This window comes from Streptomyces sp. NPDC048436 (assembly GCF_043200355.1).
In the GTDB taxonomy this organism is placed as follows: Bacteria; Actinomycetota; Actinomycetes; order Streptomycetales; family Streptomycetaceae; genus Streptomyces.
In genome coordinates, this window is record NZ_JBICXP010000011.1 from 191,080 (window position 1) to 248,750 (window position 57,671).

General features: G+C 71.2%; 48 protein-coding genes (1 of these 48 running past the window's edge). 24 read left to right on the forward strand and 24 right to left on the reverse strand.

The window, feature by feature from the left end; genetic code table 11:
• Window positions 1-190 precede the first annotated feature (190 nt).
• From ACGFX9_RS31185 to ACGFX9_RS31195, 3 genes are all read left to right on the forward strand, one after another.
• On the forward strand, window positions 191-2,794 hold the full coding sequence (locus tag ACGFX9_RS31185) for an ATP-binding protein (RefSeq protein WP_393480213.1): 2,604 nt from the start codon (window positions 191-193) through the stop codon (window positions 2,792-2,794).
• Between the two features lie 128 nt (window positions 2,795-2,922).
• Complete coding sequence (locus tag ACGFX9_RS31190; protein WP_393480474.1) at window positions 2,923-4,326, forward strand: FAD-binding oxidoreductase; 1,404 nt, start codon at window positions 2,923-2,925, stop codon at window positions 4,324-4,326.
• Between the two features lie 89 nt (window positions 4,327-4,415).
• Window positions 4,416-5,069, forward strand: a complete 654-nt coding sequence (locus ACGFX9_RS31195) for a DUF6629 family protein (protein ID WP_393480217.1) — start codon at window positions 4,416-4,418, stop codon at window positions 5,067-5,069.
• On the opposite strand, the gene ACGFX9_RS31200 is transcribed toward ACGFX9_RS31195, so the two are convergent.
• From ACGFX9_RS31200 to ACGFX9_RS31220, 5 genes are all read right to left on the reverse strand, one after another.
• A complete protein-coding gene (locus ACGFX9_RS31200; protein ID WP_393480221.1) occupies window positions 5,011-6,807 on the reverse strand; it encodes an acyl-CoA dehydrogenase in 1,797 nt (598 codons plus the stop codon). The two genes, ACGFX9_RS31195 and ACGFX9_RS31200, sit on opposite strands and share 59 nt — an antisense overlap.
• A gap of 149 nt (window positions 6,808-6,956) precedes the next feature.
• Complete coding sequence (locus tag ACGFX9_RS31205; RefSeq protein ID WP_393480226.1) at window positions 6,957-7,361, reverse strand: GntR family transcriptional regulator; 405 nt, start codon at window positions 7,359-7,361, stop codon at window positions 6,957-6,959.
• Between the two features lie 48 nt (window positions 7,362-7,409).
• Window positions 7,410-8,384, reverse strand: a complete 975-nt coding sequence (locus ACGFX9_RS31210; protein ID WP_393480231.1) for an ABC transporter permease — start codon at window positions 8,382-8,384, stop codon at window positions 7,410-7,412.
• Window positions 8,381-9,298, reverse strand: a complete 918-nt coding sequence (locus tag ACGFX9_RS31215; protein WP_393480235.1) for an ABC transporter ATP-binding protein — start codon at window positions 9,296-9,298, stop codon at window positions 8,381-8,383. Before ACGFX9_RS31215 ends, ACGFX9_RS31210 begins: the two co-directional genes overlap by 4 nt.
• Window positions 9,299-9,362: 64 nt before the next feature.
• Window positions 9,363-10,679, reverse strand: a complete 1,317-nt coding sequence (locus ACGFX9_RS31220; protein WP_393480239.1) for an oligosaccharide MFS transporter — start codon at window positions 10,677-10,679, stop codon at window positions 9,363-9,365.
• Between the two features lie 152 nt (window positions 10,680-10,831).
• Here ACGFX9_RS31220 and ACGFX9_RS31225 point away from each other — a divergent pair, with 152 nt between their 5' ends.
• Window positions 10,832-12,232, forward strand: a complete 1,401-nt coding sequence (locus ACGFX9_RS31225; RefSeq protein WP_393480244.1) for a glycoside hydrolase family 32 protein — start codon at window positions 10,832-10,834, stop codon at window positions 12,230-12,232.
• Between the two features lie 287 nt (window positions 12,233-12,519).
• On the opposite strand, the gene ACGFX9_RS31230 is transcribed toward ACGFX9_RS31225, so the two are convergent.
• Window positions 12,520-13,548: a LacI family DNA-binding transcriptional regulator gene (locus ACGFX9_RS31230; RefSeq protein WP_393480249.1), complete on the reverse strand. Its 1,029-nt coding sequence runs from the start codon at window positions 13,546-13,548 to the stop codon at window positions 12,520-12,522.
• A 179-nt stretch (window positions 13,549-13,727) separates the two neighbouring features.
• Here ACGFX9_RS31230 and ACGFX9_RS31235 point away from each other — a divergent pair, with 179 nt between their 5' ends.
• Window positions 13,728-14,783 (forward strand): LacI family DNA-binding transcriptional regulator, encoded by a 1,056-nt coding sequence (locus ACGFX9_RS31235; protein ID WP_393480477.1) that lies wholly within the window; start codon window positions 13,728-13,730, stop codon window positions 14,781-14,783.
• A gap of 10 nt (window positions 14,784-14,793) precedes the next feature.
• On the opposite strand, the gene ACGFX9_RS31240 is transcribed toward ACGFX9_RS31235, so the two are convergent.
• Complete coding sequence (locus ACGFX9_RS31240; protein WP_393480253.1) at window positions 14,794-15,441, reverse strand: TetR family transcriptional regulator; 648 nt, start codon at window positions 15,439-15,441, stop codon at window positions 14,794-14,796.
• Between the two features lie 265 nt (window positions 15,442-15,706).
• On the opposite strand from ACGFX9_RS31240, the gene ACGFX9_RS31245 reads away from it, so the two are divergent.
• From ACGFX9_RS31245 to ACGFX9_RS31255, 3 genes are all read left to right on the forward strand, one after another.
• The gene (locus tag ACGFX9_RS31245) at window positions 15,707-17,305 is read left to right on the forward strand and encodes a GMC oxidoreductase (protein WP_393480257.1); all 1,599 of its coding nucleotides are present in this window, start codon (window positions 15,707-15,709) and stop codon (window positions 17,303-17,305) included.
• A gap of 82 nt (window positions 17,306-17,387) precedes the next feature.
• Window positions 17,388-18,806 carry a lipase family protein gene (locus ACGFX9_RS31250; protein WP_393480260.1) on the forward strand — a complete coding sequence of 473 codons (1,419 nt, stop codon included), beginning with the start codon at window positions 17,388-17,390 and terminating at the stop codon, window positions 18,804-18,806.
• A gap of 102 nt (window positions 18,807-18,908) precedes the next feature.
• Entirely contained in the window at window positions 18,909-20,462 is a 1,554-nt protein-coding gene (locus tag ACGFX9_RS31255) for a glycoside hydrolase family 32 protein (protein ID WP_393480264.1), read from the forward strand.
• 34 nt (window positions 20,463-20,496) lie between these two features.
• On the opposite strand, the gene ACGFX9_RS31260 is transcribed toward ACGFX9_RS31255, so the two are convergent.
• The 13 genes from ACGFX9_RS31260 to ACGFX9_RS31320 all read right to left on the reverse strand — a co-directional run bounded on the left by ACGFX9_RS31260 (window position 20,497) and on the right by ACGFX9_RS31320 (window position 33,738).
• Window positions 20,497-21,588, reverse strand: a complete 1,092-nt coding sequence (locus ACGFX9_RS31260) for a mechanosensitive ion channel family protein (protein ID WP_393480267.1) — start codon at window positions 21,586-21,588, stop codon at window positions 20,497-20,499.
• Between the two features lie 176 nt (window positions 21,589-21,764).
• Entirely contained in the window at window positions 21,765-22,577 is an 813-nt protein-coding gene (locus ACGFX9_RS31265) for an SAM-dependent methyltransferase (protein ID WP_393480271.1), read from the reverse strand.
• Between the two features lie 81 nt (window positions 22,578-22,658).
• Window positions 22,659-23,396 (reverse strand): Asp/Glu racemase, encoded by a 738-nt coding sequence (locus ACGFX9_RS31270; RefSeq protein ID WP_393480482.1) that lies wholly within the window; start codon window positions 23,394-23,396, stop codon window positions 22,659-22,661.
• A gap of 80 nt (window positions 23,397-23,476) precedes the next feature.
• Window positions 23,477-23,959, reverse strand: a complete 483-nt coding sequence (locus tag ACGFX9_RS31275) for a MarR family winged helix-turn-helix transcriptional regulator (RefSeq protein ID WP_393480276.1) — start codon at window positions 23,957-23,959, stop codon at window positions 23,477-23,479.
• Between the two features lie 39 nt (window positions 23,960-23,998).
• Window positions 23,999-24,847 carry an alpha/beta fold hydrolase gene (locus ACGFX9_RS31280; RefSeq protein ID WP_393480281.1) on the reverse strand — a complete coding sequence of 283 codons (849 nt, stop codon included), beginning with the start codon at window positions 24,845-24,847 and terminating at the stop codon, window positions 23,999-24,001.
• Complete coding sequence (locus tag ACGFX9_RS31285) at window positions 24,844-25,503, reverse strand: isochorismatase family protein (protein WP_393480286.1); 660 nt, start codon at window positions 25,501-25,503, stop codon at window positions 24,844-24,846. Before ACGFX9_RS31285 ends, ACGFX9_RS31280 begins: the two co-directional genes overlap by 4 nt.
• A complete protein-coding gene (locus tag ACGFX9_RS31290) occupies window positions 25,500-26,186 on the reverse strand; it encodes an SRPBCC family protein (protein WP_393480290.1) in 687 nt (228 codons plus the stop codon). Before ACGFX9_RS31290 ends, ACGFX9_RS31285 begins: the two co-directional genes overlap by 4 nt.
• A complete protein-coding gene (locus tag ACGFX9_RS31295; RefSeq protein ID WP_393480295.1) occupies window positions 26,186-26,692 on the reverse strand; it encodes a (2Fe-2S)-binding protein in 507 nt (168 codons plus the stop codon). Before ACGFX9_RS31295 ends, ACGFX9_RS31290 begins: the two co-directional genes overlap by 1 nt.
• The gene (locus ACGFX9_RS31300) at window positions 26,689-29,049 is read right to left on the reverse strand and encodes a xanthine dehydrogenase family protein molybdopterin-binding subunit (protein ID WP_393480300.1); all 2,361 of its coding nucleotides are present in this window, start codon (window positions 29,047-29,049) and stop codon (window positions 26,689-26,691) included. Before ACGFX9_RS31300 ends, ACGFX9_RS31295 begins: the two co-directional genes overlap by 4 nt.
• A complete protein-coding gene (locus ACGFX9_RS31305; protein ID WP_393480305.1) occupies window positions 29,046-29,894 on the reverse strand; it encodes an FAD binding domain-containing protein in 849 nt (282 codons plus the stop codon). Before ACGFX9_RS31305 ends, ACGFX9_RS31300 begins: the two co-directional genes overlap by 4 nt.
• 72 nt (window positions 29,895-29,966) lie before the next feature.
• Window positions 29,967-31,370 carry an MFS transporter gene (locus ACGFX9_RS31310; protein WP_393480309.1) on the reverse strand — a complete coding sequence of 468 codons (1,404 nt, stop codon included), beginning with the start codon at window positions 31,368-31,370 and terminating at the stop codon, window positions 29,967-29,969.
• Between the two features lie 17 nt (window positions 31,371-31,387).
• Window positions 31,388-32,662 (reverse strand): FAD-dependent monooxygenase, encoded by a 1,275-nt coding sequence (locus tag ACGFX9_RS31315; protein WP_393480314.1) that lies wholly within the window; start codon window positions 32,660-32,662, stop codon window positions 31,388-31,390.
• A gap of 44 nt (window positions 32,663-32,706) precedes the next feature.
• Entirely contained in the window at window positions 32,707-33,738 is a 1,032-nt protein-coding gene (locus ACGFX9_RS31320; RefSeq protein ID WP_393480318.1) for a hypothetical protein, read from the reverse strand.
• Between the two features lie 405 nt (window positions 33,739-34,143).
• Here ACGFX9_RS31320 and ACGFX9_RS31325 point away from each other — a divergent pair, with 405 nt between their 5' ends.
• The 6 genes from ACGFX9_RS31325 to ACGFX9_RS31350 are packed head-to-tail and all read left to right on the forward strand — an operon-like array spanning window position 34,144 to window position 40,491.
• Window positions 34,144-35,277: an ROK family protein gene (locus tag ACGFX9_RS31325; RefSeq protein ID WP_393480321.1), complete on the forward strand. Its 1,134-nt coding sequence runs from the start codon at window positions 34,144-34,146 to the stop codon at window positions 35,275-35,277.
• A gap of 48 nt (window positions 35,278-35,325) precedes the next feature.
• Window positions 35,326-36,582 carry an ABC transporter substrate-binding protein gene (locus tag ACGFX9_RS31330; protein ID WP_393480324.1) on the forward strand — a complete coding sequence of 419 codons (1,257 nt, stop codon included), beginning with the start codon at window positions 35,326-35,328 and terminating at the stop codon, window positions 36,580-36,582.
• On the forward strand, window positions 36,579-37,526 hold the full coding sequence (locus ACGFX9_RS31335; RefSeq protein ID WP_393480328.1) for a carbohydrate ABC transporter permease: 948 nt from the start codon (window positions 36,579-36,581) through the stop codon (window positions 37,524-37,526). Before ACGFX9_RS31330 ends, ACGFX9_RS31335 begins: the two co-directional genes overlap by 4 nt.
• Entirely contained in the window at window positions 37,519-38,415 is an 897-nt protein-coding gene (locus ACGFX9_RS31340) for a carbohydrate ABC transporter permease (RefSeq protein ID WP_393480331.1), read from the forward strand. The genes ACGFX9_RS31335 and ACGFX9_RS31340 overlap by 8 nt, the downstream gene beginning before the upstream one ends.
• 40 nt (window positions 38,416-38,455) lie before the next feature.
• A complete protein-coding gene (locus tag ACGFX9_RS31345) occupies window positions 38,456-39,481 on the forward strand; it encodes a Gfo/Idh/MocA family protein (RefSeq protein ID WP_393480335.1) in 1,026 nt (341 codons plus the stop codon).
• Window positions 39,478-40,491: a Gfo/Idh/MocA family protein gene (locus ACGFX9_RS31350; RefSeq protein ID WP_393480338.1), complete on the forward strand. Its 1,014-nt coding sequence runs from the start codon at window positions 39,478-39,480 to the stop codon at window positions 40,489-40,491. The genes ACGFX9_RS31345 and ACGFX9_RS31350 overlap by 4 nt, the downstream gene beginning before the upstream one ends.
• Window positions 40,492-40,583: 92 nt before the next feature.
• Here ACGFX9_RS31350 and ACGFX9_RS31355 read toward each other — a convergent pair whose 3' ends face one another.
• Window positions 40,584-42,095 carry a CAP domain-containing protein gene (locus ACGFX9_RS31355; RefSeq protein WP_393480343.1) on the reverse strand — a complete coding sequence of 504 codons (1,512 nt, stop codon included), beginning with the start codon at window positions 42,093-42,095 and terminating at the stop codon, window positions 40,584-40,586.
• A 173-nt stretch (window positions 42,096-42,268) separates the two neighbouring features.
• Here ACGFX9_RS31355 and ACGFX9_RS31360 point away from each other — a divergent pair, with 173 nt between their 5' ends.
• Complete coding sequence (locus tag ACGFX9_RS31360) at window positions 42,269-43,636, forward strand: radical SAM protein (RefSeq protein WP_393480346.1); 1,368 nt, start codon at window positions 42,269-42,271, stop codon at window positions 43,634-43,636.
• Between the two features lie 31 nt (window positions 43,637-43,667).
• Here the strand turns inward: ACGFX9_RS31360 and ACGFX9_RS31365 are convergent, their stop codons facing one another.
• Window positions 43,668-44,297, reverse strand: a complete 630-nt coding sequence (locus ACGFX9_RS31365; RefSeq protein ID WP_393480349.1) for a TetR/AcrR family transcriptional regulator — start codon at window positions 44,295-44,297, stop codon at window positions 43,668-43,670.
• 82 nt (window positions 44,298-44,379) lie between these two features.
• Here ACGFX9_RS31365 and ACGFX9_RS31370 point away from each other — a divergent pair, with 82 nt between their 5' ends.
• The 4 genes from ACGFX9_RS31370 to ACGFX9_RS31385 all read left to right on the forward strand — a co-directional run bounded on the left by ACGFX9_RS31370 (window position 44,380) and on the right by ACGFX9_RS31385 (window position 47,798).
• Window positions 44,380-45,417: a saccharopine dehydrogenase NADP-binding domain-containing protein gene (locus ACGFX9_RS31370; protein WP_393480352.1), complete on the forward strand. Its 1,038-nt coding sequence runs from the start codon at window positions 44,380-44,382 to the stop codon at window positions 45,415-45,417.
• Between the two features lie 5 nt (window positions 45,418-45,422).
• A complete protein-coding gene (locus tag ACGFX9_RS31375) occupies window positions 45,423-46,307 on the forward strand; it encodes an NAD(P)H-binding protein (protein ID WP_393480355.1) in 885 nt (294 codons plus the stop codon).
• A gap of 112 nt (window positions 46,308-46,419) precedes the next feature.
• Complete coding sequence (locus tag ACGFX9_RS31380; protein ID WP_393480485.1) at window positions 46,420-47,157, forward strand: SDR family oxidoreductase; 738 nt, start codon at window positions 46,420-46,422, stop codon at window positions 47,155-47,157.
• A gap of 86 nt (window positions 47,158-47,243) precedes the next feature.
• Window positions 47,244-47,798 carry a GNAT family N-acetyltransferase gene (locus ACGFX9_RS31385; protein WP_393480358.1) on the forward strand — a complete coding sequence of 185 codons (555 nt, stop codon included), beginning with the start codon at window positions 47,244-47,246 and terminating at the stop codon, window positions 47,796-47,798.
• 30 nt (window positions 47,799-47,828) lie between these two features.
• On the opposite strand, the gene ACGFX9_RS31390 is transcribed toward ACGFX9_RS31385, so the two are convergent.
• Window positions 47,829-49,352, reverse strand: coding sequence for an amino acid permease (locus tag ACGFX9_RS31390; RefSeq protein ID WP_393480361.1), 1,524 nt, complete (start codon window positions 49,350-49,352; stop codon window positions 47,829-47,831).
• 74 nt (window positions 49,353-49,426) lie between these two features.
• The gene (locus ACGFX9_RS31395; protein ID WP_393480363.1) at window positions 49,427-50,419 is read right to left on the reverse strand and encodes a hypothetical protein; all 993 of its coding nucleotides are present in this window, start codon (window positions 50,417-50,419) and stop codon (window positions 49,427-49,429) included.
• Window positions 50,420-50,658: 239 nt separating this feature from the next.
• Between ACGFX9_RS31395 and ACGFX9_RS31400 the strand changes: the two genes are divergently transcribed.
• The 5 genes from ACGFX9_RS31400 to ACGFX9_RS31420 all read left to right on the forward strand — a co-directional run.
• The gene (locus ACGFX9_RS31400) at window positions 50,659-52,131 is read left to right on the forward strand and encodes an FGGY family carbohydrate kinase (protein WP_393480365.1); all 1,473 of its coding nucleotides are present in this window, start codon (window positions 50,659-50,661) and stop codon (window positions 52,129-52,131) included.
• Window positions 52,128-53,564, forward strand: coding sequence for an FAD-dependent oxidoreductase (locus tag ACGFX9_RS31405; RefSeq protein ID WP_393480368.1), 1,437 nt, complete (start codon window positions 52,128-52,130; stop codon window positions 53,562-53,564). The genes ACGFX9_RS31400 and ACGFX9_RS31405 overlap by 4 nt, the downstream gene beginning before the upstream one ends.
• A complete protein-coding gene (locus tag ACGFX9_RS31410; protein WP_393480370.1) occupies window positions 53,561-54,784 on the forward strand; it encodes an NAD(P)/FAD-dependent oxidoreductase in 1,224 nt (407 codons plus the stop codon). Before ACGFX9_RS31405 ends, ACGFX9_RS31410 begins: the two co-directional genes overlap by 4 nt.
• A gap of 260 nt (window positions 54,785-55,044) precedes the next feature.
• Window positions 55,045-56,232, forward strand: coding sequence for a thiolase family protein (locus tag ACGFX9_RS31415; protein WP_393480373.1), 1,188 nt, complete (start codon window positions 55,045-55,047; stop codon window positions 56,230-56,232).
• Window positions 56,233-56,331: 99 nt separating this feature from the next.
• Window positions 56,332-57,671 carry the 5' portion of a long-chain fatty acid--CoA ligase gene (locus ACGFX9_RS31420; protein WP_393480375.1) on the forward strand. 184 nt of this gene lie beyond the right edge of the window, so the window shows 1,340 of its 1,524 coding nt (coding positions 1-1,340); its start codon is at window positions 56,332-56,334; the stop codon falls past the right edge of the window.

The following is a 57,671-nucleotide window of genomic DNA, read 5'->3' on the forward strand; positions in this document are numbered from 1 at the left end:
TGGGGGGGGGGGGGGGGGGGGGGGGGGGGGGGGGGTGTTGGGGGGGGGGGGGGGGGGGGGGGGGGGGGGCGCGGGGGGGGGGGGGTGGGGGGGGGGGGGGGGGGGGGGGGGGGGGGGGCGCCCGCGCCGGGGGCCCCCCCCCCCCCCCCCCGGCCCTCGGAAGCGGCCGGCCGCGTGGGAGAATCCCCGGGTGGACGGGGGGATCCTCGAACGGGAGATTGAGCTGGCCCAACTGACCGCCGCCGCCGGGGAAGCGGTCGACGGCGCGGGTTCGGTGGCGCTCGTCTTCGGTGAGGCGGGGATCGGCAAGTCGAGCCTCGTGAACGCGCTGCCGGGCGCGCTGTCCGCGCAGGTCAGGGTGCTGGTCGGGCAGTGCGACGACCTTGCGACGCGGCGCCCGCTGGGCCCGTTCCGTGACCTCGTCGGCAGCGTGCGGGACGAGCTGGCGCGGGCGGTGACCGAGGGCGGCGACCGGCAGCGGGTGTACGACGCGCTGCGGGCCGAGTTCGCCGGACCGGCCCAGCCGGCGGTCCTGGTCGTAGAGGACGTGCACTGGGCGGACGAGGCCTCGCTCGACGCGTTGCGGTTCCTCGTACGCCGCGTGGACCGGATGCCCATGGTCCTTGTGCTGACCTACCGGGACGACGAGTTGACCCGCGAGCACCCCTTGCGCCACCTCCTGGGCCAGGTGTCGCGAGCCGCCCGCGTGCACCGCGTCCCCCTGCCCCGGCTGTCCCGGGACGCCGTACGCACCCTCAGCGCCGCCGGCCGCCTCGATCCGGCGCAGGTGTACGCCGCGACGTCGGGCAACCCCTTCTACGTAGCCGAAGTCGTCGCGGCGGGCGCCACCGGTGACGTGCCGCCGACCGTGGTCGACGCCGTCCTGGCCCGGCTGCCCGGCCTCGACGACACCGCACGCGACGCGCTCGAACAGCTCGCCGTGGTCCCGACGGCGGTCGAGCGCGCCCTGGCCGACGCGCTCCTGCCGTACGGCGTCGGCCAGTTGACGGCGGCGGAACGGCGCGGCCTGCTCGTCGTCACCCCGGAGCGCGTGGTGTTCCGGCACGAGATCATCCGCCGGGCCATCGCCGACTCGCTGCCCGCGGCGCGCCGCATCGAGCTCAACCGCAAGGTCCTCGCGGTGCTTGTCGCGCAGCCCGGATCCGACTTCTCCCGCATCGTCCACCACGCCGCCGAGGCAGGCGACCAGGACGCCATCGCGCGGTACGGACCCGACGCGGCCAGGGACGCCGCACGCACCGGAGCGCACCGCGAGGCAGCCGCCCAGCTCCGGCTCGTCCTGCGGCAGCGGCAGCGCTACGGCCCGGCCGAACTCGCCGCCCTGCTTGAGCGGTTCGCGGTGGAGAGCTACACCATCGCCGACTCCCCGGCCGCCGTCGGCGCCCAGCGCGAAGCCGTCGCCCTGCGCAGATCACTCGGCGACCTGCGGGAGCTCGGCGCGGATCTGCGCTGGCTCTCCCGGATCCACTGGTGGGCGGGGGACGCGGACGCGGCGCAGGAAGCGGCCAGGGAAGCCATCGACGTACTCGAAAAGGCCGGGGACGAGCGGCTGTTGGCGCTGGCGCTCAGCAATACCTCCCAGCTCCGCATGCTCTCCGACCGGTACGCCGAAGCCATCGGCTACGGCGAGCGCGCCATCACGCTGGCCCGGCGGACCGGCGACGCGGCGATCCTCGCGCACGCGCTGAACAACGTGGGCACGGCACGCTGGCGGGACGGAGACCCGCTGGGACGGCCGCAGTTGGAGGAGAGCCTCGCGGTGGCGCTGGAGGCGGGCGAGGCCGAGCACGCCTGCCGCGCCTACGCCAACCTCATCTGGACGCTGCTCGAAAACCTCCGGTTCGCGGAGGCCGACCGCTTCCTGGCGCCCGCCATGGAGTTCGCGGACCGCACGGAGCACCTTGGTTTCCTGCGCTACCTCCAAGTGGAGCTCGCACTGCGGCAGTTCGCGGCGGGAGCCTGGAGCGAGGCCGAGCGGAGTGCCGAGTCCGGTGACGTGGACGAGTTCCCGCCCGCCCGCTGCCCCGCGCTGACCGTCCTGGCACGGGTAAGGATCCGCAGCGGCGTACCGGGCGGCGACGAACTCCTCGTACGTGCCTGGGAGATCGCCGCGCGGACACGCGAGCTGCAGCGCACGGGCCCGGTCGCGGCGGCCCGCGCGGAGTCCGCCTGGCTGCGCGGCGACCACCCGGCGGTGATCGCCGCCGTCGGCCCCCTGTACGCACAGGCGCGTGACCTGGCCGCGACGCCCTACCGCGCGGAGCTCGGCCACTGGCTCGCCAAGTCGGGGCACCCCGTCCCCGCGGACGGCTCGGACCATCCGTACGCACTCCAGGCGGCCGGACAGTGGCGGCCCGCCGCCGACGCCTGGCGGGCGGCGGGCTGCCCCTACGAGTACGCCGCCGCCCTCGCCGAGAGCCCGGACCCGGCGGACAAGCTCACCGCGCTCGCCGGACTCGACGAGCTGGGCGCCGAACCCCTCGCCCGGATCGTCCGCACCGACCTTCGCGCCCTCGGCGTCGCCAGGATCCCGCGCGGCCCGCACGCGGCGACCCGCCGTAACCCCGCGGGCCTCACGGGCCGCCAGCTGGAGGTCGGACTGCTCCTCGCGGAGGGCCTGACCAATGCCGAGATAGCGGGGCGGCTCGTGCTGTCCGTGCGCACGGTCGACAATCATGTCCGCGCGGTCCTGGAGAAGCTCGGCGCCCGCACCCGGCGCGATGTCGTCGCCCGCGCCGCTCAGTGGGGGATGGAAGCAGGCCACGAAAAGTAGGTAGGTGCCGGACGCGAGGTGGGTGGCGGGCACGGATACCGGGGCGTCCTCGGCGGCACTAGAACGGGCGGTCAGACAGGAAACGCGCCCATCAGGTTCCGATGCGACGATCCACCACGGGGGAGTACATGTCCATGACGCCCGCACAGGCCGCTCACAGTGAACTAGCTGGATTCAAGGGGCAGTTGATCGGCCCTGACGACTCCGCCTACGAAGAGGCACGCGCCGTCTACAACGCGATGGCCGACAAGCGCCCCGCACTCGTCGCCCGCTGTACCGACGCCCACGACGTGTCCCGCGTCATCGGCTTCGCCCGCGCGCACGGCCTGCCGCTCGCGGTCCGCGGCGGCGGCCACCACGGAGCGGGCCTCGGCACCGTCGACGGCGGTGTGGTCGCCGACCTGTCCCCGCTCAAGGCGGTCGACGTCGATCCCCGGGCCCGCACCGTGCGTGTCGGCGGCGGCTGCGTATGGGGCGAGGTGGACAGCGCCACGCACGAACACGGCCTGGCCACACCAAGCGGCATCATCTCCACGACCGGTGTCGGCGGCCTCACCCTCGGCGGCGGCCTCGGCCACCTCACCCGCAGGTTCGGCCTGAGCATCGACAACCTTCTGGAGGCCGACCTCGTCCTCGCCGACGGCCGCACGGTGCGGGCGAGCACCGACGAGAACAGCGACCTCTACTGGGCGATCCGCGGAGGCGGCGGCAACTTCGGCGTCGTCACCTCATTCCTCTTCCGGCTTCACGAGCTGAGCACGGTTGTCGCGGGCCCCACCTTCTGGCCCGCCGAGCAGGGCGCCGAAGTCCTCGCCGCCTACCGCGACTTCCTGCCGCGGGCTTCCCGTGCGGCGAACGGCTTCTTCATGTTCGGCACCGTGCCCCCGGCCCCGCCCTTCCCCGAGACCCTGCACCTGCGGAAGGTCGCAGGCATCGTGTGGTGCCACACCACCGAGGACCCCGACGCGGCTGCCCTCGCCATGGCGCCCCTGCTGGACGCGCTGCCAGCGCCGCTCCTGCACGCCGTCGGGCCGATGCCGCACCCCATGCTGCAGTCGATGTTCGACGGGCTCTACCCGCCCGGCGACCAGTGGTACTGGCGGGCCGACTTCGTGGACGAGATCCCGGACGACGCCATCGCCCTGCACGCCAAGTTCGGCCCCGATGTGCCGACCTGGAAGTCGACGATGCACCTCTATCCCATCGACGGCGCCGCTCACGACCCCAGCTCCACCGACACGGCGTGGAGCTACCGCGGCGCACGCTGGGCCTGCGTCTACGCGGGAGTGGACGCAGACCCGGCCAATACCGCCCTCGTCAAGCGCTGGACCGTCGACTACTTCGACGCCCTGCACCCGTACTCGGCGGGCGGCGCCTACGTGAACATGATGATGGACGAGGGGCAGGAACGCGTCCGGGCCAGCTACCGCGACAACTACGCACGGCTGGCGCGCGTCAAGGCCACGTACGACCCGGACAACGTCTTCCGCCTGAACCAGAACATCGAGCCCGCCTCGACAGACCTGGCCTGACTCCGTATGTCTGCCTCGGCAGACCCCGCGTAACCCTGAAGGACCGTCCCGACGCGCTCCCGCACCAAGACGGCCATAGCGTGGCCGCCATGTGCTGGAGCGCGACGGCCGATCTCGTGGCGGGCACGGGCATCGCCGCCTTGGGGGCCGCCTGTGTGGCCCTCGCCGCCCGGCGCCCCCGTGACCTGCCGCTTGCCGCGCTTCCGCTCCTCCTCGGCGCCCACCAGATCATCGAGTCCACGGTCTGGCACGACGACGGCGGCACGGGCCCCGCCACCGTCGCCTGGGCGGTGATCGCCATGCCGCTGCTCGCCCTGTGGGTCCCGGCGGGCGTCCTGTGCGCCGCTCCACCCAGCGCCCGCCGCCGGCTGCTGATCCCGCTGGCCGCGGGCATGGCGACAGCGGCAGCGCTCGCGTACTCCCTGGCGACCCGCACCGTGAGCGCCGAGATCCGCGGCCACACGGTCGGCTACTCCCTGGGCCTGCCGCAGCCGGAGCTGATCGTGGCCGGTTACCTCTTCGCCACCATCGGCTCCCTGCTCCTGTCCGGCGACCGCGGCCTCGTCCTGTTCGGCGTCCTGGTCGCCTGCGGGGCCGCGGTCTGTCTGGTGCTGTGGCGCCAGGAGTACATCTCGACGTGGTGCGCGTTCGCAGCGGTGTGCTCGGTGGCCCTGCTGCTCTGGGTCAGAAGGCGTCGTCCGCCAGCTCCACGGCCGTCCGGTCCAGGCTTTCGAGCAGCGTGAACTGGGCCTCGGTCTTGGGCAGTTCGTGGCGGAAGAAGTAGCGGCACGCACCGCGCTTGCCCTCGTGCACGGGCTCGGTGCCGGGCGCCGCCGCGAGGAGCTGCTCCAGCCACATCCAGGCGACGACGACATGACCGACGGCTTCCAGGTAGACGCTGGCGTTGGCCAGGGCGGTCGCCGGGTCGCCGGTCGACCAGAGCCGCTGGGTCACGGCCACCGCGCGCGCCGCCGCCGCGTCGAGCGCCGCCGCGTACTCGGCCGCCTCCCCGCCCGCCCGTGCGGCACGGGCGGTCGTCTCCGCGATCCGCCCGACGAGCAGCCGGAGCCCCGCGCCGCTGTCCATGATCACCTTGCGGCCGAGCAGATCGAGGCCGTGGATGCCGTGCGTGCCCTCGTGGATGGGATTGAGGCGGTTGTCGCGGTAGAACTGCTCGACGTTGTACTCACGCGTGTAGCCGTAACCGCCGTGCACCTGGATCGCCAGACTGTTCGCCTCAAGACACCACTGCGAGGGCCAGCTCTTGGCGATGGGCGTGAGCACGTCGAGCAGCAGCTTGGCCTCGGAACGCGCCTCGGGCGATGTGCCCGTCTGCTGCTCGTCGAGCAGCCGCCCGCAGAACAGATTGAGCGCCATCGCGCCCTCCACGTACGCCTTCTGGGCGAGCAGCATCCTGCGCACGTCGGCGTGCCCGATGATCGGGACCTGCGACGACGCCGGATCCTTCGCGGTCAGCGGGCGGCCCTGCGGGCGGGTGCGCGCGTAGTCCAGGGCATGCAGATAGCCGGTGTAGCCGAGCGCGGTGGCGCCGAGGCCGACGCCGACCCGGGCCTCGTTCATCATGTGGAACATGTACGCGAGGCCGTGGTGGGCCTCCCCGATGAGATGGCCGACCGCGCCGGGCTCACCGCCGGGCCGGTGGGCGCCCTCGCCGAAGTTGAGCAGCGTGTTCGTGGTGCCGCGATACCCCATCTTGTGGTTGAGGCCGGCCAGCACGACGTCATTGCGCTCGCCGAGCGCCCCGTCGTCGCCGACGAGCACCTTGGGCACGATGAAGAGCGAGAGCCCCTTCACGCCGGGCGGGCCGCCGGGAATGCGGGCGAGCACCAGATGCACGATGTTCTCCGAAAGATCGTGCTCGCCGCCGGAGATCCACATCTTGTTCCCGAAGAGGCGGTACGTCCCGTCCTCCTGGGCCTCGGCCCGCGTGCGCACATCGGCGAGCGAGGAACCGGCCTGCGGCTCCGACAGGCACATCGTCCCCAGGAAGCGGCCTTCCACCATGGGGCGTACGTAGGTGTCGATCTGTTCCTTCGAGGCGTGCGCGAGGAGCAGATTGGCGTTGCCCATGGTGAGGAAGGGGTACGCGGCCGTGCCCACGTTCGCCGCCTGGAACCAGGCGAAGCAGGCCTGGGCCACCACGGCGGGCAGCTGACCGCCGCCGATCTCGTAATCCATGGCGCTCGCGAGCAGCCCCGAGTCCCCGAAGACCCGCAGCGCCTCCTTCACCTCGGGGATGACGTGTACGCGCTCCCCGTCGAAGGTGGGCTCCTGGGCGTCGTTCTTCTTGTTGTGCGGGGCGAAGTGGCGCGTGGCGATCTGCTCGCTCAGCTCCAGGGCGGCGTCGAAGGTCTCGCGGGAGTGGTCCGCGTACCGCTCCCTCGCGGTGAGCGAGGGCACGTCGAGCCACTCGTACAGCAGAAACTCAAGATCACGACGGGACAGGAGGAGGGATGCCATGCGGATTCTCCATGCGGTGACGGCGGCGGTACCGATCCCGGGGCAGGGAGCCCCGCACACCCGATACTAAGCGGTTGCTTATGGGGTTTGTCGAGTGCGGACCCCTACCCGGGGGCTCAGCAGCCGACCGCGGTCCCGCAGGGGCGGCCTCAGCCGACCGCGTCCCCCTGGAACGTGACCGCGTGTACCGCCTCGAACAGCGCCGTCACGTCCTGTCCGGTCAGCCCCGCCGACCGCGCCTGGGCCATCCACTCCGCGAGCGCGGTCTGAAGCGGCGAGTCAGGACCCGCCTGGGGGCGCGCGAGGGAGCGGGTGATGAAGGTGCCCGCACCCTGGCGGACCTCGGCGAGACCCGCGCGCTCCAGCTCCCGGTACGCCTTGAGGGTCGTGTTCGGGTTGACCTTGGTGGCCGCTGCGACCTGGGCCGCGGTGGGCAGCCGGTCGCCCTCCACCAACGCGCCCATGCGCAGGGCCTGTTCGACCTGCCGCACGATCTGGAGATACGTGGCCACGCCGCTACGCCGGTCGATACGGAATTCGACCACTGTCTCCACCCTCTGCTCGCCTGCCGATACTTTACGTACTCACCGTCACCGGTGGTCCTACAGGGGCCGTCGCGTCGTCCACCACAGGATGAAGACCGCCACGACGGCGGTGCCGCCGAGCAGCAGGGCGGCGGCGGTCCACTGCATGCCGGGCAGCTGGTCGTAGCCGAAGTACTCGACCACGTTGTTGACGATGCCGTGCTCCTTGACGCAGGCGTCACTGGCCTTCTCGGTCTGTTCGGCGCAGGTGCCCCACCCGAAGAGCTGTCCGTCGGCGCTGCTGATCCACCGGTCGGTCTCCACGGCGTGGTCGAGGAAGGCGGGCGCGTCGCCGTTCAGCGGGTAGGTGATCAGACGCGGAGTGGCGAGGCGGTCGCGGAACTCACCGAAGGCCACCGTCACGACGAGGGCGAAGAGGAACGTCGTCATCATCGCCGGAAGGGTCCGGCGCAGCAGCATGCCGATCGCGATGCCCGCGGTGGTGAGGAAGAGGGAGAGCGCCGTGGGCATCGGCCCCGTGTTGTCGAACACCTCGCTCTGCATGAAGTCGGAGGGGATGAACTCGCGGTAGGGCTCCCACCACCAGGTGAACAGCGCGGCGAGCACCGCGGTGGACGCCAGGACCAGTGCGAGGCACCAGCCCAGCTTCGCCGCGAGCCACCGGCGGCGCGGCACCGACTGGGTGGTGACCAACTGCGCGGTGCCGTGCTCCTGGTCGCCCGCGATCAGCGGTGCGCCGAGGAGGACACCGAGGACGATGGGCAGGGCGCCCAGGGCCTGCGAGATGTACCGGTAGCCCTGGGGGGTGGAGGGCAGGATGACGTCCTTCTCGGGCCAACCGAGCCGCTCCAGCATGGCGGCCATCTCGCCGCGCTGGTGGACGATCATGGCGGCGCCGACCAGGGTCGCGGCGCCGATGACCCACAGCGCGGTGCGGTGCTGGCGTACGACGAGCCAGGTGACCCCGTGCAGCAGCCCCGGCTTCCTGGGGGACTGCCCGGTGCGCGGCTTCTCGGGGAGGGTGGTGCTCATGCGGCGACGGTTCCTTCCGCCTCGATACGGGCGTCCTGCGTGAACAGCGGTTCCGCGTCCGGCGAGCGGAGGTGGGCGAGCAGGACCTCCTCCATGCTCGGCTCGGAGACCTCCCAGTCCGGGGCCAGTGGGCCATGGGGGCGCAGGAGGGCGCGGAACTGGCGGCCCTGGGCCCGGAATTCGACCACGGTGTGCGGTGCGAGGTCCGCGGGCGGCGTGCCGTCGGGGGCGAGCCCGGTCACCAAGGCGTGGGCAGGGACCAGCTCATCGGTGTCGCCCGCCAGCCGGATCCGGCCCTCCGCGACGACCAGGAGGTAGTCGCACATGTCCTCCAGCTCGGCCAGCATGTGGGAGGACATCACCACCGTCGTGCCGTGCTCCACGGCCTCCGACATCAGCAGCGAACTCATCTCGTCGCGGGCCAGCGGGTCGAGATCGGCCATCGGCTCGTCGAGCAGCAGCAGATCGGGCCGCTTGCCGAAGGCGAGGGCGAACGCCACGCGGGTGCGCTGGCCCCCGGAGAGCGTGCCGACCTTGGCTCCCATGGGGACGTTGCCGGCGCGCACGATCCGCTCGGCGGCGTCCATGTCCCAGCCGGGGTTGAGCTCGCGGCCCATCCGCAGGGTCTCGGCCACCGTGAACCGCTTGAACAGCGGCTTGTCCTGAGAGAGGAACGCGTACCGGGGCATCGCGGCGGTCTCCTCCACCGGCACCCCGAAGACGCGCAGTTCGCCCTCGGTCGGCTTCACCAGCCGGGTCGCGAGGCCCAACAGGGTGCTCTTTCCTGCGCCGTTGGGGCCGACGAGACCGCAGATCCGCCCGGCGGGCAGCCGGAAGGAACAGTCACGCAGCGCCCAGCCGCGGCGGTAGCGCTTGCCGAGGCCGCGGGCCTCGAGCGCGGGGGTCGAATCCACCGGCACACCTCTCTCGATTCCATTAAACAATTAATGGAATCATGATCTGCGTGTGCGGGCTCTGTCAAACAACCGTTTCCGGCACCGGGGCGGCGGGCTCCGGGTCGAGCGTGGGCAGGGATTCGGGTTCGGGCAGGCCCTTCCCGTCGGTCCGCAGCGTGAAGACCGAGATGAGGGTGAAGGCGGCCACGAAGGCGGACATGATCAGGTACGTGTGGGCGTAGCCGAGGCTGTCGTAACCGACGCCCGCCAGCGGCGAGATGACCGCCGCGCCGAGCTGCGTCGCCAGTTGGAAGCCGACCAGGTAGATCGAGGACGAGAGCCGGGGCTCGAAATGCCGGTTGATGTACTTGAAGATGGCGATCAGCATGATCGGCAGCTCGACCGCGTGCAGGAGCTTCACCGCCGAGATCGCGACCGGGTCGGTGACCAGGCCGGACAGACAGATCCTGGTCGCCATCACGCAGCCGGAGACGAGTAGTGACCTCTTCGGGCCGAGCCGGTTGACCAGGAACGGCGCGAGCGCCATGCCGCCGGCCTCCAGGAAGACCTGGACGGAGTTCAGGTCGCTGTACATCCGGTTGCCCTCGGACGTGGTGGAGAAGAGCGAGGCGAAGTACGAGGGGAACATCGCGTCGTACGTGTTGTACGTCGCCGTCACCGCGACCACGAACAGCAACAGGCCCCAGAACGCCGGGTACTTCAGGAGTGACTTCACGTCGCCGACCGAGACGGAGGACGCCGCGTGGTCGACGGCCTCGGCGCGCCGCCCGTCGGTCACCCGGATCGCCACGAGGAGCGCGACGAAGACGGCGGCGGCGACGGACGCGGCCCAGAAGTTCAGGTCGGGGTCGATGTTGAAGAGGCGCCCCGCGAAGAACGTCGCCGCGGCCCAGCCCAGGGAGCCGAACATCCGGGCCCGGCCGAACTCGAAGCCGTGGAAGCGGCCGAGGCGCTCCGCGTAGCTCTCCAGGGTGGCGACGGCGACCGCGAAGGCCATGGCGAGGTAGGCGGAGCCGACGATCAGGCCGATGGCGAAGTGGGACTTCAGGAGCGGGCCGTATACGTAGATGTAGACCGGCCCGACCAGCAGCATCAGGCCGCCGATCCAGTACAGGAGGTTCTTGCGCAGGCCGAGGCGGTCCTGGAGGAAGCCGTAGACCGGCATGGTCACCAGACAGCCGATGGCGTTGGCGCTGATCACCAGCGAACTGCGGCCCGCGCTCAGGCCGATGTCCTGGGTGAGCCAGATGGAGAACAGTGACCAGGACAGCGACCAGGTCACGAAGAACATGAACAGGGCCGCACTGATCAGGGTGAAGTTCAGGCGGCGCCTGCTCATCCCCGCGGCTTGCGCGGCCGGGCTCTTCTGGGTCGTCATGGGCGCTCCCTTGCGCTGGGCACCGCGGTGTCCCACTCGGTGCCTGCTCATGATGCTGACACTGCTTCCCTAACACGTGCTAGGGCGGCACAACTATCACGTGTTAGGTTCCGAAAAACAAGAGGTTCCCCGACAAGGAAGTGAACTCACCCATGGTCGACAGGAACGCCCCCGTCCACCACGTACGGCCTGCCGCGGGAGGATGGTGCAACGACCCCAACGGCCCGCTCTTTCACGAAGGCCGCTACCACCTCTTCTTCCAGCACAACCCCCGCGCCGCGGTCTGGGGCGACATCCACTGGGGGCACGCTTCGAGCCCCGACCTCGTGCGCTGGACCGACCACGGCATCGCGCTCGCGCCGACACCCGGCGGCAGGGACGCGGGCGGCGCCTGGTCCGGCTGCGCGGCCGTCGACGAGGGGGTGCCGACCGCGGTCTACACCGGCATGGAGCGCGACGACGGCATCGGCTCCGTCATGCTGGCCCGCGCCACGGACGACACGCTCACCCAACTGAAGGCGGAGCCCGAGCCGGTGGTCGCGGGACCGCCGCCCGGCCTCGACCTCATCGCCTTCCGCGATCCGTACCTCTTCTCGTACGAGGGCCAACGCTGGGCGGTGATCGGAGCGGGCCACCGCGGGGCGGGGCCGGGGGAGGGCGGCGATGTGCTGCTCTACCGCGTCGACTCGCTCACCGAGTGGACGTACGCGGGTTCGCTCGTCGACGCCACCGACCCCGTGGCGGCACGGCACGCGGGACCCGCCACGGCGTGGGAGTGCCCGGCGCTGGTGCCCGCGGGGGACGGCCGCTGGGTGCTGCTTCTCTCGCTCTGGATCGACGACATCACGTACACGACGTCGTATCTCATCGGCGAACTGCGGTCGGTGGACGGGGGGTTGCGCTTCGCGCCGACGACCGGCGGGATGCTCGACCACGGCCGCGACTTCTACGCCCCCACCACCCTCGTAGAGGACGACCGCACCCTCCTGTGGGGCTGGAGCTGGGAGTCACGCACCGAGCAGGAGTCGGTGGCCGCGGGCTGGGCGGGCTGCCTCACCCACCCGCGCGAGATCGGTGTCCACCCGGACGGAACCCTGCGCCTCGCCCCGGCAAGGGAGTTGACGGCGCTGCGGGGTGCCGTGCTGCCGGTGGGCGCCGAACTTCCGGCGGCGTACGAGATAGAACTCGACGTCCGCGTCACGCAGCCCGACACGGAGGTCGTCCTGACCCTCGGCGACGCGCTCTCCCTCCGCGTGAACCCCACCCGGGGCACGGTCGTCCTCGACCGCGCGGGCACCCCGGCGACGGCGTCGCACCCACTGCCGCGAACGCCGGAGGCGATAGCGACGGTGCCCGGCGGCACCCGCTCCCACCTGCGCGTCCTGGTGGACGGCCCCCTGGTGGAGGCGTTCGCCGACGAGCGGGCGATGCTCACGGAGAAGGTGTACCCGGCTCCCGAAGGGCGGTACGGGGTGACGGTCGTGCGGGGGGCGGCTGAGGTGGGCGTGCGGGCTTGGGCGGCGGAGAGGGGAAGCGGGGGGAGCGGCATCTGAGGCGAGGGCTCGGACGCGCCCGGCGCGGGTGGCGGATCCGGCAAGTTGAGCTGGATCCGCCAAGTTCAGCTGGATCCGCCAAGTTCGGCGCGCCCGGAGCCCGCGGCGGATCCGCCAAGTTCAGCGGATCCGCCCAGTTCAGTCGGAGCCGCCCAGTTCAGTCGGAGCCGCCGAATTCGGCTTCGCATGCGGAAAAGTTCCGGCGCCACGCCGGGATCACGGTGCGGCGCCGGAACTTTTCTGCGACGGACCCCGCCCTCGGCCGACCGGGGGCCGTGGCTCCGGGCTCAGTCAGCGGGCGGGCGCACCGAGTCCCGCATGACCACCGGGCACGTCAGACGGCGTGCCTGCGTGGGGTCGACGTCCGTGCCCGCGTCGGCCGCGTCGAGCAGCATCCGCACCGCCGTCGCGCCCATCTCGTGGTGCGGAAGCGCGACCGTCGTCAGCGCCGGGACCAGATGGCCGGCCATCTGGTCCTGGTCGTCGTAGCCGACCACCGACAACTGTGTGGGTACGTCGATTCCCAGGCGCGCCGCGGCCAGCAGCACCCCCGTGGCCACCCGGTCGTTCGCGCAGACCACGCCGGTCGGGCGGACCGGCCGGTCGAGCACACCGAGCGCGGCGGCGTACCCCTCGTCGATCTGCCAGCCCGCCCGCAGCACCCACTCCTCGCGGGCCGTGATCCCCGCGGCCCGCAGCCCGTCGCGGAAGCCCCGCGTGCGGTCCGCCGCGGCGATGTCTCCGGCCGAGCCGCCAAGGAGGGCGATCTCGCGGTGCCCCGCCTCGATCAGTACGTTCACCGCGCAGCGCCCGCCCGCACGCTCGTCCGGCACCACGGAGGCGTACGAACCGGGCTCGCGCGGAAGGCAGTTGGCGAGCACCGCACCGGACGGGGTGATGCCCTGCGGGACGTCGGTGCGGCGCATCGACATCGCCGCGTACACGATCCCGTCCACCCGCCGGGCGCGGAGCTCGGCGACCGCTTCGGCCTCCGCGGCCGGGTCGAGGCGGGACTCCAGGAGGAGTACCTGATGCCCTCGCTCGCGGGCGGCCTCCATCGCGCCGAGCACCAGGCGGCCCGCGAACGGGCTCGTCGCGATCTCGTCGCTGAGCAGCCCGAGCACCGCGCTGCGTCGGCTGCGCAGCGAGCGTGCCACCTCGTCCGGGCGGTAACCGAGCTGGTCGGCGGCCTTCTTGATCCGCGCCTGGGTCTCGGCGGAGAGGTTCCCGGCGGCCCGCCCGCTGAAGACGAACGACACGGCGGCGCGCGACACCTCGGCAAGCTCGGCGACATCGCGGGCGGTGGGGCGGCTCACGGCGCGTGTCCTCCTGGTGCGTGACGGGGGCAGGAATCGTCACGGCCAGTATCGCCGGACCCTCCGGCCGTGTGGGGAGGCAGGGGCGTGGATAGGCTGACGCGGATCAGGGCTGTGTACGGCTGTTCGAGGCCGACCAGCTGGTGCGAGGACCGAAGGGGGCGGGGGACGTCGACAGCGTGAGCGGGGACGCGGGCAGGCCCGAGCGGCCGACATCGAAGGATGTCGCACGCCTCGCCGGGGTCTCCCACACGGCGGTCTCCTTCGTCTTCAACGGCCGTGCCGAGGGCAATCTGTCGCCTGCGACGCAGGAACGGATCAGGAAGGCCGCGGAGCAGCTCGGCTACCGGCCGAACGCCGTCGCCCGTGGTCTGCGCCGTCGCCGTACGGCAGTGATCGGGCTTGTCACCGACCACATCGCCTCGTCGCCGTTCGCGGGCGCGCTGCTGCGCGGCGCCATGCAAACCGCATGGGACAGCGAGCACTTGGTGCTGACCGTCGACTCGACCGGCGACCCCGCCAAGGAGGACGCGGCCGTCGCCGAACTCCTCGACCGGCGGGTGGACGGCATCATCTACGCCGCGATGTCCCTGCGCGGCGCGAGCGTCCCCGCGGGCCTGAACCGCACCTTCGCGGTGCTCGCCAACTGCCTCTCCGACGACGGCTCCCTTGCCGCCGTGATCCCCGCCGAACGGGCCGGCGGCCGGGCGGCGGCCAAGCTCCTGCTCGACGCGGGCCACCGCAGGATCGCCCTGGTCGGCGGCCTGGACGACATCGCGTCGGCGGAACGCCTGCGCGGCTTCCGGGACGCGCTGCGGACGGTGGGGGAGCGGGCGGGGAAGGACAGGATCGTACGGGGTGGCGGCGAGATCTCGGCGGGCTACGAGGGTGCGACGCGTCTCCTGGACGGGGTGCCCGCGGCGGAGCGCCCCACGGGAATCGTCTGCTACAACGACCGGGTCGCGGCGGGCGTCCTGCACGCCGCGGCCCGGCTCGGCCTTGACGTTCCCGGCGACCTCTCCCTGGTCGGCTACGACGACCAGGAGCACATGGCCGCCTTCCTCACCCCGCCCCTGACGACGGTCGCGCTGCCGCACCGGGCGATGGGCGAGACGGCGACGCGACTGCTGCTCACGGCGATCGCGACGGGGACGCCTCCCGCCGCCGAGGTGCGGCGCCTGGAGTGCCCGGTGGTGCGGCGGGCTTCGGTGGGGCCGCCGCGCGCCGGATCGTGACCGCGGAACCTCAGTAGGGCAGGCCATCCGACGCCGCGTGCAGGGCGTCGAGGAGGCATGCGGTGATCTCACCGTCCGAAGCCTCGGGATCATCCGCGTACCGCCGGGCGAAGTCCTCCGCCGCCGCGCGCAGCGCGCCGTTGAGGGTCGCCGCGTGCACTTTCACCCTGAGGCTTTCGGCGTCGCCGCCCGATCGCCGGGCCAGGAACTCGCCGAGGACGGGAAGCGCGTCGTCGTGGGCCTGGAGCCAGACGGCGCGCAGGGCGGGATCGGTGGAGGTCATACGGATCAGGTCGAGGATGACCGGGGTGGCGGAGGGCAGTTCACCGTTACGGCAGGTCTCGGTGAAGAAGTCGAGCAGGCTCAACTCCGGTGGCCAGTGGCGTAGTTGGTCCATGGCGAAATCAAGTCCCGCCGCCAGCAAGGGAAGTACGCAGCTCTCCTTGGTGGGGAAGTGGCGCCACAGTGTGCGGCCGGAGATCCCCACGGCCTGGGCTATCTGCTCTCCTGTAGTGGCGGTGACGCCCTGCGAGGCGAACAGGCGGACAGCCTCGCCGGCGATCTCGAAGCGGAGGGCCGACTTGCGCCGTTCGGCGAGGGACGGCCTGCCATCCGTGGGTGCCGTCCGGCCTCGTTCCGAGGATGGCGCCTGGCGCACTCCCGCTCCACCGCCTTCTGTCTCCGGGCTCCGGGCTCCCGGCTCCCGGCTCCGCAGCATTCCGGGCTCCCGGCTCCGCAGCATAGCGAAGCCGTTCGAAGATGACGCATGCAGACGTCTTGTCACTGACTGACACGCGTACTTACTCTTCCGTAAGTGACCAGCGAGTAACAGCACCTCGCTGGGTCGCGGTTTGGCATGCCTGCGTCAAAGCGGCCATGCCGCTCCACCTCACCGGCACCTCAACCCGGCCAAGGAGCCGCCCATGCCCACGCCCAGCAGACGTGCCCTGCTCGCCGGTGCCGCCGGACTCGCGGCGACGAGCGCCCTCCCGACGACCGCCGCAACGGCCGCACCGACCCGCGTGCGACTGACCCGGGAGGAACACAGGGTCGTCGTCATCGGCTCGGGCTTCGGCGGTGGCGTGGCGGCGCTCCGTCTCGCACAGGCCGGTGTGCCGGTCACTGTCCTGGAACGCGGCCGGCGGTGGCCGACGGGCCCGAACGCGGAGACCTTCCCGCATGTGTCGGGGCTCGACAAGCGGATGCTCTGGTACGGCACTCTGCCGGAAGCCGTCAGGCCTCTCGCGCGGCTGATCGGCACTCCGCTGGACTTCGCGCCGTACACAGGCCTCCTCGAACCCGTCCTCGGCGAGAACATCCTGAGCGTCTGCGCCGCCGGGGTCGGCGGCGGATCACTCGTCTACCAAGGGATGACGCTCCAGCCGTCGGAGGCGGTGTTCAACACCTGGCTGCCCGAAAAGCTCGACTACGGCCGCATGAACCGGATCCACTATCCGCGGGTCGCGAAGATGCTCCAGGTGGCGACGGCCCCCGATGAACTGATCGGCACGCCCCACTACTACGCGGCGCGAGTCTTCGCCGAGCGGGTACGGAAGGCCGGTTACGCCCTCTCAAAGATCCCGATGCCGATCGACTGGGACTACGCCCTGGCCGAACTGCGCGGCGATATGAAGCCCTCGTACACGAACGGGGACTGCGCTCTCGGCGTCAACAACGGCGGAAAACGCTCCGTCGACGTGACCTACCTGCGACAGGCCGAGGCCACGGGCAGAGTCACCGTGGCGACCCACCACAACGTCACGTCCGTGGCACGGGCCGCCGACGGCCGCTGGGAGGTGCGCGTCGACCGCACCGATGACGCGGGACGCGTGCGGGAACAGAAGATCCTCACCGCCCGTGCCCTCGTCATGGCGGCGGGCAGCGTCAACACCGGCAAACTCCTCGTCCGCGCGGGGGCGACCGGGGCCATCCCTGATCTGCCCGACGGGATCGGCGAGGGGTGGGGCACCAACGGCGACCGCATCTACGCGTGGACGAACCTGCGGGAGGACTTCGGGGCGGAGCAGGGCGGCCCGGTGGTCTTCGGCAGCAAGGCGTGGGAGGACCCCGCCACCGCGAACACGATCATCCAGGCGTCGCTCCCGCCCCTGGGCATCGACGCAAGGACGACGATGCTGGTCGGCTTCGGGGTGAGCCCCGACCGCGGCCGACTGCGCTACGACGCCTCCACGGACTCCGTGTCCCTGCACTGGCCCAAGGGCGGCGACGCCGAAAGCCATCGGCACATCCAGCGGCGGGTCGAGGCGGTGTCCAAGGGCCTCGGGGTCCTGACGGACACCAACTCCCTGGTCAACAGCACCTGGCACCCACTGGGCGGCGCACCCATGGGCGCGGTGTGCGACCTGGAGGGGCGGGTGCGGGGCCAGAGCGGCCTCTACGTACTCGACGGGGCACTGATCCCCGGCACGACAGGAGCGTGCAACCCGTCCATGACCATCGCCGCCGTGGCCGAACGGGCGATGGACGCCATCACCTCGTACGACATCGACACGTTGATCTGAGCCACGACCGGCACCCCCGATACGACCGAAAGCCCGGCACAACCGACGCAACCGCCACCCCGCCACGACCGAGGAGCAGACCATGAGCCGCGAAAGAGCCCCCCGTACCCGTTCCACCCGCATCACCGACTCCGAGCGCCCCGCCGCACCTTCGACGGCCGCCCGCCGCCCCGCCCCCGCCGGTCTGCGTCTGCTGGCCGGTGCTGTCGCCGGCGCCGTCTGCGTGGGCATGTCGGCGGTGCCGGCCGCCGCGGCCGGTACGGAGCCCGTCGTCTCCCGCGGGGTCACCATCCCCGCGTTCTACAACCCGCCCGCCGAACTGCCCGCCGCCAACGGCGCGTTGATCCGGACCGAGGCCCTGCCGCTCGGGCTGAGCATCCCCGGCCTCGACGGCCGGCCGATGCCGGGTACGGCGACGCGCCTGATGTACAAGTCCACCGACTCGGCAGGGCAGCCCGTCGCCGTCACCGGTGCCTACATCGAGCCGTCGGCCGCCTGGAAGAAGCCCGGGCCGCGCCCGGTGGTGGCGGTGGCCTCGGGCACCATGGGCCAGGGCGACCAGTGCGCGACCTCGTACGCGTTGCAGCACCCGCTGACCCTCAACGGTGAGACGGTTTCGGTGGGTTACGAAGCCCTGGCCATCTACCGGATCCTTGCCTCCGGTGCGGCGGTGGTCCTCACCGATTACGTCGGCCTCGGTGCCACCGACCGCGTGCACACCTACGTCAACCGCCTCGACCAGGGGCACGCCCTGCTCGACGCGGCCCGTGCCGCCCGCAAGGTGCCCGGGGCGTCGGTCACCGCGGACTCGCCCACCGGCCTGTACGGCTACAGCCAGGGTGGCGGCGCCAGCGCGGCCGCCGCCGAACTCCAGCCCTCCTACGCTCCCGAGATCCCGCTCGCCGGAACCTACGCGGGCGCGCCGCCCGCGGACCTGACCTCCGTCATGAAGGGCATCGACGGCAGCGCGCTCGCCGGTGCGCTCGCCTGGTCGATCAACGGCTTCGCCCAGTCCGACCCCGATCTGCGCGCCGTCGTCGAGGCGAACATCAGCGCCACGGGCAAGGCCGCCCTGAAGGACGCGTCGACCATGTGTGTCGGGGATGCGATCTTCGGCCTCGGCTTCACCAAGAGCAACAAGTGGACCAACGACGGCAAGTCCATCGGCGACATCATCGCCGCAGAGCCCAAGGCGAAGGCCGCCCTGGACAAGCAGCGCATCGGCAGGCTCAAGGCCGCGGGCCCGGTGCGCGTTGCCACCGGCGTGCAGGACGACATCGTTCCCCACGCGCAGGCCAGGCAACTCGCCGTGGACTGGTGCCGCAAGGGCGCCGACGTCACCTACGACGCCATCAAGCTGCCGAACCTCGGTGACAAGCTCCTCACCAACCACCTCGTCCCTCTCATCACCGACCAGGGCGACGCGATCTCCTGGCTCACCGACCGCCTCTCGGGCAAGGCCGCGGCCTCCAACTGCCGCACGATGCCGCTTCAACCCTGAGTCACCGTCGACAACAACCTTCCCTCCTTTAACGTGTTAGGTCTACAGTCCTGACCCAGCGCGGACCACCGGGGTCATGCGCCGGGAGAGGGACGGGCAACGATGCGTGAGATGAGCCGAAGGACGCTGATCCGGGCCGGTGCCGTGGGCGCGGCGCTGGCCGCGGTACCGGTGGGGTCGGCGTCCGCGCTGGCCGCCAAGTCGGGGAAGCAGGGCGCCAGTTACCGCGCCGAGTACCACTTCACCGTCCCCGACCAGTGGAAGAACGACCCGCAGAAGCCCGTCTGGATCGACGGCGAGTACCACTACTACTACCTCTACAACGCCGACTACCTCAGCGGCGGCACCGCCACGGGAACCGCCTGGCGCCTGGCCACAAGCCCCGACCTCGTCTCGTTCAGGGACCGCGGCATCGCCATACCCAAGGACACCACCCCCAACGGCGATGTCTGGTCGGGCTCACCGGTGGTGGACACCCACAACACGGCGGGCTTCGGCGCGGGCGCGGTCGTCGTCCTGGCCACGATGGAGCCGGACGAGACGGCCAACACCCAGGCGCAGTACCTCTGGTACTCGACCGACAAAGGCCGCACGTTCACCAACCACGGCACCGACCCCGTCGTACCGAATCCGGGCGTCAAGGACTTCCGGGACCCCAAGGTCATCCGCGACGAGGAGCGCGGTCGCTGGGTGATGACGCTCGCCGAGCACACCAAGGTCGGCTTCTACCACTCGACGAACCTGAAGGACTGGACGTACGTCAGCGGCTTCGTGAAGGAGGGCATCGGCGTCCTGGAGTGCCCCGACCTGTTCCGCGTCACCACCGCCGAAGGCACCGCGAAGTGGGTGCTCGCCGTGAGCGCCAACGGCAAGGCGTCCGGTCTGCCCAACACGTACGCCTACTGGACCGGGGAGTTCGACGGCACCACCTTCACGCCGGACGCGCCCGACCCGCAGTGGCTGGACCACGGCTTCGACTGGTACGGCGCCGTCACCTTCGAGAAGCACGCGGCGAACGGCGCCGTCGACCCGACAGTCCGCTACGCCATCGGCTGGCTCAACAACTGGGACTACCCGAACACCACCCCCACCATCGACTCCGACGGCTTCAACGGCACGGACTCGATCACCCGCGAGGTGACGCTGCGGCGCGCGGTATCGGGCACGTACTACCTGGCGTCACGCCCCGTGCGCGCCCTCGACCAGCACGTCTCCCGCACGGTGAACCTCGGTGACCTGACGGTCGACGGGCAACTTGTCCTGAACTACACGGGCACCGCCTACGAACTCTCGACCGAAGTGACCTGGGACCAGCTCACCGGCGCCGGTGTCCAGCTGCGCAGATCCGCCGACGGCAGCCGCCACATCGACGCCGGTGTCTACGGCGACTACGCCTTCGTGAACCGCAGGGGCGCCGTCAACCCCGACACCTCCGGCAACTGGCAGGAGAGCAGGACGCCGTTCGACCCGTCGGCCCGCAAGATCGGCCTGCGGATCCTGGTCGACCGCACCTCGGTCGAGGTGTTCTTCGACGACGGCCGCTACACACACTCGATGGAGGCGTTCCCCTACCTCACGGACACCGGGATCGCGCTGTTCACCGTCGACGGCAGGGCGGTCTTCCGCAACACCGTGATCCGCGAGTTCTCCGTCTGAGGCGGCGGACCGTCCGATGCCGTGGCGCTGCCCGCTACGGCACCGACTTCGTCGGCGTCGGGACCTCGCGCTGGTGCGGGATCAGGCCGGGCGGCAGCTCGCCCTGCTGCACGTTCACCGTCCTGACGGGGGCGGGCACCCGGATGCCCTCGGCGCGGTAGCGCCGGTGGAGCTGCTTGATGAACTCGTGCTTGATGCGGTACTGGTCGCTGAACTCGCCCACGCCGAGGATCACCGTGAAGCTGATCCTCGAGTCGCCGAACGTGTGGAAGCGGACGGCCGGTTCGTGGTCGGGGAGGGCGCCGTCGACGTCCTTCATGACGCTCTCCACGACCTCGGTCGTGACGCGTTCGACCTGCTCCAGGTCGCTGTCGTAGCTGACGCCGACCTGGACCATGATCGACAGGTCCTGCTCGGGGCGGCTGAAGTTGGTCATGTTGGTGCCGGCGAGCTGGGCGTTCGGGATGATGACGAGGTTGTTCGACAGCTGACGCACCACCGTGTTGCGCCAGTTGATGTCGACGACATAGCCCTCCTCGCCGCTGCTGAGCCGGATGTAGTCGCCCGGCTGTACCGTCTTCGCGGCCAGGATGTGGACGCCCGCGAAGAGGTTGGCCAGGGTGTCCTGCAAGGCAAGGGCCACCGCGAGACCGCCCACGCCCAGTGCCGTGAGCATCGGGGCTATGGAGACGCCGAGCGTCTGCAGGACGACGAGGAAGCCCATGGCGAGGACCACGACGCGGGTGATGTTGACGAAGATCGTCGCCGATCCGGCCACGCCCGACCGGGACTGCGCCACGGACTTCACCAGGCGGGTGACCACCCGGGCCGCCGTGAGGGTCGCGGCGAGGACGAGCAGGGCCGTCAGCGTCATCGAGACGTTGCGGCCGGTCCTCGGGGTGAGCGGCAGAGCGGCGGCGGCGACGGCCGCACCGGCCGTGATCGCCGCGCAGGGGACCAGGGTGCGCACGGCGTCGACGATGACGTCGTCGCCACTCCACCGGGTCCTGCTGGCCCGTTCACCCAGCCACCGCAGGATCATCCGCAGCAGCAGACCCGCCGCGATACCGGCGGCCACCGCGATGCCGGCGGCGATCAGGTCGTGCCATGTGAGGGCTCGCTCCATCAGTTCATTCTCCAGATCGTGCGGCGAGCCGGACGTGTGTTCGTGGCCCGGCGCGAGCGTCATCCTGCCCCATGGATGCGGCGCGAGCGCCGGGGGCCCGCACCAGCCTGCCGCCAACTGGGCATCCGTAAGGCAAAATCAGACATCCCGCACCGAACCGCCCGCCCCCGCTCCGGTTACGCCTTGCGCGCCACCCCCGCGTACAGCGGCACCGGCGTCCCGTTCCTGACCTCGTCGACGCCCAGCTCCGGGTGCCAGTCCGGCAGCCACGCGATGCCGGGAGCGGTGAGCTCAAGGCCCGTGAAGAACCGCTCCACTTCGGCCCGCGAGCGCGGCGCGAGCGTGACGCCGCCCGCCTTGTACATCTCCACGGCCTGCCGCGTCCGCTCCGGATCGAAGTCACCGGCCATCTGGGACAGGACCAGGTAACTGCCGGGCGCGAGGGCCGCGACGAGCCGCTCCACGACGTCGTACGCACCGTCCTCGTCGGAGATGAAATGCATCAGCGCGATCAGTGACAGAGCGATCGGCCGGCTGAAGTCCAGTACGCCTTCCGCCTGTTCGAGGATCCTGTCCGGCGTACGAGCGTCCACCTGGAGGAACTCCGTCGCCCCCTCCGGCGTCCCCCGCAGCAGCGCCTCCGCGTGCGCGAGGACGATCGGGTCGTTGTCCACGTACACCACGCGCGCGTCGGGCGCCGCCGACTGGGCGATGCGGTGGAGGTTGGGCTCGGTGGGGATGCCGGTACCGACGTCCAGGAACTGGCGTATTCCGGCCTCTCCCGCGAGGCGGCGCGTGGCGCGCTGCATGAACCAGCGGTTGTGCTGCGCGCAGTACTTGGTCCGCGGTTCGAGGCTCTCGATCTGCCGCCCGAGCTCCTCGTCCACCGGGTAGTTGTCCTTGCCGCCCAGGAACCAGTCGTAGACCCGGGCGGGGTGCGGCTTGCTGGTGTCGATCGGGTGCGTGGCGGGCGGCGGCACAGCGGTCATGCGTCAACTCCCAAGGGCGTGACGGGCGTTCAGGCGTACCTCGAGTACGTCCGGCCATCGTGCCCCGTAGACCCACGGCGCTCAAGCACGCCTCGGCTCCCGCAGCAGGCTGCCCGCACCCGGCACCCACGGCGGCAGCCCCAGCTCCGTCAGAATGCGGTACGCGGTAGCGGTGGCCGCCGACAGGACGGGCAGGCCCGCCGCGTCCTCCACCGCCTGGACCGACGCGAGCGACGGCATCTGCACGCACGCCGAGAGGACAAGGGCGTCGGCGCGGCCCAGGTCCAGGCGGCGCCAGTGGTCGCGCAGGTCGGCAGGGTCGAGCCGGGCGACCGCCAGATTGTCCGGGACCTCAAGGCTGAGCGCGTCCACCACCTCGATCCCGGCGTCCTCGATGTAGTCGGCGACAAGACCCGTGAGCGGCTTCATGTACGGGGTGATGATCGCGACCCGCGCGGCGCCGAGCGCCCTGATGCCGTCGAGCAGGGCGCCCGCGCTGGAAATCACCGGCGCCCGCGCGCCCTCGGAGCGCAGGGCGGCGGTGATCTCGTCCTCCGCCACGCAGTGGTGGCCGGGCCCCTGCGCCATGATCGCGACGAGGCAGGCGGTGGCGACCACATCGGGCCTGGCGTCGGCGAGTTCCAGCGCGGCACGCTCGGTCTGCGCGTTCATGGCCTTGAGCTGCTCGGGCGTCACATGCTTCATGCGCATCCGGCTGCTGTGGAAGACGAACCGGTCCTGCGGCGCCACGGATTCCCGGTCGCGCAGCATGCGCGGCAGCTCCGTCTCCATCGTCAGATTCGAGCTGGGCACGATCATGCCGATGTGGTGGTCGGTCGCTATCGTCGCGGTCACTGGCACGGGATCCTCCGGATGTTGTCGTACGACTGCTCGTACGGCTATGAGTCCTCGGTCAGCCCCTCCCAGTGATCGGCGAGAGACGTGAGGAGATGCATGACTTCTTCGCGCCGCTCGGCGCCGAACGGTTCAAGGAGCCGCTCGTCGAGCTCACGGGCGCGACGGTTGGAGTCGCGGAGGGTGCGCTCACCCTCCTCGGTCAGATAGAGGAGCTTGCGGCGACCGTCGTCGGCGGCCGTCTTCCGCAGGATCAGCCCCCGGTTCTCCAGGCGACGCGCCACGTCCGCCATCGTCGACGTGTCCAGGGCGACCGCCGATGCCATCGACCGCTGGTCGTGGCCGGGCGAGGCGTCCACGGCCTGCAGCACGGCGAACTGCGGTCCGGTCAGCGTCGGGTCGACGGCGCGGATCCAGACCGCGAGATACGCCTGGTAGAGCCGCCGGACCTGGTAGCCGGGTGCGGCCGTGAGGGCGGCGGGGGGCCCGGGCTGCGGGGGAGTCGTGGTGGAGGTTTCGTCAGCCATGGGGCCCACTTAAGCACGGGGGTTGACCGGTCAGGACGCTCAGGCCAGCATCGGCCGCAGCGCCTCCCGGAGCGCGGCGAGGGCCGCGCGCGTGCTGTCCCAGAACAGCATGTGACCGGCCTCGGGGACCGCGGTGAGAACGGCCGAGGGATGCAGCCGGGCGGCCTCCGCGACGCCCGCAGCGGTGACGACGGGACTGTCCGCGCCGTACAGGAGCGCCGTGGGCCTGGGCACCGAGGGCCACCAGTCGAAGAAGTCCTCGGACTCGAAGCCGCGGTGCGTGGCCGCGATCGCCTCCTCGTCGCAGCTCGCGAGCCAGCGGGCCCGCAGCTCCTGCTCCCGACGAGGCCAGCGCGGCCACGACAGGGCCACCTCGTCCGCGTCCGTACCGCGCCGGGCCTGCGCGAGCTGGCCGAGGAAGGCGTCAAGCGGTGTCGGGTAGGGGGCGCGGCCCGGGCCGCTCATCGGCGGGTCACCGAGGACTGTGCCGCGCAGCGCCACCTTGCCCCGGACGGCGGTCACCGCCGCGATCCGCGCGCCCATGGAGTGCCCGAACAGGACCGGCCGGTCCAGGCCGAGCCCCGTGACGACGGCTTCGACGTCCTCGGCGTACTCCTCAAGGGTGTAAGAGTTGCCACTGTCGGAGAGCCCGCGCCCACGGACGTCGAGGACCAACGGGCGTGCGACGTCCGTCAGTTCGCGGGCCACGAAGTCCATCGTGACGGCGGGGCTCGTGATGCCGGGCAGGACGAGGACCGGGGTGCCGGTGCCGTCGTAGTCGAGGACGTGCAGGCGCGTGGCGCCCGTGCGGACCCAGCGGCCGGTGGCGGGGATGTCGGCCAGGTCGGCGAGGGCTGACTGCGGCAGGGCGCGGTCGGTCAGGGTCATGGGTTCCTCCTGGCGGGCGCGAGGGCACCCAGGTACGTGACTGCTTCTGCGAGGTCGATGACGTCCCCGTACTTGGCCTGGATGTCGAAGAGGCTCGCCTCGTGCGGTCCCGCCGCCCGGTCGCCGACACAGGCGCGCGGCACGAGCACCGAGAACCCGCTCTGCACGGCGTCGACCGCCGTCGCCCGCACACAGCCGCTCGTCGTGGCCCCGCACACCAGGACGGTGTCGCAGCCCAGGCCGGTGAGCAGCGCGGCGAGCGAGGTGCCGAAGAACGCCGACGCGCCCTTCTTCACCACCATCAAGTCGCTCTCCTCGTACGGAAGTCGGGGATCGAGTGCGACTTCCTCGCTGCCTTCCACCAGCGACCGCATGCCCTTCGCCTTGTGCAGCCACGTGACGGCGTCGCCCGCGGCCTCGGCGGGCGTGTAGGCGATCGCCGTGAAGATGACGGGCACACCGGACGGTCGGCCGCTCGCGATCAACTCACCGACCGCGCCCACTACTTCCGTGAGGTCCGCACCCGAAGGGAAGCCGTCCTCGGTGAAACCGCGCGTGAGGTCGACGACGAGGATCGCGGGGCGACTGCCTCTGCGTACGGGGGCGCCGAACCCTGCTCGTTCGTAGGTACGTTCCGTCTCCTGCCCGTAGTTCACGGAGTCCTCCTCGGTGTGCGCAGGGCCCGCAGCTCCCGCGCCTGTGCGCCGATCCGGCCCAGCAGCCAGCCCTCGAAGAGGCCGAAGGCGAAGGCCCCGGCGACCAGGCCGTACTTGGTGGCAGCAGGGCCGAGGAGCATGGAGAGGCCGTCGAGTTCGGCGTCCGCGGTTGTGGGGGCCGCCGCGGGAAGGGCGGCCCGAGGTGCGGTCGCGGCGGGGCCCGGGGTGGCCGGGGTGCGGTCCTGGTCGAGGAGGCTGCCCAGGTTCCGCGCGAACTGCTGGAGTATCCGTTCGGACACCGTCGCGATGGCACCCTTCCCGAACTGTGCGATCTTGCCCCGGATCACCAGATCCGTGGAGATCTTGAGCAGCGCACCCTCGGCCGCCGCGAGCACTTCGAGAGCGACCTCGGCCTCCGCGTCGCCGCTCCCGTGGGTGTCGGCCCCGCGCGCCTGCACCCGCAGCCTGCGCCCCTCGGGGTCGACCTCCAGGAAGCGGACCGTACCGGCGTACGCGGCGCTGATCGGGCCGACCTTGACCTTCACCGAGCCCTGCCAGGCATCCCCGTCGCGTCCGTCGAGTGCGGCACCCGGCATGCAGGAAGCGACCCGCTCGACGTCGTTCAGCAGGGCGAAGACCTCGTCCGGCGAGGCTTTGACCGGGACCGAGTTGGTGAGCTGCATCAGGACTCCTTGGGGCAGCGCCGGGCGACGGCGCAGCCGTCGATGGCCTCGACGATGGTCTGGTAGCCGGTGCACCGGCACAGGTTGGAGGCGACGACCGCACGGATCTCGTCCTTGGTCGCCTCGGGGCGCTCGGCGAGGAAGCCCTCGGCGAGCATCAGGAACCCGGGGGTGCAGAAGCCGCACTGAAGCCCGTGGTGATCGCTGAACGCCCGTTGCAGATCGCTCAGTTCGGACCCGTCCGACAGCGATTCGACGGTACGGATCTCGGCACCTTCGGCCTGCGCCGCGAACATCAGACACGCGCGGACGGGCCGGTCGTCCACCAGGACCGTGCACGCGCCGCAGATGCCGTGCTCGCAGCCGACGTGGGTGCCGGTCAGACGCAGATCGTGGCGCAGCACGTCGACGAGGGTGCGGCGGGGCTCGGTGATCACTTCGTGCCGCTCGCCGTTGACGTCGAGCGTGAGCAGCAGCACATCGGTGGCGTGGCCGGTGTCGGTCATGAGGACAGCTCCAGGTTCAGGGCGCGGTGCACCGTCTCCGGGGTGATGGGGGTGTGGTCGAGTTCGACGCCCGTGGGGCGCAGCGCGTCATTGACGGCGTTGAGCACGGCGGCCGGCGCCCCGATGGTGCCGCCCTCGCCCGCGCCCTTCGCGCCGGTTTCGGTGAACGCGCACGGTGTCTCCAGGTGGTGGATCAGGACGTCGGGGATCTCGTGGGCCGTGGGCACCTTGTAGTCCATGAAGCTGGTCGCCGACGGCTCGCCCTGGGCGTCGTACGTCACCTGCTCGAAGAGCGCGCCCGCGATGCCCTGCGCGATGCCTCCCCGGCACTGGCCCTCCACGACCTGCGGGTTGATGGCCACACCGCAGTCCTCGACGCAGACGTACCGCAGGATCTCCACCTGTCCTGTGCCTTCGTGGAGTTCGACGACCACGCCGTGGGTCGCGTTGGAGAAGGTGCCGTCGTTGAAGACGTCGAAGGTGGCGGTGGCACTGAGGCCCGGCTCGATGTCCTTGGGCAGCAAGTGCGCCTGGAGGTAGGCGACATCGGCCAGTTCCTCGTAGGTCAGGACACGACCGTCGTGGTGTCGTGCGCCCCCGCCCGCGAGCTGCACGTCCTGAGGCATGGCCTCCCACCGCGCCGCGGCGATCCGGCACAGCTTCTCGCCGAGCTTCGCCGCCGCGAGCCGCACCGCGCTGCCGCCCACCGTGATGGAGCGGCTCGCGAAGGTGCCCCATCCGTAGGTGATGCGTTCGGTATCACCCTGATGGAGCCTCACCTTGCAAAGGCTCAGGCCGAGTTCGTCGGCGACGATCTGTGCCATCGTCGTCTCGTGGCTCTGCCCGTGGCTCATCGTGCCGGTGGTGACGGTCACCGCGCCGCTGGTGTCCATCCGGACCTCGGAGATGTCGAAGCCGGGGACGACCCGCATCTTGCGCTGGGCGAAAGCCGCCGAACCGTATCCGGTGCGCTCGCTGAAGCAGGAGTAGCCGATGCCGATGTGCCGGCCCTCCGCTGCCGCCGCCGACTGCATCTCGTACCAGCCCTCGTCCGTGACAAGGCGCTCGCACAGGTTCAGCGACTCCAGATAGGAACCCGGGTCGTACGTGATGCCGTTGACGCCCGTGTACGGGAACTCCGTGATGACGTTGCGGCGGCGGATCTCGACCGCGGCCAGGCCCAGTTCACGGGCGGCCCGTTCGAAGAGCCGCTCCACCACCATCACGTACTGCGGGCGGCTGACCCCCCGATAGGGCGCGGTAGGCGCCTTGTTGGTGGTCACCGCCCGGCCGCGCACCCGGTAGGCGGGCACCTTGTAGACGCCGGGCATCTCCGCCGACGCCATCAGCGGCTCGATGCCCGCCGTGAACGGATAGCAGGAGTACGCGCCCATGTCGCACACCACCTCCGCGTCGAGCCCGAGAATCCTGCCCTCCGCGTCGAAGGCGGCGCGCACGTCGTAGTGCTGCTCGCGGGCGAGGAACGAGGCGGACAGGGCGTCCTTGCGGTCCTCGATCCACTTCACCGGCCTGCGCAGCCGCAGCGCGGCAGCAGCGGCGGCGATCTCCTCGCGGCCGACGACGCACTTCTGGCCGAAGCCGCCGCCCATGTCGGGCACGACGACCCGCACCGCCCGCTCGTCCAGACGCAGACAGCGGGACGCCACCGTCCGTACCTGGTGCGGGACTTGGGTGCAGGTCTGCAGGACGAGCTGCTCATCACGGTCGTCCCAGTGGGCGACGACACCGCGCGTCTCCAGCGGCAGGGCGTTCTGCCGGCCGGTCCGCGACTCGACGTGGACGACGCATGCCGCGGAGCCGAAGATCTCGTCGATGCCGTCCGTGGCGAAGAGCGACACGTCCACCAGGGTGTTGTGCGCGGCCTCCTCGTGGACGAGGGGAGCGCCGGGGGCAAGCGCCTGTTCCTCGGAGGTGACCGGCGGCAGGACCGTGTAGGCGACCTTGGCCGCCTCCAGACCGTCCTCCACTGCGTACGGGTCCCGTGCCACGACGATCGCGATCGGCTCGCCCACGTAGCGGACCCGGTCGCGGGCCAGGACGGGCATCGCGGTCGGCACGAACTCGGAGAGCGGACGGCCGAGTTGAGCGGTGATGTCGGCCATCTCCAGCTCTTCGGCCGTGAACGCGGCGACGACACCCGGCACGTCACGCACCGCCGACAAATCGACCGACGTGATCTCGCCGTGCGCGACCGTGCTGCGGACGAACTGGGCGTGCAGCATGCCCGGCAGCGCGATGTCGTCGACGAACCTGCCGCGCCCGGTGAGCAGCCGGGGGTCCTCGCGCCGGGCCACGGACCGCCCGACCAACTGGCCTTTCTCAGCGGGCTCGTTCATCGTGTCATCGCCTCCTCACAGGCACGCTGGACCAGCGTGCGGACGAGCTGTTTGCGGTAATGCGAGCTGCCGGACGCGTCGGACGGTGGATCGACGGCCCCGGCCGCAGCCGCCGCGCACTCGGCGAAGGAACCACCGCCCGCGAGGACGGCCTCCGCCTGCGGCACCCGCGTCACGGCGGCGGCGACCCCGCCGAGCGCGACCCGCCCGCCGCATACCGCACCGCCCTCCACGTCGAGATCCACTACCGCCGAAACAAGGGCGAAGTCCCCCTGCCGTTCGGCGAATTCGGTGAGCGCGGCATGCGGCGCCGGACGCGGGAAGACGATCTCGACGAGGATCTCGTCGAAGTCGAGGGCGGTCGTGTAGTAGCCGAGGAAGAAGTCCCCGGCGGCGATCGCGCGCTCGCCGCGTGGCCCGCGGGCCACGAACACGGCGTCGAGCGCCACCGCGAGCAGGCACCACTCGGCGGTGGCGTCGGCGTGCGCGATGCTGCCGCCGACCGTGCCGCGGGTACGGATCGGCAGGTGCCCGATCCACCCCATGGCCTCGCGCAGCACACCGAACTCCGCCCCCAGCCGCCCCCCGGTATCCCTCTCCACCGTGTGGTGGGTGGTGAGCGCGCCGATGCGCAGCCCGCCCGCAGGGTCCGTGCGCAGCCCGTCGAGCTCCCGGAGGCCGCCTATGTCGACCAGGTGCCGCGGCCGGGCGAGCCGGAAGTTCATCATCGCGACCAGGCTCTGGCCACCGGCGACGACCTTGGCGTCATCGCCGAGCTCGGCGAGCAGACGCGTGGCGCCGTCGAGGTCGCGGGCCCGGTGGTAGGCGAAGGGGGCGGGCTTCATGGTCCTCCTGTCGTACGTAGAGGGGTCGTGTCGTACGTGGAGCGGTCCTGCCAAATGGCCGTGCGGCCCCGGTCAGAGCCCCGCCTGCTCGGGCACCGGCAGTGGTGCGGCTGCTGGGGGTTCCCCCTCCCCGTCCTCCCCGTCAAGGGCCCGCCCCTTCGTCTCCGGCGCCGCCACGGCCATCCACGCGACGGCCACCAGGACGGTCCCGCCGAGTACCGCGAACGTCAGCGGCAGCCCGAGCAGCGGCCACATCACCGAGCCGAAGAGCAGCGGCGCGAACCCGGTGAGGGCGCGGCTGACCGAGGACGCCCAGCCGAAGCCGCTGGCCCGCAGGGGAGTGGGGTAGAGCTCGGACACGTACGCGTACAGGGCGGGGATGGCGAGCTGGGCCAGGAAGCCGAAGACGCCGATGGCCACGACCGAGCCGGTCGGCATGTCCCGCACCAGGGCGAACACCACCAGGGCGAGCGAGGCGACCGGCGCCGAGACGCCGATCAGCCACTTGCGGCCGACCAGGTCCACCAGGGCCGTGGAGACCAGGACGCCGACGATGCCGACGCCGCTCATCAGGGTGGTGCTCATGAACGCGGCGGTGTCGCCCTGGCCCTCCTCCTTGAGGATCGAGGGCATCCAGCTCAGCGCCGCGTAGTAGACGAGCATGATCGTGGCGAAGAGCAGCCAGGCCGCCGAGGTGATGCGCGGGCTGAAGCGCCAGATGCGGCGCAGCTGGTCGACCGCGGCGGCCACTCCGCGCGGGCCGTCGTCCGGCACCGGCTCGGGAATGACGTAGGGCTCCACGGGCGCCCCGGTCCGCTTGACCAGGTCGTCGATGACCTTGCGTGCCTCGGCCTCGCGTCCCTTCTTCGTCAGATAGATCGGCGACTCGGGGATCCCGCGCCGCGCCCAGAAGAGCAGCAGGGCGGGCAGGACCATCGTGGCCAGCATCCACCGCCAGTTGCCGTCGAGGGTCAGCATCGCCGTGGAGACAAGCCCGCACAGCGTCACGCCCACCGGCCACCACGCGTCGAGCGCGGTCAGGATCCGGCCCCGGTATTTGCGCGGTGAGAACTCGCCCACCAGCGCGTAGTCCACGGGGATGCAGCCGCCGAGCCCCACCCCCGCGAGGAACCGCAGCGCGAGGAAGACCGGATACGTCGGCGCGAGCGCGCCGAGCACCGAGAACACGGCGAAGATCAACAGTGTGACGCTGAACGCCTTCTTGCGGCCGATCCGGTCGGCGACCGCGCCCCAGGCGACGGCGCCCACGGCCATCCCCACCAGGTTCGCGGTGGCGACGAGTCCGCGCCCGCTGAGCGACAGGTCGAAGTGCTTGCCGAGGAGCGGCATGAGGAAGCCGTTCAACGCGATGTCGTACGCGTCGAAGAGGTAACCGAGGCCGCCGATGATGAAGATCTTGCCCTGGACCGACCATCTCCAGGGGAGGTCCTGAACGATCTGATCGCCTGTTTTCACGTTCGCTCCAAATGGGCTCAGCGTGTGAACTGGTACGAGAACGCGCCGAGATCGGGGTCGTTGAGCGGGCTGCCGCCCCAGAGCCAGTCGTACGAGAGGTCCGACTCGCCGTCGAATTCGAGGCGCAGCTTCTCGTCCCTGGCCTGCTGCTCGGGGCCGTCGGGGAAGTGGTAGAAGGTCTTGTTCTGCAGGGACGCCTCCTGCACCATCCCGGCGTGCTTGGCCCGCCGGTCGACATAGCGGCGCAGCGCACCCTCGATGCCGTTGGTCGTGACCGCGCCCAGTTCCTCGGCGAGTACGGCGGCGTCCTCCATGGCCTGCGAGGCGCCCTGCGCCTGGTAGGGGAGCATCGCGTGGCAGGCGTCGCCGAGGAGGGCGACCCGGCCGTCCTGCCACACCGGGTCACGGCGCCGGTGGTGGAGCGCGAAGCAGGAGACGTCCTCCTTCGCCTTGGAGAGCATCGCGGGTACGCGGTCGTCCCAGCCGGGGAAGGCGTCGACGAGGTCCTGCGCGGTGGCGGCGACGCTCCACTTCTCGGCGACCTCGTCCGTGCAGGGCACACAGGCCACGATGTTGAGGAACTCGCCGCCGCGGATCATGTAGTGCACCAGATGCCGGTCGGGCCCGTACCAGATCGTGGACTGGTAGCGGTCCACCAGCCAGCGCGTGGCCGGGTCGGCCACGATCAACTCGCCCGGTATGAGGGCCCGGTAGGCCATCTCACCGGAGAACAGCAGGGTGTCCGGGGCGCCCATGAGGTCGCGCACCTGGGAGCGGATGCCGTCGGCGCCGATGACGACATCGGAGGCGTACCGCCGCCCGTCGTCCGTGATGACCACCGGGCGCGCCGGGTCCGTGCGGTCGTCGAGTTCGACGACCTTGCTCGCGGTGTGCAGGGCGACGACCGGGCCCGGGCCCGCCGGGTCGGTGCAGGCGTCCATGAGGACGCGGTGCAGATCGGCCCGGTGGTAGTGCCAGTACGGCGCGTTGAACTGCTCCTTGCAGCGCCGGCCGAGCGAGGTCAGCCCGATGACGCTGCCGTCCTTCCAGCGCCGCCGCACCTGGTCGAGCGGCTCGGTGTGGATGGCTTCCAGCTGGCGGCGTAGCCCCAGGCCGAGCAGGATCCGGCTGGCGTTCGGCGCCGTCTGGATGCCCGCGCCCACCTCGCCGAGCCGCGCCGCCTGCTCAAGGACGGTGACCCGCAGACCGCGGTGCCGCAGCGCGAGAGCGGCGGTCAGGCCACCGAGGCCGCCTCCGACGACGGTGACTTCGTACGACTGACTGGACGCCACGCTTCCTCCATCTTCCTGATGCGTACGGGCAGTTGGTGAGCGAGTCAGCGCTCGGTGAGCCGGCCGCCCGTCACGACCTCGGTGTCGTCGACCGAGACGGTGCAGCCGCGCATGGCGATGTCGAGATGCGCGTACGACTCACGCCCGAGCACGGGGTGCGGTCCGGTGGACCACAGGAAGTTGCCCGCGAAGGCACGGGCGTCCATGCCCATCAGGTCGTCCTTGCCGTACATCGCGGTGGCGAACCAGTCGGCGGTACGCATCAGGCCCCAGCCCATGTGGGACAGGCTGCGCGCCCACTGGTCGTCGGCGTCCTCGAAGAAGGTCGAAAGGAGCTCGGCCTCGGCGCCGCCGGAGACCTTCTCGATCTGCCCGCCCGCGATCTGCAGGGTCACCGGCTGACGGACGTATTCCTTGAAGGGCAGCAGGATGTCGCCCTCGGCGAGCACGATCTGCCCGTCGGAGATCTCCGGCCAGCACAGCACCATCGTGCTCGGCCAGTGGTCCCAGCGGCCCGGGTCATCGGCGAAGCCGCACTGGAACTCGGGCTTGGATCCGGCGAGTTGCACGGTCAGATCGGTGCCCGCGTCCGAGGTGACCCGCATGACGGACGCCTGCTTGAGCAGCCGGACGCCTTCGAGCACCTCGTCCTTGTCCGATTCCTTGGGCAGATTGCGGATGAGGACGTCGGGTGCGTCGCAGACGAAGATGATGCGGGTACCCGCGCGCAGGATCTCCTGCTGGACCGGTGCGTGGATGAAGCCCTCGCGGGTCAGGTCGACGACCAGGTCGGCGGATTTCAGCAGGTCCTGCGCGGTGGAGTCGTTGAGTACGGAGACGAGGCCGGGGCCCGCGCCGGTGTGGGTGCTCGGCATCGGCGCGGGGCTGCCGCCGGGCACGGTCGCGGCGATGACATGGGCGCCGCACGTCTTCGCGGCGCCGAAGGCCGCCGCCACGTAGTCGCCGCGGCTGCCGGGTTCGGAGAGGACGACGACGTGCTCGCCCTCGCGCAGCTTGCACAGCCGCAGTTCGCGGGTGAACGCGTCGAGCAGATCGACGGACGAAAGATCGAACACGGGGGATCCCTTCTTTCGGGCTGCCATGGGCATGCAGGGCCATGCGGGCATGCGGGCAGCACGACTCCGGACACATCGTGCGAGGGGTGTTGTGGGGGAGCTACGGGGCGCTCAGGCAGGCCTCACCGGCCCGCTGTACAGGGTCTGAACTGCGGATACGGGGCGGTGGGTGACCGCCCGACTGAGATAATCCGAACACGTACTATCTCGCCTTGGCAAGGGGTCGTGCACGGAGTTAACGTCGACGTTTCCTGACGGCTCATCAGGGAGCTGAGGCGTGATTCCGGCCCCGCGAAGGGGGTTCCCCGCTGGTCATGGATATGCAAGTCTCCTCCTTAATCTCCGGGAGCAGCGGTTGATCCGCTGGTCAACAGGGCTGCTCCGACGCCGACATGAGGTGAAGAAGTGTTGCGGAACGGGACACGAGGGCACGATCTCGCCTCGCTGCGCCGACTGAACACCACCGTCGTGCTGCGCGCCCTGCACCGCCGCAGCCCCCAGACTCTCGCGGAGCTCGCCGCCGGCACCGGGCTCTCCCGGCCCACCGTGGAGTCCGCCGTCGAGGAGTTGGCCGCGCACGGCTGGGCGGGGGAGGCCGAACGCGAGGACGGTGAGCGCACGCCGGGCCGCCCCGCCCGGCGGTTCCGGTTCCGCGTGGAGGCGGGCCGCGTCGTCGGCGCCGACATCGGCCTGCACAAGATGGTGCTGCTCATCGCCGACCTCGGCGGGACGGTCCTCGCCGTGCACCGCGAGGACATCGACCCAGGACTTGGCGGAGCCGAGCGGCTCGGCCTTCTCCGCGAGGGCCTCGACGCCTTCCTGGAGACCCACTCCGTGCGGCGCGACGACATCCTCGCCCGCTGCGTGGGCGTACCCGGCGTCGTCGACGCGGGTGGCAGCATCACCTCCCACGTCATCCCCGAATGGTCCGGCGTCGACCTCGGTCGGCTCCTCTCCGACGGGGAGCCCGGCCACACCCTCGTCGAGAACGACGTGAACCTCGCGGTCCTCGCCGAGCGCTGGCAGGGCGCGGCCACCCTCGCCGGTGACGTCGTCTGCGTCCTGACCGGCCACCGCGTGGCGTGCAGCCTCACCATCGGAGGGCGGCTGCACCGGGGGCGCCGCGGCGGCGCGGGCGAGCTCGGTCTGCTTCCGCTGCTCGGCATGAACACCGCTCAGGACGCGCTCAGTTGGGATGACCGGCGCCCCGGCGAATCCGAGGTGGCAGCCCTCGCCCGCGCCGCGGACACCGGGGACGCGCGCGCCCTCGCCGCCGTCGCGGATTTCGCCGACCGCATCGCGCCGGGCATCGCCGCCCTCGCCCTCGCCGTCGACCCCGAGCTGGTGGTGCTGACCGGCGGCGCGACCCCGCTGGGCGGCCATCTTGTGCCGCTGATCGAGGAACGGCTCCGCCCGCTGACCCTGCACGTCCCGCGCATCGCGCTGAGCACGCTCGGCGAACAGGGCGTCGCGATCGGCGCCGTACGCAAGGCACTTGACCAGGTCGAATCCGACCTCCTGACGGATTCGGCGCCCTGAGAGACCCGTAGCGGAAGACCGAAGCGGAAGACCGAAGCGGAGGCGCTCATGCGTAGGAGAACTCTGCTGTACGGAGCGATGGTGGCGCCCCTGCTCGCCGCCTGCTCCGGCCAGAGCGACGACGGCGGGGAAAGCGGTGGCCGGACCACCCTCTCGTACGGAGTGTGGGACGTGGCCCAAGTGCCGGGGCTGCAGAAGGTGATCGACGCCTTCGAGAAGAAGAACCCCGGCATATCCGTGCGCATGGAGCTCACACCCTGGTCGAGCTACTGGACCACCCTGAAGACCGCGATGCGCGGCGGCACGGCCCCCGACGTGTTCTGGATGAACGCGGTCAACCTCCAGCTGTACGCGTCCAGCGGCGTCCTTGAGCCCCTGAGCGGACACATCAAGAGCGACGCGACGCCCGTGGACCGGCACCCCGCGTCGCTCGTGAAGATCTACGCCTATCAGGGCGAGCAGTACGGCATTCCCAAGGACTTCGACACGATCGGCCTCTGGTACAATAAGGCGCTCTTCGACAAGGCGGGTATCAAGTACCCGGATGCGACGTGGACTTGGGACGACGTCCGCGACGCGGCGGCCGAACTCACCGACCCGCGCGAGCGCGTGCACGGCATAGCTGCCGAGATGGACCGCCAGGGTCAGCTCTACCCGGCCATCCATGGAGCGGGCGGTTACGTCCTCAAGGACGGGAAGTCCGGCTTCGGCGACGAGCGCTCCATCGAGGGCCTGCGCTACTGGACCGACATGATCGACCGCGGCTGGTCACCGCCGCAGAGCGCGATGGTCGAGTCCAAGGGCCGCAACCGCTACTGGTCGGAGAAGGCCGCCATGGTCTACGACCTCTCCGCGATGGCCGGGCAGATGTACGCCGTGCCCGCGCTCAAGGACCACGGCGGTGTCGCGGTCCTGCCCAAGGGCCGCGAGCGCGCCACCATCATCCACGGCCTGGCGAACGTGATTTCCGCCAAGAGCCGCAAGAAGGAGGCCGCCTGGAGGTTCGTCCACTACATGGCGGGCCGCGAGGCCGCCGAGATCCAGGCATCCGCGGGCATCACCATCTCCTCGTACGAAGGCACGCAGGATGCCTGGCTCAAGTCCATGCCCGAGTTCGACCTCAAGCACTTCATCGAGATGCAGGAGTACGCCGTGCCGTACCCGAGCTCGAAGAACACCGCGGTCTGGGAGAACCTCCAATACCCGCTCCTGGGCGCCGCGTTCAGCGGAAAGGGCGGCATCGAGAGCGCCGCCCGCACGCTGGGCGAACAGATGGGCAGGGCCCTGAAGGAGGAGCGCGCATGATGAGTGTCTTTCCCTCCACGGCGGCGGCGAAGGCGGCAGGACGCAGCAAACGGGCGGCCGGTTCCGCACCCAAGTCCCGTAGCCAGCGCGCCGCTTACCTCTTCGTTGCGCCACTCGGCATCGGCTTCGCCGTCTTCTACTTCTGGCCGCTGCTCCAGACCTTCTACTACAGCTTCACCGAGTTCGGCGCGTTCGGCGGCAACACCTGGACCGGCACCGACAATTACGTACGCGTCCTGAAGGACGTCACCGTCTGGCAGGCGCTCGGCAACACGCTGATCTACTGCCTCATCGGGCTGCTAGCCCTGCCGCTCGCCATCGGCGTCGCGGCGCTACTCAACCGGCGTGGCCTGCGCGGCGTCGCGGTCTACCGGGCCCTGTACTTCATCCCGTTCGTGACACTGCCCGTCGCCGTCGGGCTCGTATGGAACTGGCTCTACAACGGCGACTACGGCCTGATCAACGAAGTCTTCGAATGGTTCGGCGCGGACCGCCGCTACTGGGTCTCCGACCCCTCGACCGCCGTGTACGCGATCGGCACGGTGATGGTCTGGTCGACCACCGGCTACTACTTGATCATCTTCATGGCGGGCATCAAGGGAATCCCGCAGGACTACTACGAAGCCGCCGAACTGGACGGTGCCGGGCCGCTGCGGCGCTTCTTCACGATCACGCTGCCGCTGCTCAGCCCGACGATCTTCTTTGCGTCCATCATCTGCATGATCAACTCACTGCAGACCTTCGACCTCATCTACATCATGATGGCCGAGAAGAATCCGGCGATCGGCGACACCCAGTCCGTGGTGAGCCTCTTCTATAAGTGGGCCTTCATCGAGAACGCCCAAGGCGCCGCAGCCGCGCTCGCCTTCCTGCTCATGCTGATCATCGCGGCGCTGACGCTGGTGCAGTTCAGGCTGCAGAAGAGGTGGGTGCACTATGCGTGAGTCCTTGGCCCGGATGCGTGAGTCCTCCATTCGGACACGTGAGGCCTCGGCCTCGCCCGCACGTTCCCGGCGCTTCAACGCTGGTTCGGTCGCCACCCACGCCGCGCTCTCGCTCGGCGCCCTGGTGATGGTCTTCCCCTTCCTGTGGCAGCTGCTCACCTCGGCCAAGTCCTTGGCGGAGACGGCGAAGGTGCCGCCGACCTTCCTGCCCGACGCCTGGAACTGGTCGAGCTTCGAAGAGGTCTTCACCGCGCTGCCGTTCCGGGACATGCTGTTCAACAGCGTCATCAACACCGTGGGGCGCACGGTCGGCCAGCTGGTGTTCTGTTCGCTCGCGGCCTACGCCTTCGCGCGCATGCAATTCCGGGGCCGCAACGTCCTGTTCGTGCTCTTCCTCTCCGTACTGATGGTGCCGAGCTCGCTGCTCGTCCTTCCCCAGTACGACATCATCCAGCGGCTCGGCCTGCTCAACTCGGCGCCCGCGCTGTTCCTGCCGGGCATGTTCAGCGCGTTCGGGACCTTCATGCTGCGGCAGTTCTTCCTCACGCTGCCCAGGGAGCTGGAGGAGGCGGCGCGTATCGACGGCGCGGGACCGTTCCGGATCTTCTGGTCGATCATGCTGCCGCTGGTGCGGCCCGCGCTCGCCGCGCTCGCCGTCATCACCGCGATGTGGTCCTGGAACGATCTCCTGTGGCCGCTGATCGTCAACACCGACCCGGAGAAGATGCCGATCAGCGCGGGACTGACCTCGCTTGAGGGGCAGTTCGAGACCAACTTCCCCGTGATGATGGCCGGTTCGCTCATCGCGAGCCTGCCCATGCTGCTCGTCTACGTCTTCCTGCAGCGGCACTTCGTGCAGAGCGTCGCGCTCTCCGGCTCCAAGAGCTGACCCGCCGCTTCCGCAAAACCCAGGAAAGGTGACTCCCTCCATGCGACCGCTTCATATCGGCCTGCTCGGCGCGGGCGGCATCGCTCGCGCCCATCTGCCCGGCTGGCTGGAACTGGGTGCGCGCGTCAGTGTGTACACCGTCGACGGCTCGGCTCAGAAGCTCGCCGCCGAGTATGCGGGCCACGACGTCACCGCCGTGCCCGGCCTCGAAGGACTGCTCGCCGACTGCACGGCCGTCGACATCTGCACCCCCACCCCCACCCACAAGGAACTCGCCCTCGCGGCCGTCGCCGCCGGGCGGCACGTCGTCTGCGAGAAGCCCCTCGCGCTGAACACGCGCGACGCCGAGGAGGTCGCGGCAGCGGCCGAAGCGGCGGGCGTCCAGCTGCACCCCGCCCATGTCGTGCGCTACTTCCCCGCATACGCGGCGATGCAACAGGCCGTGGCGCGGGGCGAGTTGGGTGACCTCGCGGTCCTGCGGTTCACCCGGGGCGGTGCCCGCCCGAAGTGGGCGCCCTGGTTCGGTGACCCCGCCAAGTCCGGCGGCGTGATCATGGACCTGATGGTGCACGACATCGACATCGCCCGCTGGACCGCCGGTGAGGTCGTCCGCGTGCACGCACAGACCCGTGGCGTCGAGCACGCCACGGGCGGCGCGGAACCCGACGTCCTCTCCGCCACGGCCGTCCTCACCCACGCCTCCGGCACGGTCAGCCACATCACCGGCCTGTGGGGCCTCCCGGACCAGCAGTTCCGTACGACGTTCCGGATCGCGGGAGGCGACGGGCTGCTGCGGCACGACTCCACGGCCGTGCCCGGCTACCGAGTCACCGCGCAAGGGATACGCGCCGCCAACGAGGGCATCCCGGCGAGCCCGATGACGGAGAGCCCCTACCTGGCCGAGCTGCGCGAGTTCGCGGCTTCGTGGGAGGAGGGCGGCGGCGCGCCGCGGGTGAGCGCGCGGGACGGTATCGAGGCGGTGCGGATCGCCGAGGCGGCGGTCGAGTCGAGTCGTACGGGCCGGGCGGTAGAGCTCCGGACGAGTACTGAGGAGGTCACGCGATGAAGGTCGCCGTGCTGTCGTTCGCCCATGTCCACGCGGCCGGATATCTGCGGCTCCTTGCCCGGATGCCGGGCATCGACGTCATCGGCAGCGACCCGGACACCGCGTCGGCCGCGCCCGGCGAGGTGCGGGGGCGCGCGTTCGCCGATGAACTGGGGGTCGCGTACGCGCAGACGTACGAGGAGGCCTTCGCCTGGGGCCCTGACGCGGTGATCGTCTGCTCCGAGAACGCGCGGCACCGCCCGCTGGTGGAGCTTGCGGCCTCCCACAGCGTGGACGTCCTGTGCGAGAAGCCGCTCGCGACGACGGTGGCGGACGGCGAGGCGATGCTCGCCGCGTGCCGCGCCGCCGGTGTCCGGCTCGCGGTCGCCTTCCCGGTCCGCTTCAGCCCCGCGTACGCGGCCGTCAAGGCGGCCGTGGCGTCGGGCGATGCGGGCCGGGTCCTGACGGTGTCCGGCGCGAACAACGGTGCCATGCCGACCCGGACGCGGCGCTGGTTCGCCGATCCCGAACTGGCGGGCGGCGGCGCCCTGATGGACCACACGGTCCATATAGCCGACCTCCTGGACGACCTCTTCGGCGAGGCCCGCCCCGTCGACGTATACGCGCAGACGAACAACCTCATGTACGAGGGTGAGGTCGACGCCGAGACCAGCGGCCTGGTCACGGTGACGTACGACAACGGCGCCGTGGCCACGATCGACTGCAGCTGGTCCCACCCGCGTTCCCACCACTCCTGGGGCGGCCTCGAACTCACCGTCGTCGGTGAGCGGGCGACCCTGGAGATGGACGCCTTCGACCAGTCGGTCCACGGCTACAGCGAGCGCCACCGCCGGGGGCTCGAACTGCCCTTCGGGGCCGACCTGGACGAGCGGATGCTGCGGGCGTTCCTGTACGGGCCGGGCGAGGGTGGCATGGAAGTGGCCGATGGCGAGGGCGGGCTGCGGACGCTGAAGATCGTGGCGGCGGGTTACGCGTCGGCCCGGAGCGGGGTTCCGGTGGCGGTGGGGTGATCGCCGTCCAACGTGGCCGGGCTGCTCGGCGGAGAGCCTCTGCCAGCTCCTCTGTCGGCTCCTCTGTCGGCTGACGAGCCGCTCTCCGCTTCTCAGCCGCCGAAGAGCTGGGTCCAGTACGTCCCCGCCGAGCCGCCGCCCGCGAAGCCGACGCCGAGGTGGGTGAAGGAGGGCTTGAGGATGTTGGCCCGGTGGCCGGGGCTGTTCATCCAGCCGTCCACCACCTCGGCCGGCGAGCGCTGCCCGCAGGCGATGTTCTCGCCGATCGCGCGGTGCGTGCTGCCCGCGGCGGACGCGCGGTGCCAGGGTTCACCGCCCTCGGGCGAGGTGTGGGAGTAGAAGGCGCGGGCGACCATGTCCGCGCTGTGGCCCTGCGCTGCCACGGTCAGGAGCGGGTCGGGGGAGAGGGGGCGCAGCCCGGCCGCCGTCCGCTCGGAGTTGGTGAGCCGCAGCACGGCGGAGGCCCAGTCGCCGAGCCCCTGCGGCGTCAACGGGGTGGCCCACAGCGCCGTCCAGTAGACGTCCGCGGAGCCCGGGCCGACGGTGTGGGCCACGCCGACCTGCGTGTACGCGCGGTCCTGCACCGTACGGCGCGTCTGCTCGCCCGAGAGGCAGTACTCCACGAAATCGGCGGGCGTGCGCGGGCCGGAGACCAGATGCTCGCCGATGGCCAGGTAGGCGTACCCGCCGGCGATGACGCGCTGGTAGAGCGACGTACCGTCCGCGCTCTCCGAACTGAGCCGGCCTCGCGCCGCCATGGCCGCGGCGTGCGCGCCCGCGGCGGCGGTGAGGCGAGCGTCGAGGACGACGGGAGGCGCGCCTGCCGACGCCCGCGCGGCGTTGACCAGCGGGAGGAAACCATCAGGGGCCGCACTGGTCGGCGCCGCCCTTGGCCGCCCGGCAGCGTTCCCTGGTGCTCCGGTAGCGGACCCCGGTTGCCGGGCAGCGCTCCCCGGTGCTCCGGCAATGGACCCCGGCCGCCCGCCAGCGTTCCCTGGTGCTCCGGTAGCGGGCCCCGGTTGCCCGCCAGCGACCCCCGGCGATCCAGCAGCACCCCCCGGCCGCCCGGCAGCGACGCCAGCCATCCCCGGCCCCCCGCCAGCCGCCCCCGGCCCCCCGCCCCCCTCCTCCGCCACATCCACCCCGAAGTCGCGTGCCACCCCCGCGAGCCCGTCCGCGTACCCCTGGCCGATGGCCCGCAGTTTCCATCCCCGGCCGCGGCGGTAGATCTCGGCGAGCAGCAGCACCGTCTCGCGGTCGGGGCGCTGCGGTGTGAAACGGGCCACGGGCCGGCCGTCGGGCCCCCGCACCTGGAGCGCGATGGCGGGCAGCCGGCCCAGGGGAGTGCCCGGCTCGGCGGGGCTGACGGCCACGGTGACGCGGCTGGCCCCCGCGCGCAGGCGCCCCGCGTCGACCGTCACCGTGTCGCCCTGGAGCCGGGCGCCGGGGGCTGCCGGCTGGTTGTAGAACACGAAGTCGCCGTCGCCCGCGACCTTCCCGCTGTCGCCGGTGACGATCACGGACAGGTCGAAGGGGCCGGGCACCCGGAAGGTGACGGCACCGTCCGGCAGCGGCACATTCCCCCCGGCGACCAGCTCGTTCATGCCAGGACAACGCGAGGCAGCCACCGCCAGGTTCCCGGCCCCCCCCGGGCAGGTACCGCCTCAGGGCGGAGGGCGACCGAGACCGGAGGCGGATCCGCGCCGGAAAAGGCACGTATTAGCGTGGGGGGCACGGGAAAGCACAATTCACCGACAGGATCCGAGGTGCCCGGCAGATGGCAAGCCGCAGCGAGAGCCGTACCCAGCTCGTCGAAGGACTCATGGAGCGGTTCCCGCAGGTGCCGCGGGAGGCGGTGATCAAGGAGGACCTGCTCAGGGGAGGCATGGCCTTCGACGAGTCCGCGCTCAGCGACAACGAGGGGGGCGAGGTCAAGCCGAAGTCGTACTTCATCTTCTCCTTCGACCACAGCACCCTGCCCGAGCTCGGCGCCGCCGCCCTGCGCCGCCCGCCCGAGGAGATCGTCCTCACCGGCGGCCCCTACGACCTGCGCCGCACAGTCGTCTCCGTCCGCGTGAACCCCTCGTCGCCCTACCGCGTGGCCGCCGACGACCACGGAGTACTCGGCCTCTACCTCGACGGCGTACGCATCTCCGACGTGGGCCTGCCGCCGATGCCGGACTACTACCGGCACACGCTTGAGAACGGCAAGTCCGTGATGGAGGTGGCGCCCACCATCCAGTGGGGCTACCTCATCTATCTGACGGTCTTCCGCGTCTGCCAGTACTTCGGCGCCAAGGAAGAGTGCGGGTACTGCGACATCAACCACAACTGGCGCCAGCAGAAGGCGGCGGGCCGCCCCTACACGGGCGTGAAGCCGATGGACGAGGTCCTCGAAGCCCTCGCCATCATCGACAAGTACGACACCGCGAAGTCCTCCACCGCGTACACGCTCACCGGTGGCGCCATCACCACGCGGCTCCAGGGCAAGGACGAGGCCGACTTCTACGGCCAGTACGCGAAGGCCATCGAGGAGCGCTTCCCCGGCCGCTGGATCGGCAAGGTCGTCGCCCAGGCGCTGCCGAAGGCGGACGTGCAGCGCTTCCATGACTACGGCGTACGGATCTACCACCCCAACTACGAGGTGTGGGACCCGTACCTCTTCGAGCGGTACTGCCCCGGCAAGGAGCGCTACGTCGGCCGCGACGAGTGGCACCGCCGCATCCTGGACTCCGCCGAGGTCTTCGGGCCGCGCAACGTCATCCCGAACTTCGTGGCGGGCGTCGAGATGGCGGAGCCCTTCGGGTTCAAGACGGTCGGCGAGGCCATCGACTCCACCGTCGAGGGCCTGCAGTACTTCATGTCACGCGGCATCACCCCCCGCTTCACCACGTGGTGCCCGGAGCCGACGACCCCGCTGGGCAAGGCGAACCCGCTGGGCGCCCCGCTGGAGTACCACGTGCGGCTGCTTGAGGCGTACCGCGCCACGATGGAGGCCAACGGGCTTTCCTCGCCGCCCGGTTACGGCCCCGCCGGGCCGGGGCGTGCGGTGTTCTCCGTCTCGTCCTTCATGGACAGTCTCGCGCCGGACGCTGCCGCCCCCGAGGACCAGGTGACCGAAAGCGCAGTTCCCGAGAGGGCCTGAGGACTGAAGTCTGAGGTCTGAGGGCTGAGGCCTAAGGCCGGGCAGCCAGCGCCGCCAGAAGTCGCTCCGTCTCCGCCGTCACCGAAGTGAGGGCGGCGGCGGGGTCAGGGGCGCGGGCAAGCAGCATGCCCGCCTCGCACAGTGCGCCGAACATCAGCTGGCAGCGCACGTCCATGTCCCCGCCGTCGCCGAAGTGGCCCTCCGCTGCCGCCGCGCGCATTCCGCCCGACAGCACCCGCAGCGTATGGGCGTATTCGATCTCGCGGACGGTCTCCCAGCCGAGCACCGAGGGCGCGTCCAGGAGCACCACGCGCCGGAACCCCGGGTCCAGGCAGTGCTCAAGGAAGCGTCGGCAGCCGCGCCCGAGCGCGGACCAGGCGTCGGGTTCCTCGGCCGCGGCGCGCTCCAACTCCGCGGCGATCTCCTCCTGTTCGCGGACGAACACCGCGTGGAAGAGGGCCGCCTTGCCCGCGAAGTGGTGATAGGCCGCGCCTTTGGTGACCCCGGCGGCGGCCGCCACGGCGGCGATCGACGTGGTCGCGTAGCCGCCTTGGCCGAAGAGCTCCTGGGCCGCGGTGATCAGCTGCGCGGTGGTCGCGTCGGAGCGTTCCGCCTGTGTGCGGTGGGCAGTTGAGCGCTCGGACGGCGCTGGCGGGATCACGGCCGACTCCTCTTGACGAACATACTCAGGGTACGTAGGTTCCGCCCCAGTTGCATACCTTCGGTATGGAAGCGAGTTGAGCATGACAAAGTCGCTCTTCGCAATCTACGGATCCTACGGCCACACGGGACGCCTCGTGGCGACCGAACTCCGCGACAGGGGTGCGGAGTTAATCCTTGTGGGCAGGAACCCCGAGGCGTTACGCACCCTGGCCGTCGAGCTGGATGCCGGGGACCAGGTGCGCACCCGCACCGCCTCGGTCGACGACGCCGCCGCGCTGCGCGAGGTGATGACGGCCGCCGACGTCGTCATCCAGTGCGCGGGCCCCTTCGCCGTCACCGGCGCACCCCTCGCCACGGCCGCAGCCGAAGCCGGCTGCCACTACATCGACCACGCCCTCGAACCCCACCACGTGAAAGGAGTCTTCGACTCGGCGCAGGCAGCGGCACAGCGCACCGGGACCGTGATGGTCCCAAGTCTCAGCTTCTACGGAGGACTTGGCGATCTCCTCGCGGGAGCGGTGGCGGACGGCATCGCGGACATCGACCGGATCGTGGTCGCGTACGCCGTGAACGGCTGGCGCCTGACCACCGGCGCCAAGAACACCGCGACCCACCTCTTCGCCGAGACCGAACGGCTCACCTTCAGCGACGGCACCCTGCACGCGGGTTACGTCGAACCACGCAACGCCGTCTTCCCCTTCCCGCCTCCGCTGGGCCCGCGCACGATGATCGCGCCGTTCCCGTCGAGCGAGGTCGTGACGCTGCCGCGCCATGTCCCGGTCCGTAACGTGGACTTGATGCTCAGCACCAGCGCCTTCGAGGCGAAGGAAGCGTTCGAGAGCGAGCACATCGGCGCCGCCGACCGGGCGGCCACCGACTTCACCATCGCCGTCCAGGTGATCGGGGAAGGGGGCAGCGCGGCAGGGCAGCTGACCGGCCAAGACCTGTGGCGGGCCGGTGCGCTCGCCTCTGTGGAGGGGGCGGTACGGATCGCGGAGGGGCGGGGCCCGGCGAAGACCGGGGTCATCGCACCAGGGGAGGCCTTCTCGGCGGAACCCTTCCTGCGCGAGCTCGAACGGCAGGGCGCGTTCACGCTCACGCTGCGCGGAGAGGAGTGAGCGGGATGCCGTCGAACGAACCGGTCCTCGTCACCGGAGCCGCGGGCGGACAGCAGGGCTCCACCGGCCGCCATGTGGTGCGGCTGCTTCTCGAACGCGGTCAGGCGGTACGTGCCTTCGTGCGCACCGACGACGAACGTGCCGCCGCACTGCGGAAGATGGGCGCGGAGGTGGCAGTCGGCGATCTGCGCGAGATCACGGATGTACTCGCGGCGGTACGGGGCGTGCGGCGCGCGTTCTTCACCTATCCGGTGACCGACGGCCTGCTCGACGCGGCAGGGGCGTTCGCGGCGGCGGCTCGGCGCGAGGGGCTCGAACGCGTCGTAGAGGTGTCCCAGCTGGCCGCCGCTCCCGACGCGGGGACGCCCCGGATGCGGCAGCACTGGGTCGCCGAGGAGGTCTTCGACCGGGCCGGGGTCGGGGCGCTGCATCTGCGTGCAGGCGTCTTCTTCGAGAACCTGGACTTCCTGGTACGGGCGGGCGCCGGCCGCGAACTCGCGATGCCCCTCGGCTCCCTGGACACGGTGCTTCCGCTTATCGCGGGGGCGGATGTGGCGCGGGTGGGCGCGGGGCTCCTGGCGGATCCGGCGCCGGACCGCCCGGATCCGGTGGTGCTCCTGACCGGACAGGTCATGACCGTGGGGGAGGTCGTGGAGACGTACGGCGGGGGCCTGAAGTACGTGGACGTGCCGCCCGAGGAGTGGCGGGAGCGCGCCATGGAGCTGTACGGCGGCGACGCGCATGTGGTGGCCCACCTGGACAAGCTGTGGGAACTGTTCCGGTTGATCGGCTCGCACCATGAGCTGTACGAGGTGACTCCGTCGATCGAGCGGTTCGGGGGGAGGGAGCCGGGGACGCTGGCCGGGTTCGTGCGGGGGCGGGTGGGCTAGACCGCCGGACGAGCCAGAAGTCAGCCCCGGTTTCGGGAAGGGGCGGGGTTGGGGAATGATCGATCAAACGGAAACGGCAGCCCAGCCCAACCCCGCCCCTCCGGAGGACCACGTGCGACACCACCCCGTCACGGCAGTGACCGGCGGCAGCCGCGGCATAGGCGCGGCCATCTCCACCCGCCTCGCCGCGGACGGCCACCACATCGCCCTCGGCTACCACTCGGACGCCGAAGCCGCCGAGAAGGTGGCCGCGGAAGTCCGCGCGGCAGGCGCCCGCTGTGTCACCGTCCGGATGGACACCGCCGACGAGGCGGACGTCGACCGCCTCTTCGAGACCGCAGCCGCGGAGCTCGGCCCCGTCACGGGTCTTGTCAACAACGCCGGGGTCGGCGCCCCGGTGGGCCCCCTCGCCGAAGCCGACGCCGCGGCCATGCGCCGCGCCCTCGACGTGAACGTACTCGGCTATCTCCTCTGCGCCCGTCGCGCGATCCGCGACATGACGCGGAACGGCACCGGCGGCGTCATCGTGAACATCTCCTCCGCGGCGGCGACCCTCGGCGCCCCCGGCGAGTACGTCCACTACGCCGCCGCCAAAGGCGCCGTCGACACGATGACGGTCGGCCTGTCGAAGGAGGTCGCGGCGGACGGCATCCGCGTCAACGCCGTCGCCCCCGGCGTGATCTGGACCGAGTTCCACGCCGACCCCGAGCGCCCGGCGAAGCTCGCCGCGGGCATCCCCCTCGGCCGCTCGGGCCAACCCGAGGAGATCGCGGCGGCCGTCTCCTGGCTGCTCTCGGACGAGGCCTCCTACGCCACGGGCACGATCCTGCGCGTCGCGGGCGGCAGGTGAGCGGAGCGATGAGCCGAGCCGTGAGCCGAGCGGTGAGCTGCGCCGTACGAGACGCCCGCGCCCGCCGCACTCCCTAGGCTTTGCGCATGATCACCGAAACGGCCCGCATCGCCCCCGACGTCGTCATGCGCCCCGCCGCCATGGAGGACGCGGACGGCCTGGCCCGCGCCCGGCTGCGAAACCGCGCCCATCTGGACCGATGGGAGCCCGTCAGGGCCGAGGACTACTTCACCTCGCGGGCGCAGGCCGCCCGGCTCCGTGTCCAGCTTGAGGAGAGCCGGGCCGGGCGGATGGCGCCCTGGGTCCTTGACCGCGAGGGGGAGATCGTCGGCGCGCTCACCCTGTCGGCCATCGCCCTGGGGCCCTTCCGCAGCGGCACCCTCGGCTACTGGATCGACGCGGACCACATCGGCCGCGGCCTCGCCACCGCCGCCGTCACTCGGGCCTGCGAGGCCGCCGACACCGAGCTCGGCCTGCACCGCGTCGAGGCCAACACCCTCCTCGACAACGTCCCCTCGCAGCGCGTCCTCACCAAATGCGGCTTCGAGGAATACGGTGTCGCGCCGGAGTACCTGCACATCAACGGCGCCTGGCGCGACCACCGGCTCTTCCAGCGGATCCTCAACGACCGCCGCCCCTGAGCGAACCCTGGGGCGCACGGCCGCCGGGACTCAGACGATGTCCTCCGCGATCTCAGCCTGCTCCCGCTCAGATCCGTACGCGGAGGGAGTGCTGTAGGAACGCCTCGCCACGAACCACCACACCGTGGCGAGGATCAGCACCACGGCGAGCGCGATCGAGGCGTAGTTCATCGTGTCGACCGTCACCGGTGAGGCCTGCGGCAGGCAGAACAGCACCGTCACGAACACCACCCAGACCACGGCCACCCAGCCGATCGGCTTGCTCCAGCGGCCCAGGTTCCACGGGCCCGGCTTGAAGCGGTCGCCCGCCCGCAGCCGCAGATAGATCGGGATGGCGTACGCCGGTGTGATGCCGATGACGTTGATGGCGGTCACGGCCGTGTACGCCGTCGCCGAGTACAGGGACGGCAGGGCGATCACCGCGGCCAGACCGACCGAGAGCCACACCGCGGGCACCGGGACCTGGGTGCGGGAGCTGACCTTGCGCCACACCTTGGAGCCGGGCAGCGCGTTGTCACGGCTGAACGCGAACACCATGCGGCTGGCCGCCGCGGTCTCGGCGTTGCCGCAGAACAGCTGCGCCATGATCACTATGAGCAGCAGGGCCGTCGCGCCGGACTCGCCGATGGCGTCGATCATGATCTGGGCGGGCGGCACGTCGGCCTCCTGTGTGCCCGCGTAGTCCTGGATGGCGAACGTGAGCCCCGCGAGCAGGATGAAACCGGCTATCCACGAGGCCCAGATGGCGCGCACGATGCCGCGCGCCGCGGACACCGAGGCGTTGGAGGTCTCCTCCGAGAGGTGCGCGGACGCGTCGTACCCGCAGAAGGTGTACTGCGCGAGGAGCAGACCGATCGCCGTCACGTAGAGCGGGTTGTCCCACCCGGTGTGGTTGACGAACTCGCCGAAGACGAACGACGGCGACTGGTGGTGGTCCGGGACGATGGCGAGGACACCCACGATCACGGCGACACCGCCCACGTGCCACCACACACTGATCGAGTTGAGCAGACTCACAAGGCGTACGTTGAACAGGTTCAGGACGGCGTGCAGCAGCAGGATGCAGAGGAAGATCAGGAAGGTCTTCTCCGGCGTCGGCGTGAAGCCGAACTTCAGGTTCAGGAACGCCCCGGTGAAGAGCGCCGCGCCGTAGTCGATGCCCGCGATCGCGCCGAGCAGGCCGAGGAGGTTCAGCCAGCCCGTGTACCAGCCCCAGCGGCGCCCGCCGAGCCGGTCCGCCATGTAGTACAGGGCCCCGGAGGTCGGGTAGGCGCTGGTGACCTCGGCGAGTGCGAGGCCGACAAAGAGCACGAAGAGGCCGACACCCGCCCAGCCCCAGAGCATCACGGCGGGGCCGCCGGTGCCGAGCCCGAACCCGTACAGGGTCATGCAGCCCGAGAGGATCGAGATGACGGAGAAGCTGATGGCGAAATTGCCGAATCCGCCCATCCGGCGCGCCAGGACCGGCTGGTAGCCGAGCTCCCTGAGCCTTTGTTCCTCGTCGGGCAGTGGTGCTGAGGTCGAGGCGGGGCTCGACCAGGTGGTGCGGGACACGGATGTACCTCCGTCGGGGAGCGGTGGGTCGGGGAGCGGGTGGTGCTGACTGGGGAAGGCCGCGGGCGGTGGCCTCAGTCCGGATCGGGTAAGGCGCTGATGCAGCGCGTACGTGCCTGCATGAATGCCTCGGCCGCCGCCTCCGCGTCACCGGGCGTCCGCGTGCGGTACGTCCACGGGGCGACGGTGTAGAACGGGTCGAGGACCTCGAACACCCGGACCGCGTCCTGGAACTGGTGCGCGCCCCACAGTGCGTGCGCCAGATGGCTGAGGTCGAGGAGCGAGGTCGCCGCGGGCAGCGCGTGTTCGAACCACAGGTGCAGCGCGCGTAACGCGGACCGTGTCGCGTCCTCCCCGATCCAGTGCAGGTCCAGGGCGTTCTCGCTGCCGCCGTCCTTGCGGTACCGCTCGACGCGCACATACAGGGGCAGTACGTGGAGTGCCGAGCCCGTGTGTGCCGAACCCGACGCCCAGTGGGCGAAGTTGACCGCTTCGGTGAGTGGCCCTCCGGGGCGGCGGGTGTACGCGAACTGCAGCATCCGGTGGTAGGCCTCGCGGTTGCCCGGGTCGCGCTTGTCGGCCTCGGCGAGGAGATGCCAGGGGCCGGGGAACAGCATCGGCTCGGGGGCGGGCACCCGGTGCTCGTCCCAGCGCTGGCCCTTGTCGAGCTGGGCGAGGGCCAGCAGGCAGACCCACGGCACGGGATCCTCGGGCGACATGTCGATGGCCGCCCCGCACGCCGTCGCCGCCTCGCGCCACAACTCGTTGGTGTGGCGGTGTCCGGCGCGGTGGGCGCGCAGGGTCCGCTCGACCAGGACCCTGGTGTGCAGGACGGTGGCCGAAGCGCTGTGCGGCTCCTCGGCGAGCCAGGACCTGACCACGTCGGAACCCGCGACGGCGGCCGCCAGGATCTGTGTGCGCTGCGTCCAGAGTCCCCAGTCGGGCGTGGAGTCGAGCAGGTTGCGCGTCGACACCCAGCGGCCTGTCTTGAGGTCCTGGAGCACGGCGCGCAACTGTTCGTCGTGGCCCGCCGGGTGGTACACGGGGCGGCCTGACGGATTGGGCATGAATCCTCTGTGGGGGAGGGGCGGCGGGAAGGGGGCTTGAACTGGCCTATGACGTAAAGATGTTGCTCGGCGGTCAGTGTAGATCTGTAACTTCCGTTTCCAGGGCGGTTCGTGGATCTTTTGGAATCGACTTGTGTCCAACTCGGCGCGCCGGGTGGCCATTTGGGGCGAGGTGGGGGCGGAACGGACGCACGAGGGGGCTCTTGACGCCTTCCTGGCCGCTGTTGCACGCTTCCGCGGTGATCACGAATGGCGGCGGTCCCCGCGGCGAGGCTGTCCTCGCCATCGACCAGGGCACGTCCGGCACCAAGGCTCTCGTCCTCTGCCCGGAACGCGGAGTGATCGGCTCCGGCGCCGCTCCCGTACGTCCGCGCCACCTCCCCGGCGGCCTGGTGGAGGTCGATCCGGCCGCGCTGCTGGCTTCGGTCGTCGACGCGGGACGCCGCGCCCTGGCCGACGCGGGGGAGCCGGTCGCAGCGGTCGGCCTCGCCAACCAGGGGGAGACGGTGCTGGCCTGGGACCCCGTGTCGGGCCGACCGCTCACCGATGCGATCGTGTGGCAGGACCGGCGAGCGGAACCTCTGTGCGCGGAACTCGCCCCGTACGCAGACGAGTTGAAGGACCTGACGGGACTCCCTCTGGACCCCTACTTCGCGGCGCCCAAGATGGCCTGGATACGACGCCACCTCACCCGGGAGGGCGTCGTCACCACCAGCGACGCCTGGCTGGTGCACCGGCTCACGGGTGAGTTCGTCACCGACGCGGCGACCGCGGGGCGCACCCAGCTCCTCGACCTGGACGACGTCACCTGGTCACCGCGCGCACTGGACGTCTTCGGTCTCGCCGACGAGCGACTGCCGCGCGTCGTCGACGCGGCGGGCCCGGTCGGCACCACAAAGGCCTTCGGCCCTGAACTCCCGTTGACCGGCCTGCTCGTCGACCAGCAGGCCGCGCTGCTCGCCCAGGACGTCACCGAACCCGGTACCGCCAAGTGCACATACGGAACAGGGGCGTTCCTGCTCGCCCAGACCGGCTCCCGCCCCCGCCGAGGCGGATCGGGCCTTGTCAGCTGTGTGGCCTGGCGGCTGGATGGGCAGAGCAGCTACTGCCTCGACGGGCAGGTCTACACCGCCGCGTCCGCCGTCCGCTGGCTCACGGACCTCGGGGTGATCGAAGGGGCCGCGGACCTCGACCTGGTGGGCTCGGCGGTGCCGGACGCGGGTGGCGTCACGTTCGTCCCCGCGCTCGCCGGACTCGCCGCCCCCTGGTGGCGCGGCGATCTGCGCGGCTCGATCACCGGGCTCGGCCTCGACACGGCCCCCGGCCATCTGGTCCGCGCCCTGTGCGAGGGCATCGCCGCCCAGGTCGCCGCCCTCGCCGACGCGGTCGCCGCAGACCTGGGCGAGCCCCTGACGAGCCTGCGGGTCGACGGCGGTCTGACACGCTCGGCGCTGCTCATGCAGACCCAGGCCGACCTGCTCCAAATCCCCGTCGAAGTCTCCGCGTTGCCCGATGTCACGGCACTCGGCGTGGGGGTCGTCGCCCGCATGGGCCTCGACCCGAAGCTGGCGGTTCGGGACGTGGTCCCGCAGTGGCGGCCTTCCACCGTGTACGAGCCGAAGATCGACGCCACGCGGGCCGCCGAACGGCTCGGCGGCTTCCGCTCGGCGGTCGCAGGACTCCTCGACCGAGCGCCCGCGCCGTCGTCATGACGGTCACCACCAAGGGCCCGCTCCCTTCGGAGACGTATGACGTGACCGTCGTCGGTGCCGGGGTGGTCGGCTCGGCCATCGCCCGCGAACTGGCCAGGCACCACGGCATCCGGGTCGCCCTGGTCGAAGCCTCCGGCGATGTCGGCGACGGCACGTCGAAGGCCAACACCGCCATCCTGCACACCGGTTTCGACGCCGTGCCCGGCTCCCTGGAGTCCCGCCTCGTACGCGAGGGCCGCCACCTGCTCGCCGCGTACGCCGCCCGGTCCGGGATCCCCGTCGAACCGGTCGGAGCGCTGCTCGTGGCCTGGGACGAGGAACAACTGGCCGCGCTGCCGGACCTGTTGGAGAAGGCCGGACGCAACGGCTATGACAAGGCCCGGATCATCGGCGCCGACGAGGTGCGGGCCCGTGAATCACACCTGGGTGAGGGGGCGCTGGGGGCGCTGGACGTCCCCGGCGAGTCCATCATCTGCCCCTGGACGACGACCCTCGCGTACGCCACCCAAGCCGTCCGCGGAGGAGTGGATCTTCACCTGAACTGCCGCGTGGACAAAGCGAGTTCCGCGTCGAGGGGCGGCTACCGCGAACTGTCCACGCCCCGCGGCGCCCTACGCACCCGTTACCTCGTCAACGCCGCGGGACTGCACGCCGACACCCTCGACCGGCGGCTGCTCGGGCGGAGCGAGTTCACCGTGACCCCGCGCCGCGGCCAGCTCATCGTCTTCGACAAGCTCGCCCGCGACCTGGTCCGCCACATCCTCCTGCCGGTGCCGACCGCACTCGGGAAGGGGGTCCTGGTCGCACCGACCGTCTACGGGAACGTCCTTCTGGGCCCCACCGCCGAGGAGTTGGACGACAAGAGGGCCACGGGCACGACCCAGGACGGCCTCGCCGGACTGCGCTCCAAGGGCCGGCGGATCCTGCCCGAGTTGCTGGACGAGGAGGTCACCGCGGTCTACGCAGGGCTGCGGGCGGCCACCGAGCACGACGACTACCAGATCCACGGCTCACCGCAGGAGCGGTACATCACCGTCGGCGGCATCCGCTCCACCGGCCTCACCGCGTCGATGGCCATCGCGGAGTACGTCGTCGGTCTCCTCGCCGAGGCATCGGGCCCCGACCTCGACCTCTCGGTGGCAGGGGACCTGGACCCCATCCGCATGCCGAACCTCGGGGAGGCGTTCCCCCGCCCCTACGAGCGCGCCGACCTCATCGCCACCGATCCCGCGTACGGGAGCATCGTCTGCCACTGCGAAAGGGTGACCCGCGGGGAGATCAGGGACGCCCTCATCAGCACGGTCCCGCCCGGCTCGCTGGACGGCCTGCGGCGCCGGACCAGGGCCAGGGGCGGGCGGTGCCAGGGGTTCTACTGCGGGGCCACGGTGCGTGAACTCTTCGACGGGTGGGGCGAGTCGGGGGCGGCGCGATGAGGCGGCAGCGGAGCGTGGACGTACTCGTCGTCGGCGGCGGACCCGCGGGGCTCACCGCGGCCGAGAGCCTCGCCGCCTCGGGTGCGGGCACGGTGGAGGTCCTCGAACGCGAGGCACGGGCAGGCGGGGTGCCGCGCCACTGCGACCACGGTGGATTCGGGCGCTGGGGCGTGACGGGGCCGCAGTACGCGGCGCGGCTCGTCGAGGGCGCGCTGGGCGCGGGCGCGGTGGTGCGGACCGGGGTGAGCGCCACGGGGTGGGCGGGGCCGCTCTCCGTGGACACGACGGGGCCGCACGGCCTGGAGCGGATCACCGCGCGCACCGTGATCCTGGCCACGGGCGCGCGGGAGCGGCCGAGGGCGGCGCGGCTCGTGGCGGGGACGCGCCCGGCGGGGGTCCTGACCACGGGGGAGCTCCAGCAGGCGGTGCATGTCTACGGGCAGGAGGTCGGTACCCGGGCGGTGGTCGTGGGTGCGGAGCCGGTGAGCTACGCGGCGCTGTCCGCTCTGAGCCGCGCGGGCGTGGAGGTCGCCGCGCTCGTCACGGAGGAGGCGCGGGCCCAGGTGGGATGGGCGCGGGCCGCGGTGACCCGGCTGGGGATGGCGGGGGTACCGCTGGTGACCGGGGCGGTGGTGGCCGAACTCCTGGGGCGGGGGCGCCTTTCGGGGGTGCGGCTGCGGCGAACCGACGGCAGGGAGAGCGTGCTCGCCTGCGACACGGTGGTGTTCACCGGGGACTTCGTTCCCGACCACGAGCTGGCCCGGCGCGGGGGCGTGGAGCTGGACCCCGGGACGCGCGGACCGGCCGTGGACGGTTCGTTCCGCACGGCCTCGCGGGGCGTCTTCGCGGCGGGCAGCGCGGTGCACGCGGTGGAACCGGCTCGGGTGGCCGCGGGGGAGGGGCTGCGGGTCGCCGACGCCGTGCGGGGATATCTCGGGGGCGCGGGGTGGCCTTCCGACACGGTGCCGGTGCTCGTCGACTCCCCTCTGCGCTGGGTGGCACCGAACCGGCTCGTGTCCGGCGCTCCCGGGGGCCGCTTCGTCCTGCGGACTGCGGAGGCGCTGGTCTGGCCTGTCCTGCTGGTCACGCAGGGCGAGCGGAGCCTGTACCGGGGACGGGTCAGGCGGAGGGTTCTGCCTAACCAGGGGTTGTATCTCTCGGGGGACTGGGTCGGGGCGGTTGATGCGGAGGGCGGGGCGGTGCGGGTGGCTGTCGGCTAAGTCTGAATCGCGGGTGGGCTGGATTTCCAGCCTCTCCTGAACCGCCGGTCGGGCTGGATTTCCAGCCCGTCCGGCGTTTGAGGACGAACTCGGCGAAGCCGGTGATCAACGGTGCGCAAGGCTGCCCGCAGGCTAAACGGTGCGCAAGACCCCCCGCAGAATTCCCCCTACCGCCAAGCGCCAGCGTCCCGTACAGTCGTTAAAACTAGCAGTGCTAATTTACGTCACGAGCTACACCGCAAACGATCCGGAGCCGTATCGTGCGCCCAGTCCACTTCGCCGCAGCCCGCCGCACCCCCATCGGCAAACTCCGCGGCAGCCTCTCCACCGTCCGCCCGGACGACCTCGCCGCCACCGTCGTACGAGGTCTCATCGCGGGCACCCCCCAGCTGGATCCCGCCCGGATCGACGACGTCTACTGGGGCGCCGCCAACCAGGCGGGCGAGGACAACCGCAACGTGGCCCGCATGGCCGCCCTCCTCGCGGGTCTCCCGGAATCCGTGCCGGGCGCCACCGTGAACCGGCTCTGCGCCTCCGGGATGGAGGCCGTCACGGCCGCCGCCCGCACCATCGCGTCGGGCGAGGCGGACATCGTCCTCGCGGGCGGCTCCGAGTCGATGAGCCGCGCCCCCTTCGTCCTGCCCCGCCCGGACGAGGCGCTGCCCCACAAGATGGAGACCGCCGACACCCGGCTCGGCTGGCGCCTCGTCAATCCGGCGATGAAGGACCTGCACGGCGTCCTGGCGATGGGCGAGACCGCCGAAGAGGTCGCCGAGCGCTACGGAGTCTCCCGCGAGCGGCAGGACACCTTCGCCCTGCGCAGCCACCAGCTCGCCACCGCGGCCCGCAGGAACGGCCACTTCGACGACGAGATCCTCCCCGTCACCCGGCCTGACGGCACCCTCGTCGACCTCGACGAATGCGTCCGCGATGACACCTCGTACGAGAAGCTCAGCGGCCTGCGCCCCGTCTTCCGCAAGGGCGGCACCGTCACCGCGGGCAACGCCTCGCCGATGAACGACGGCGCGGCAGGACTCCTCCTCGTCAGCGAGGAAGCCCTGAACGAGCTGGGGCTCGAATCCCTCGGACGGTACGTCGCGGGCGCCTCCGCCGGTGTCCACCCGGACGTCATGGGCATCGGCCCCGTCCCCGCCACCCAGAAGGCGCTCGCCCGCGTCGGCTGGTCCATCGGCGACCTCCAGGAGGCCGAGTTCAACGAGGCGTTCGCGGCTCAGGCCCTCGCCTGCGTGGACGCCCTCGGCATCGACCCGGAGCTGGTCAACCCGACCGGCGGCGCCATCGCCATCGGACACCCCCTCGGCTGCTCCGGCGCCCGCATCCTGACCACGCTGCTGCACCGCATGCGCCGCACCGGCGCGGGCCGCGGTCTCGCCACCATGTGCGTGGGCGTGGGCCAGGGCAGCGCGCTGCTCGTCGAACGCGGCTGAATCTCCCTCCCCTCCCAAGGCCGCACCGGAACGCACGGAACGCACGGAACGCACGGAACGCACGGAACGCACGGAGCGCACGGAAACGGAGCACCACCCATGGCCACGCTGTCCCTCGCCGCGATCCTCGCCGAACCCGCCCGTCGCCGGCCGGACCGCACCGCCCTCGTCGAGGGTGAACTGCGCCTCACCTTCGCCGAGTTGTGGCGGCAGGCCCGCGCACAGGCCGCCGCGCTCGTGGAGCTCGGGATCCGGCCGGGGGACCGCGTGGCCCTGATGGCGCCCAACACCGCCGAGTTCCCGCGCGCCTATTACGCGATCCTCGCCGCGGGCGGCGTCGTCGTCCCCGTACACCTCCTGCTCTCCGCCGAGGAGGTCGAGCACGTCCTGCGGGACAGCGGCGCGGCCCTGCTCCTGTGTCACCCCGCGCAGGCGAAGACCGGCAAGGCGGCAGCGACCGCAACCGGCGTGCGGATGCTGGCCCTCGGCGATGACGGCGAGCTGGAAACCCTGGCGGGCGCGGCCGAGCCGCTGCCCGGCTACGTCACCCGCGAAGCCGACGACCCCGCCGTCGTCTTCTACACCAGCGGCACCACCGGCGTCCCCAAGGGCGCCGTGCTCAGCCACTTCAACCTCGTGATGAACGCGACGGTCTCCGCCTTCGACGCCCACGACGTCCACCGTGACGACATCGCGCTCGGCGCGCTCCCGCTCTTCCACGCGTTCGGCCAGACCGTCTCCATGAACGCCACCTGGCGCGTGGGCGCCACGCTCGTCCTGCTGCCGCGCTTCGACGCCGCGCGGGCCATCGAGCTGATGGTGGCGGAGGGCGTGAACACCTTCCACGGGGTGCCGACGATGTACGTGAACCTCGTGGCCGCCGCGGCCACGGCCCCCGAACTGCCCAAGCTGCGGCTCTGCGTCTCCGGCGGTGCCTCGCTGCCCGTCGCCGTACTCGAACGCTTCGAGGAGGCCTTCGGCGTACCGGTCTACGAGGGGTACGGGCTCTCCGAGACCTCGCCCAGCGCCTCCGTCAACCAGCCCGTCTTCGGCACCAGGGCGGGCAGCATCGGCCACCCGCTGTGGGGCGTGGACGTGGAGATCGCCCGCGCCGAGACCGAGGATCGCGTCGAGCTGCTGCCGGCAGGGGAGCTGGGCGAGGTCGTGGTCCGCGGCCACAACGTCTTCTCCGGCTACCTGGGACGCCCGGAAGCGACCGCCGAGGCGCTCGTCGACGGCTGGTTCCGCACCGGGGACCTCGGCACCAAGGACGCCGACGGGTTCCTTGCCATCGTCGACCGCAAGAAGGACGTCATCATCCGCGGCGGCTTCAACGTCTACCCGCGCGAGGTCGAAGAGGTACTCGTGCGCCACCCGGACGTCGCGCAGGTCGCCGTGATCGGCCTGCCCGACGACGTGCACGGCGAGGAGATCTGCGC

What these genes read in the sequence shown, in the direction of transcription:
- ACGFX9_RS31385 (WP_393480358.1), top strand. Translation starts at nt 47,244, where the DNA reads ATGATCACCGAAACGGCCCGCATCGCCCCCGACGTCGTCATGCGCCCC.
- ACGFX9_RS31260 (WP_393480267.1), bottom strand. Translation starts at nt 21,588, where the DNA reads ATGGAGCGAGCCCTCACATGGCACGACCTGATCGCCGCCGGCATCGCG.
- ACGFX9_RS31345 (WP_393480335.1), top strand. Translation starts at nt 38,456, where the DNA reads ATGCGACCGCTTCATATCGGCCTGCTCGGCGCGGGCGGCATCGCTCGC.
- ACGFX9_RS31195 (WP_393480217.1), top strand. Translation starts at nt 4,416, where the DNA reads ATGTGCTGGAGCGCGACGGCCGATCTCGTGGCGGGCACGGGCATCGCC.
- ACGFX9_RS31210 (WP_393480231.1), bottom strand. Translation starts at nt 8,384, where the DNA reads ATGAGCACCACCCTCCCCGAGAAGCCGCGCACCGGGCAGTCCCCCAGG.
- ACGFX9_RS31330 (WP_393480324.1), top strand. Translation starts at nt 35,326, where the DNA reads ATGCGTAGGAGAACTCTGCTGTACGGAGCGATGGTGGCGCCCCTGCTC.
- ACGFX9_RS31265 (WP_393480271.1), bottom strand. Translation starts at nt 22,577, where the DNA reads ATGACCGCTGTGCCGCCGCCCGCCACGCACCCGATCGACACCAGCAAG.
- ACGFX9_RS31290 (WP_393480290.1), bottom strand. Translation starts at nt 26,186, where the DNA reads ATGCAGCTCACCAACTCGGTCCCGGTCAAAGCCTCGCCGGACGAGGTC.
- ACGFX9_RS31305 (WP_393480305.1), bottom strand. Translation starts at nt 29,894, where the DNA reads ATGAAGCCCGCCCCCTTCGCCTACCACCGGGCCCGCGACCTCGACGGC.
- ACGFX9_RS31360 (WP_393480346.1), top strand. Translation starts at nt 42,269, where the DNA reads ATGGCAAGCCGCAGCGAGAGCCGTACCCAGCTCGTCGAAGGACTCATG.
- ACGFX9_RS31280 (WP_393480281.1), bottom strand. Translation starts at nt 24,847, where the DNA reads ATGACCCTGACCGACCGCGCCCTGCCGCAGTCAGCCCTCGCCGACCTG.
- ACGFX9_RS31370 (WP_393480352.1), top strand. Translation starts at nt 44,380, where the DNA reads ATGACAAAGTCGCTCTTCGCAATCTACGGATCCTACGGCCACACGGGA.
- ACGFX9_RS31250 (WP_393480260.1), top strand. Translation starts at nt 17,388, where the DNA reads ATGAGCCGCGAAAGAGCCCCCCGTACCCGTTCCACCCGCATCACCGAC.
- ACGFX9_RS31225 (WP_393480244.1), top strand. Translation starts at nt 10,832, where the DNA reads ATGGTCGACAGGAACGCCCCCGTCCACCACGTACGGCCTGCCGCGGGA.
- ACGFX9_RS31190 (WP_393480474.1), top strand. Translation starts at nt 2,923, where the DNA reads ATGTCCATGACGCCCGCACAGGCCGCTCACAGTGAACTAGCTGGATTC.
- ACGFX9_RS31245 (WP_393480257.1), top strand. Translation starts at nt 15,707, where the DNA reads ATGCCCACGCCCAGCAGACGTGCCCTGCTCGCCGGTGCCGCCGGACTC.
- ACGFX9_RS31220 (WP_393480239.1), bottom strand. Translation starts at nt 10,679, where the DNA reads ATGACGACCCAGAAGAGCCCGGCCGCGCAAGCCGCGGGGATGAGCAGG.
- ACGFX9_RS31300 (WP_393480300.1), bottom strand. Translation starts at nt 29,049, where the DNA reads ATGAACGAGCCCGCTGAGAAAGGCCAGTTGGTCGGGCGGTCCGTGGCC.
- ACGFX9_RS31355 (WP_393480343.1), bottom strand. Translation starts at nt 42,095, where the DNA reads ATGAACGAGCTGGTCGCCGGGGGGAATGTGCCGCTGCCGGACGGTGCC.
- ACGFX9_RS31375 (WP_393480355.1), top strand. Translation starts at nt 45,423, where the DNA reads ATGCCGTCGAACGAACCGGTCCTCGTCACCGGAGCCGCGGGCGGACAG.
- ACGFX9_RS31275 (WP_393480276.1), bottom strand. Translation starts at nt 23,959, where the DNA reads ATGGCTGACGAAACCTCCACCACGACTCCCCCGCAGCCCGGGCCCCCC.
- ACGFX9_RS31270 (WP_393480482.1), bottom strand. Translation starts at nt 23,396, where the DNA reads ATGATCGTGCCCAGCTCGAATCTGACGATGGAGACGGAGCTGCCGCGC.
- ACGFX9_RS31410 (WP_393480370.1), top strand. Translation starts at nt 53,561, where the DNA reads ATGAGGCGGCAGCGGAGCGTGGACGTACTCGTCGTCGGCGGCGGACCC.
- ACGFX9_RS31395 (WP_393480363.1), bottom strand. Translation starts at nt 50,419, where the DNA reads ATGCCCAATCCGTCAGGCCGCCCCGTGTACCACCCGGCGGGCCACGAC.
- ACGFX9_RS31405 (WP_393480368.1), top strand. Translation starts at nt 52,128, where the DNA reads ATGACGGTCACCACCAAGGGCCCGCTCCCTTCGGAGACGTATGACGTG.
- ACGFX9_RS31350 (WP_393480338.1), top strand. Translation starts at nt 39,478, where the DNA reads ATGAAGGTCGCCGTGCTGTCGTTCGCCCATGTCCACGCGGCCGGATAT.
- ACGFX9_RS31200 (WP_393480221.1), bottom strand. Translation starts at nt 6,807, where the DNA reads ATGGCATCCCTCCTCCTGTCCCGTCGTGATCTTGAGTTTCTGCTGTAC.
- ACGFX9_RS31295 (WP_393480295.1), bottom strand. Translation starts at nt 26,692, where the DNA reads ATGACCGACACCGGCCACGCCACCGATGTGCTGCTGCTCACGCTCGAC.
- ACGFX9_RS31255 (WP_393480264.1), top strand. Translation starts at nt 18,909, where the DNA reads ATGCGTGAGATGAGCCGAAGGACGCTGATCCGGGCCGGTGCCGTGGGC.
- ACGFX9_RS31340 (WP_393480331.1), top strand. Translation starts at nt 37,519, where the DNA reads ATGCGTGAGTCCTTGGCCCGGATGCGTGAGTCCTCCATTCGGACACGT.
- ACGFX9_RS31335 (WP_393480328.1), top strand. Translation starts at nt 36,579, where the DNA reads ATGATGAGTGTCTTTCCCTCCACGGCGGCGGCGAAGGCGGCAGGACGC.